At 75.9% G+C, this 55,041-nt stretch carries 52 protein-coding genes (2 of these 52 only partly in view); 30 read left to right on the plus strand and 22 right to left on the minus strand.

Features of this window, described 5'->3' with window-relative positions; translation table 11 throughout:
- A protein-coding gene (locus tag ACN9MS_RS10670) for a threonine ammonia-lyase (RefSeq protein ID WP_426308605.1) crosses the window boundary here: on the minus strand, positions 1 to 37 show its 5' portion. The gene continues 944 nt to the left of window position 1, outside the view; the window shows 37 of its 981 coding nt (coding positions 1–37); its start codon is at positions 35 to 37; its stop codon lies beyond the left edge, outside the window.
- A gap of 94 nt (positions 38 to 131) precedes the next feature.
- Here ACN9MS_RS10670 and ACN9MS_RS10675 point away from each other — a divergent pair, with 94 nt between their 5' ends.
- Genes ACN9MS_RS10675 through ACN9MS_RS10685 form a run of 3 tightly spaced genes read left to right on the plus strand, consistent with a single transcriptional unit; the run spans position 132 to position 3,055 of the window.
- Positions 132 to 1,040 (plus strand): LysR family transcriptional regulator, encoded by a 909-nt coding sequence (locus ACN9MS_RS10675; protein WP_426308606.1) that lies wholly within the window; start codon positions 132 to 134, stop codon positions 1,038 to 1,040.
- Positions 1,041 to 1,088: 48 nt separating this feature from the next.
- Positions 1,089 to 2,198 (plus strand): Dyp-type peroxidase, encoded by a 1,110-nt coding sequence (locus tag ACN9MS_RS10680; protein WP_426308607.1) that lies wholly within the window; start codon positions 1,089 to 1,091, stop codon positions 2,196 to 2,198.
- Positions 2,195 to 3,055 carry a family 1 encapsulin nanocompartment shell protein gene (locus tag ACN9MS_RS10685; RefSeq protein WP_244286154.1) on the plus strand — a complete coding sequence of 287 codons (861 nt, stop codon included), beginning with the start codon at positions 2,195 to 2,197 and terminating at the stop codon, positions 3,053 to 3,055. Before ACN9MS_RS10680 ends, ACN9MS_RS10685 begins: the two co-directional genes overlap by 4 nt.
- Before the next feature lie 43 nt (positions 3,056 to 3,098).
- Here the strand turns inward: ACN9MS_RS10685 and ACN9MS_RS10690 are convergent, their stop codons facing one another.
- Positions 3,099 to 3,953, minus strand: coding sequence for a UbiA family prenyltransferase (locus ACN9MS_RS10690; RefSeq protein ID WP_426308608.1), 855 nt, complete (start codon positions 3,951 to 3,953; stop codon positions 3,099 to 3,101).
- 95 nt (positions 3,954 to 4,048) lie between these two features.
- Between ACN9MS_RS10690 and ACN9MS_RS10695 the strand changes: the two genes are divergently transcribed.
- The 4 genes from ACN9MS_RS10695 to ACN9MS_RS10710 all read left to right on the plus strand — a co-directional run bounded on the left by ACN9MS_RS10695 (position 4,049) and on the right by ACN9MS_RS10710 (position 7,258).
- Positions 4,049 to 5,185 (plus strand): type III polyketide synthase, encoded by a 1,137-nt coding sequence (locus tag ACN9MS_RS10695; RefSeq protein ID WP_426308609.1) that lies wholly within the window; start codon positions 4,049 to 4,051, stop codon positions 5,183 to 5,185.
- A complete protein-coding gene (locus ACN9MS_RS10700) occupies positions 5,182 to 5,727 on the plus strand; it encodes an isoprenylcysteine carboxyl methyltransferase family protein (RefSeq protein WP_426308610.1) in 546 nt (181 codons plus the stop codon). The genes ACN9MS_RS10695 and ACN9MS_RS10700 overlap by 4 nt, the downstream gene beginning before the upstream one ends.
- Positions 5,724 to 6,809, plus strand: coding sequence for an NAD(P)/FAD-dependent oxidoreductase (locus tag ACN9MS_RS10705; RefSeq protein WP_426308611.1), 1,086 nt, complete (start codon positions 5,724 to 5,726; stop codon positions 6,807 to 6,809). The genes ACN9MS_RS10700 and ACN9MS_RS10705 overlap by 4 nt, the downstream gene beginning before the upstream one ends.
- Before the next feature lie 86 nt (positions 6,810 to 6,895).
- Positions 6,896 to 7,258, plus strand: coding sequence for an ACT domain-containing protein (locus ACN9MS_RS10710; protein WP_426308612.1), 363 nt, complete (start codon positions 6,896 to 6,898; stop codon positions 7,256 to 7,258).
- A 66-nt stretch (positions 7,259 to 7,324) separates the two neighbouring features.
- Here ACN9MS_RS10710 and ACN9MS_RS10715 read toward each other — a convergent pair whose 3' ends face one another.
- Genes ACN9MS_RS10715 through ACN9MS_RS10735 form a run of 5 tightly spaced genes read right to left on the minus strand, consistent with a single transcriptional unit; the run spans position 7,325 to position 15,797 of the window.
- Positions 7,325 to 8,035 (minus strand): GNAT family N-acetyltransferase, encoded by a 711-nt coding sequence (locus tag ACN9MS_RS10715; RefSeq protein WP_426308613.1) that lies wholly within the window; start codon positions 8,033 to 8,035, stop codon positions 7,325 to 7,327.
- On the minus strand, positions 8,032 to 10,326 hold the full coding sequence (locus ACN9MS_RS10720) for a penicillin acylase family protein (RefSeq protein ID WP_426308614.1): 2,295 nt from the start codon (positions 10,324 to 10,326) through the stop codon (positions 8,032 to 8,034). The genes ACN9MS_RS10715 and ACN9MS_RS10720 overlap by 4 nt, the downstream gene beginning before the upstream one ends.
- Before the next feature lies 1 nt (position 10,327).
- On the minus strand, positions 10,328 to 12,805 hold the full coding sequence (locus ACN9MS_RS10725; RefSeq protein WP_426308615.1) for a GNAT family N-acetyltransferase: 2,478 nt from the start codon (positions 12,803 to 12,805) through the stop codon (positions 10,328 to 10,330).
- Positions 12,802 to 14,229 (minus strand): lysine N(6)-hydroxylase/L-ornithine N(5)-oxygenase family protein, encoded by a 1,428-nt coding sequence (locus ACN9MS_RS10730; protein WP_426308616.1) that lies wholly within the window; start codon positions 14,227 to 14,229, stop codon positions 12,802 to 12,804. Before ACN9MS_RS10730 ends, ACN9MS_RS10725 begins: the two co-directional genes overlap by 4 nt.
- Positions 14,226 to 15,797: a pyridoxal phosphate-dependent decarboxylase family protein gene (locus ACN9MS_RS10735; protein WP_426308617.1), complete on the minus strand. Its 1,572-nt coding sequence runs from the start codon at positions 15,795 to 15,797 to the stop codon at positions 14,226 to 14,228. Before ACN9MS_RS10735 ends, ACN9MS_RS10730 begins: the two co-directional genes overlap by 4 nt.
- A 184-nt stretch (positions 15,798 to 15,981) precedes the next feature.
- On the opposite strand from ACN9MS_RS10735, the gene ACN9MS_RS10740 reads away from it, so the two are divergent.
- The 5 genes from ACN9MS_RS10740 (at position 15,982) to ACN9MS_RS10760 (ending at position 22,665) form a co-directional block, all read left to right on the plus strand.
- Positions 15,982 to 17,658, plus strand: coding sequence for an FAD-dependent oxidoreductase (locus tag ACN9MS_RS10740; protein ID WP_426308618.1), 1,677 nt, complete (start codon positions 15,982 to 15,984; stop codon positions 17,656 to 17,658).
- 50 nt (positions 17,659 to 17,708) lie between these two features.
- Positions 17,709 to 19,235, plus strand: coding sequence for an ATP-binding protein (locus ACN9MS_RS10745; RefSeq protein ID WP_426308619.1), 1,527 nt, complete (start codon positions 17,709 to 17,711; stop codon positions 19,233 to 19,235).
- Complete coding sequence (locus ACN9MS_RS10750; RefSeq protein WP_426308620.1) at positions 19,232 to 20,566, plus strand: low temperature requirement protein A; 1,335 nt, start codon at positions 19,232 to 19,234, stop codon at positions 20,564 to 20,566. The genes ACN9MS_RS10745 and ACN9MS_RS10750 overlap by 4 nt, the downstream gene beginning before the upstream one ends.
- A gap of 288 nt (positions 20,567 to 20,854) precedes the next feature.
- Positions 20,855 to 21,328 carry an HNH endonuclease gene (locus tag ACN9MS_RS10755; RefSeq protein WP_154798684.1) on the plus strand — a complete coding sequence of 158 codons (474 nt, stop codon included), beginning with the start codon at positions 20,855 to 20,857 and terminating at the stop codon, positions 21,326 to 21,328.
- Between the two features lie 197 nt (positions 21,329 to 21,525).
- Positions 21,526 to 22,665: an endonuclease/exonuclease/phosphatase family protein gene (locus ACN9MS_RS10760; protein ID WP_426308621.1), complete on the plus strand. Its 1,140-nt coding sequence runs from the start codon at positions 21,526 to 21,528 to the stop codon at positions 22,663 to 22,665.
- On the opposite strand, the gene ACN9MS_RS10765 is transcribed toward ACN9MS_RS10760, so the two are convergent.
- Entirely contained in the window at positions 22,641 to 23,366 is a 726-nt protein-coding gene (locus ACN9MS_RS10765) for a nucleoside/nucleotide kinase family protein (protein ID WP_426308622.1), read from the minus strand. The two genes, ACN9MS_RS10760 and ACN9MS_RS10765, sit on opposite strands and share 25 nt — an antisense overlap.
- A 135-nt stretch (positions 23,367 to 23,501) precedes the next feature.
- Here ACN9MS_RS10765 and ACN9MS_RS10770 point away from each other — a divergent pair, with 135 nt between their 5' ends.
- On the plus strand, positions 23,502 to 24,080 hold the full coding sequence (locus ACN9MS_RS10770) for a dihydrofolate reductase family protein (protein WP_426308623.1): 579 nt from the start codon (positions 23,502 to 23,504) through the stop codon (positions 24,078 to 24,080).
- 1 nt (position 24,081) lies between these two features.
- On the opposite strand, the gene ACN9MS_RS10775 is transcribed toward ACN9MS_RS10770, so the two are convergent.
- Positions 24,082 to 24,864, minus strand: coding sequence for a helix-turn-helix domain-containing protein (locus tag ACN9MS_RS10775; RefSeq protein WP_426308624.1), 783 nt, complete (start codon positions 24,862 to 24,864; stop codon positions 24,082 to 24,084).
- Positions 24,865 to 25,035: 171 nt separating this feature from the next.
- On the opposite strand from ACN9MS_RS10775, the gene ACN9MS_RS10780 reads away from it, so the two are divergent.
- From ACN9MS_RS10780 to ACN9MS_RS10795, 4 genes are all read left to right on the plus strand, one after another.
- Complete coding sequence (locus ACN9MS_RS10780; RefSeq protein ID WP_426308625.1) at positions 25,036 to 26,079, plus strand: ABC transporter substrate-binding protein; 1,044 nt, start codon at positions 25,036 to 25,038, stop codon at positions 26,077 to 26,079.
- On the plus strand, positions 26,079 to 27,872 hold the full coding sequence (locus ACN9MS_RS10785; RefSeq protein WP_426308626.1) for a siderophore-interacting protein: 1,794 nt from the start codon (positions 26,079 to 26,081) through the stop codon (positions 27,870 to 27,872). Before ACN9MS_RS10780 ends, ACN9MS_RS10785 begins: the two co-directional genes overlap by 1 nt.
- 208 nt (positions 27,873 to 28,080) lie before the next feature.
- The gene (locus ACN9MS_RS10790; RefSeq protein WP_426308627.1) at positions 28,081 to 28,407 is read left to right on the plus strand and encodes a hypothetical protein; all 327 of its coding nucleotides are present in this window, start codon (positions 28,081 to 28,083) and stop codon (positions 28,405 to 28,407) included.
- Between the two features lie 125 nt (positions 28,408 to 28,532).
- Positions 28,533 to 28,898: a nuclear transport factor 2 family protein gene (locus tag ACN9MS_RS10795; protein WP_426308628.1), complete on the plus strand. Its 366-nt coding sequence runs from the start codon at positions 28,533 to 28,535 to the stop codon at positions 28,896 to 28,898.
- Between the two features lie 13 nt (positions 28,899 to 28,911).
- On the opposite strand, the gene ACN9MS_RS10800 is transcribed toward ACN9MS_RS10795, so the two are convergent.
- The 4 genes from ACN9MS_RS10800 to ACN9MS_RS10815 all read right to left on the minus strand — a co-directional run bounded on the left by ACN9MS_RS10800 (position 28,912) and on the right by ACN9MS_RS10815 (position 33,225).
- Positions 28,912 to 29,394: a hypothetical protein gene (locus tag ACN9MS_RS10800; protein ID WP_426308629.1), complete on the minus strand. Its 483-nt coding sequence runs from the start codon at positions 29,392 to 29,394 to the stop codon at positions 28,912 to 28,914.
- 186 nt (positions 29,395 to 29,580) lie between these two features.
- A complete protein-coding gene (locus tag ACN9MS_RS10805) occupies positions 29,581 to 31,236 on the minus strand; it encodes a carbohydrate-binding protein (protein WP_426308630.1) in 1,656 nt (551 codons plus the stop codon).
- 93 nt (positions 31,237 to 31,329) lie between these two features.
- Positions 31,330 to 31,923, minus strand: a complete 594-nt coding sequence (locus ACN9MS_RS10810; protein ID WP_426308631.1) for a hypothetical protein — start codon at positions 31,921 to 31,923, stop codon at positions 31,330 to 31,332.
- 48 nt (positions 31,924 to 31,971) lie between these two features.
- Positions 31,972 to 33,225, minus strand: coding sequence for an MFS transporter (locus tag ACN9MS_RS10815; protein ID WP_426308632.1), 1,254 nt, complete (start codon positions 33,223 to 33,225; stop codon positions 31,972 to 31,974).
- Positions 33,226 to 33,318: 93 nt separating this feature from the next.
- Between ACN9MS_RS10815 and ACN9MS_RS10820 the strand changes: the two genes are divergently transcribed.
- The 3 genes from ACN9MS_RS10820 to ACN9MS_RS10830 all read left to right on the plus strand — a co-directional run bounded on the left by ACN9MS_RS10820 (position 33,319) and on the right by ACN9MS_RS10830 (position 36,984).
- On the plus strand, positions 33,319 to 34,212 hold the full coding sequence (locus tag ACN9MS_RS10820) for a LysR family transcriptional regulator (RefSeq protein WP_426308633.1): 894 nt from the start codon (positions 33,319 to 33,321) through the stop codon (positions 34,210 to 34,212).
- A gap of 243 nt (positions 34,213 to 34,455) precedes the next feature.
- Positions 34,456 to 36,081: an ATP-binding cassette domain-containing protein gene (locus tag ACN9MS_RS10825; protein WP_426308634.1), complete on the plus strand. Its 1,626-nt coding sequence runs from the start codon at positions 34,456 to 34,458 to the stop codon at positions 36,079 to 36,081.
- A gap of 111 nt (positions 36,082 to 36,192) precedes the next feature.
- A complete protein-coding gene (locus tag ACN9MS_RS10830; protein ID WP_426308635.1) occupies positions 36,193 to 36,984 on the plus strand; it encodes a hypothetical protein in 792 nt (263 codons plus the stop codon).
- A gap of 7 nt (positions 36,985 to 36,991) precedes the next feature.
- On the opposite strand, the gene ACN9MS_RS10835 is transcribed toward ACN9MS_RS10830, so the two are convergent.
- The 3 genes from ACN9MS_RS10835 to ACN9MS_RS10845 form a co-directional block, all read right to left on the minus strand.
- Complete coding sequence (locus tag ACN9MS_RS10835; RefSeq protein ID WP_426308636.1) at positions 36,992 to 37,531, minus strand: hypothetical protein; 540 nt, start codon at positions 37,529 to 37,531, stop codon at positions 36,992 to 36,994.
- Between the two features lie 61 nt (positions 37,532 to 37,592).
- On the minus strand, positions 37,593 to 37,997 hold the full coding sequence (locus ACN9MS_RS10840) for a hypothetical protein (protein WP_426308637.1): 405 nt from the start codon (positions 37,995 to 37,997) through the stop codon (positions 37,593 to 37,595).
- Positions 37,998 to 38,004: 7 nt separating this feature from the next.
- The gene (locus ACN9MS_RS10845; RefSeq protein WP_426308638.1) at positions 38,005 to 38,883 is read right to left on the minus strand and encodes an RNA polymerase sigma-70 factor; all 879 of its coding nucleotides are present in this window, start codon (positions 38,881 to 38,883) and stop codon (positions 38,005 to 38,007) included.
- Positions 38,884 to 39,277: 394 nt separating this feature from the next.
- On the opposite strand from ACN9MS_RS10845, the gene ACN9MS_RS10850 reads away from it, so the two are divergent.
- Together ACN9MS_RS10850 and ACN9MS_RS10855 are read left to right on the plus strand one after the other, a co-directional pair.
- Complete coding sequence (locus ACN9MS_RS10850; RefSeq protein ID WP_053370816.1) at positions 39,278 to 40,228, plus strand: alpha/beta hydrolase; 951 nt, start codon at positions 39,278 to 39,280, stop codon at positions 40,226 to 40,228.
- A 55-nt stretch (positions 40,229 to 40,283) separates the two neighbouring features.
- A complete protein-coding gene (locus ACN9MS_RS10855) occupies positions 40,284 to 41,003 on the plus strand; it encodes an alpha/beta fold hydrolase (protein ID WP_426308639.1) in 720 nt (239 codons plus the stop codon).
- Here ACN9MS_RS10855 and ACN9MS_RS10860 read toward each other — a convergent pair.
- Both ACN9MS_RS10860 and ACN9MS_RS10865 read right to left on the minus strand, forming a co-directional pair.
- A complete protein-coding gene (locus ACN9MS_RS10860; RefSeq protein WP_426308640.1) occupies positions 40,975 to 43,290 on the minus strand; it encodes an NB-ARC domain-containing protein in 2,316 nt (771 codons plus the stop codon). The genes ACN9MS_RS10855 and ACN9MS_RS10860 overlap by 29 nt on opposite strands.
- A gap of 123 nt (positions 43,291 to 43,413) precedes the next feature.
- Positions 43,414 to 44,172 (minus strand): SDR family oxidoreductase, encoded by a 759-nt coding sequence (locus ACN9MS_RS10865; RefSeq protein WP_426308641.1) that lies wholly within the window; start codon positions 44,170 to 44,172, stop codon positions 43,414 to 43,416.
- A 145-nt stretch (positions 44,173 to 44,317) separates the two neighbouring features.
- Here ACN9MS_RS10865 and ACN9MS_RS10870 point away from each other — a divergent pair, with 145 nt between their 5' ends.
- From ACN9MS_RS10870 to ACN9MS_RS10880, 3 genes are read left to right on the plus strand one after another with little or no spacing between them, the layout of a single operon-like run.
- Positions 44,318 to 44,914, plus strand: coding sequence for a GNAT family N-acetyltransferase (locus ACN9MS_RS10870; RefSeq protein WP_426308642.1), 597 nt, complete (start codon positions 44,318 to 44,320; stop codon positions 44,912 to 44,914).
- A gap of 33 nt (positions 44,915 to 44,947) precedes the next feature.
- A complete protein-coding gene (locus tag ACN9MS_RS10875) occupies positions 44,948 to 45,454 on the plus strand; it encodes a VOC family protein (RefSeq protein WP_426308643.1) in 507 nt (168 codons plus the stop codon).
- A gap of 32 nt (positions 45,455 to 45,486) precedes the next feature.
- Positions 45,487 to 46,302: a MerR family transcriptional regulator gene (locus ACN9MS_RS10880; protein WP_426308644.1), complete on the plus strand. Its 816-nt coding sequence runs from the start codon at positions 45,487 to 45,489 to the stop codon at positions 46,300 to 46,302.
- Positions 46,303 to 46,321: 19 nt separating this feature from the next.
- On the opposite strand, the gene ACN9MS_RS10885 is transcribed toward ACN9MS_RS10880, so the two are convergent.
- The gene (locus tag ACN9MS_RS10885; RefSeq protein ID WP_426308645.1) at positions 46,322 to 47,176 is read right to left on the minus strand and encodes an SDR family oxidoreductase; all 855 of its coding nucleotides are present in this window, start codon (positions 47,174 to 47,176) and stop codon (positions 46,322 to 46,324) included.
- Between the two features lie 62 nt (positions 47,177 to 47,238).
- Here ACN9MS_RS10885 and ACN9MS_RS10890 point away from each other — a divergent pair, with 62 nt between their 5' ends.
- From ACN9MS_RS10890 to ACN9MS_RS10900, 3 genes are all read left to right on the plus strand, one after another.
- Entirely contained in the window at positions 47,239 to 47,829 is a 591-nt protein-coding gene (locus tag ACN9MS_RS10890; RefSeq protein WP_426308646.1) for a helix-turn-helix domain-containing protein, read from the plus strand.
- A 224-nt stretch (positions 47,830 to 48,053) separates the two neighbouring features.
- Positions 48,054 to 48,656, plus strand: coding sequence for a hypothetical protein (locus ACN9MS_RS10895; protein WP_426308647.1), 603 nt, complete (start codon positions 48,054 to 48,056; stop codon positions 48,654 to 48,656).
- Positions 48,653 to 49,381 carry a glycosyltransferase family 2 protein gene (locus ACN9MS_RS10900; protein ID WP_426308648.1) on the plus strand — a complete coding sequence of 243 codons (729 nt, stop codon included), beginning with the start codon at positions 48,653 to 48,655 and terminating at the stop codon, positions 49,379 to 49,381. Before ACN9MS_RS10895 ends, ACN9MS_RS10900 begins: the two co-directional genes overlap by 4 nt.
- Before the next feature lie 6 nt (positions 49,382 to 49,387).
- Here ACN9MS_RS10900 and ACN9MS_RS10905 read toward each other — a convergent pair whose 3' ends face one another.
- Both ACN9MS_RS10905 and ACN9MS_RS10910 read right to left on the minus strand, forming a co-directional pair.
- Complete coding sequence (locus ACN9MS_RS10905) at positions 49,388 to 50,389, minus strand: MvdC/MvdD family ATP grasp protein (RefSeq protein ID WP_426308649.1); 1,002 nt, start codon at positions 50,387 to 50,389, stop codon at positions 49,388 to 49,390.
- 4 nt (positions 50,390 to 50,393) lie between these two features.
- Complete coding sequence (locus ACN9MS_RS10910; RefSeq protein WP_426308650.1) at positions 50,394 to 51,875, minus strand: trypsin-like serine peptidase; 1,482 nt, start codon at positions 51,873 to 51,875, stop codon at positions 50,394 to 50,396.
- Between the two features lie 222 nt (positions 51,876 to 52,097).
- Here ACN9MS_RS10910 and ACN9MS_RS10915 point away from each other — a divergent pair, with 222 nt between their 5' ends.
- Positions 52,098 to 53,930 carry a thioester domain-containing protein gene (locus ACN9MS_RS10915; RefSeq protein ID WP_426308651.1) on the plus strand — a complete coding sequence of 611 codons (1,833 nt, stop codon included), beginning with the start codon at positions 52,098 to 52,100 and terminating at the stop codon, positions 53,928 to 53,930.
- Positions 53,931 to 53,984: 54 nt separating this feature from the next.
- Here the strand turns inward: ACN9MS_RS10915 and ACN9MS_RS10920 are convergent, their stop codons facing one another.
- Positions 53,985 to 54,401 (minus strand): VOC family protein, encoded by a 417-nt coding sequence (locus tag ACN9MS_RS10920; RefSeq protein ID WP_426308652.1) that lies wholly within the window; start codon positions 54,399 to 54,401, stop codon positions 53,985 to 53,987.
- A 135-nt stretch (positions 54,402 to 54,536) separates the two neighbouring features.
- On the opposite strand from ACN9MS_RS10920, the gene ACN9MS_RS10925 reads away from it, so the two are divergent.
- A protein-coding gene (locus ACN9MS_RS10925; RefSeq protein ID WP_426308653.1) for a helix-turn-helix transcriptional regulator crosses the window boundary here: on the plus strand, positions 54,537 to 55,041 show its 5' end (the start). 566 nt of this gene lie beyond the right edge of the window; only the first 505 of its 1,071 coding nucleotides appear in the window; its start codon is at positions 54,537 to 54,539; its stop codon lies off the right edge, out of view.

The following is a 55,041-nucleotide window of genomic DNA, read 5'->3' on the forward strand; positions in this document are numbered from 1 at the left end:
CGCGCATCGTGGGCGGGGCGAGCTCTGCGGGGGCCATGCGTCCACGGTGCCGCGCGCCGTCCCATAGGTCCAATGCCTGTTCTGAGTGGATCGATCGATCGGACCTATGCTTTCCAGGTGCGGGAGTCGAGATGGACCTGACGCGGCTGCGCGTGCTGGCGGCGGTGGCGCGCGAGGGGTCGGTGACGGCGGCGGCGCGGTCGCTGCACTACGCCCAGCCGTCGGTGAGCCACCACCTGGCGCGCCTGGAGGCGGAGGTGGGCGTGCCGCTGCTGGAGCGGCACGGGCGCGGGGTGCGTCTGACGGCGGCGGGGCGGCTCCTCGCCGCGCGGGCGGAGGAGATCCTGGGGCGCGTGGGCGCGGCGCGGGACGAGCTGGACGCGCTGGTGTCGCTCTCCGCGGGGCGGGTGCGCCTGGCGGCCTTCCCGTCGGCGCTGGCGACGCTGGTGCCCGACGTCGTGGCACGGCTCGCGCGGGACCATCCGGGCCTGGGCGTGGGGCTGGTGGAGGCCGAACCGCCGGAGGCGCTGGACGCGCTGCGGCGTGGCGCCGTGGACGTGGCGCTGGTGTTCGAGCACGACCGCTCCCCCGTCGACGCGGAGGGACTGCGCGCGGTGCCGGTGCTCGCCGAGGAGCTGTTCCTGGTGCGCGCGGCGGCCGCCGCGGCGGACCCCGGCAGGGACGAGGGCCTGCCGGGGGCGGACCCCGTGCTCGCCGACCTCGCGCAGCTCGCGGACGCGGCGTGGATCGCGGGCTGCGAGCGGTGCCGCGCCGACCTGGTGGGCCGGTGCGAGCGGGCGGGCTTCACGCCGCGGGTGGCGTTCGAGACGGACGACTACGTCGCGGTGCAGTCCCTCGTGGCGGCGGGGGTCGGGGTCTCGCTCCTGCCGGCACTGGCGCTGCGCGCCCACCGCGACCCGCGGGTGGACGTGCGGGCCCTGCCCGGGGCCGCACGCCGGGTGCTCGCGGTCACGTACGGGGACCGGCCCTCCCCCGGTGCGGCGGCCGTCGTCGACGGCCTGGTGCGCGCGGCGGGGTGAGGACGCGGCGCGGGTGCGCTCCCTGGGTACGCGTGGCACGCTCGCCTCGTGCCGCAGAACACGACCCAGGGAACCGGCGCGAGCATCGCCGTGCCGGCCGACGTGCCCGAGCCGCAGCCCGTGCTGGGCGGTCTCACCGAGTCCGCCGTCTTCCTCGTCGTCAGCGCCACGGGGTCGTCCGGGTCGCGCGAGCGCCTGCTGGACGTCGCGTCGTCGGTCAACGACCTCGTGCGCGCGGTGGGGTTCCGCCAGTCGGCCGCGGGGCTGACCTGCGTCGTCGGGCTGGGCGCGGCGTTCTGGGACGCGGTGCGCCCGCCCGGGGCGCCGAGGCCGGAGGGGCTGCACCCGTTCCGCGCCGTGCAGGGCGCCGTGCACGACGCCCCCTCGACCCCGGGCGACGTGCTGTTCCACGTCCGGGCCGACCGGGCCGACCTCACGTTCGAGCTGACCCGGCAGGTCATGGCCGCGCTCGGCGACGCGGTGCGCGTGGACGACCACGTGACGGGCTTCCGCTACTTCGACTCGCGCGACCTGCTGGGTTTCGTCGACGGCACCGAGAACCCGACGGGGCGGTCGGCCGCGGGCGCCGCGATCGTCCCGGACGGTCCGTTCGCGGGCGGCAGCCACGTCGTCGTGCAGAAGTACGTGCACGACCTCGCGGCGTGGGGCGCGCTGCCCGTCGAGGCGCAGGAGCGCATCATCGGGCGGACCAAGCTCGACGACGTCGAGCTCGCGGACGACGCGCAGCCCCCGGACTCGCACGTCTCGCTCAACACGATCGTCGACGACGACGGCACCGAGCGCGACGTCCTGCGCGACAACATGGCGTTCGGCGACCCGTCCACGGGCGAGTTCGGCACCTACTACATCGCGTACGCCGCGGACGTCGGCGTCGTCGAGCGCATGCTGGACAACATGTTCGTCGGGAACCCGCCGGGCCGGTACGACCACATCCTCGACGTGTCGACCGCGCTGACGGGGACGTCGTTCTTCGTCCCCTCGCTCGACCTGCTCGAGTCGCTGGCCGACGACGCCCCGGGGGCCGGCCAGGACGCACCCGTCGACCCGGGTCCCGCGATCGCGGAACCTGTCGAACCCGCCACCACCGCGCCCGTCGGGTCGCTCGCGATCGGGTCGCTGAAGGGAGAGCCGTCGTGAGCACCTCGGAACCGGACCTGGGCTCGGTCGCCCCCACGAGCGGCGCCGGCGCGCCCGGGGACTCGAACCTGCACCGCTGGCTCGCGCCCGTCACCGACGCGGCGTGGGAGGAGATCGCCGACGAGGCGCGGCGCACGTTCGTGCGCAACGTGGCCGGGCGGCGCGTGGTCGACGTGACGGGCCCGCTCGGCTTCGGCACGGCGTCCGCCCGCACGGGCCACGTGACCGACGTCGAGGCCCCGCACGACGGCATCCGGGCGCGACTGCGCGACGTCGTGCCGCTCGTCGAGCTCCAGGTGCCGTTCACGGTGTCCCGGCAGGCGGTCGACGACGTCGCGCGGGGCTCCAAGGACTCGGACTGGCAGCCGGTCAAGGACGCGGCCACCGCGCTCGCGCGCGCCGAGGACCGCGCCGTGTTCGAGGGGTACGCGGCCGCCGGGATCCGCGGCATCGGCCCGGGGTCGGACAACCCGCCGATCGCGGTCCCCGCCGATCCGCGCGACCTGCCCGACGCCGTCGCCGCCGCGCAGACCGAGCTGCGGCTCGCGGGCGTGGAGGGCCCGTACGCGCTCGTGCTCGACGCCGACCTGTACACGGCGGTGTCCGAGACCCGCGACCACGGGTACCCGATCCGCGAGCAGCTCGAGCGCATGGTGCAGCGCGACATCGTCTGGGCGCCCGCGCTGCGCGGCGGGTACCTGCTCACTACGCGCGGCGGGGACCACGAGCTGACGATCGGGCAGGACGTGTCGATCGGCTACCTCGACCACACCGCCGACGAGGTGCGCCTCTACCTGTTCGCGTCGCTCACGTTCCAGACCTACACCGCCGAGGCGTCCGTCCACCTCACGCGCTGACCCGCGTCCCGGGCTCGCGTCAGACGACTCCGCCGCCGCCCGCTCAGCCCGGGACGACGACGGCGGGCGCCGCGAGCACGAGCAGCACGACGCACACGCCCGCCACCGCCATCGACAGCGCGAACGGGGCCCGGCTGCGCGGTCGCACCGCGCCGACGAGCCCGGCGGCCACCGCGAGCACGACGGCGGCCCCGCCCAGCGCCCAGACCGCGGCACCCGGCGAACCGGGCGGTGCGAGCACGACGAGGAGCGCGGCCGCGCCGAGCAGCACGGGCGCGAGCACGGAGCTCGCGCGCCGCCCGACCCGGTGCGGCAGGCCTCGGACCCCGGTCGCGGCGTCGTCCTCGAGGTCGGGCAGGGTGTTCGCGACGTGCGCGCCCACGCCGAGCAGCGCCGCGGCCGCTACCGCCCACGGCGCGGGCCGGCCGTCCCCGGGCGCGGCGAGCACGACGAACACCGCGAGCAGGCCGAACGAGAGCGCGTACGGGGCCCACGACCACCACGTCGCCTTGAGCAGCGCGTTGTACGACCACGCGCTCGCGACCGCGACGACGTGCACGAGCCCCGGCACCACGCCCGTCGCGAGGGACAGCACCACGCACGCGCCGAGGGCCGCGAGCGCCGCCGCACGCAGCGTCGCGGGCGTGACGAGGCCGGTCACGACGGGCTTGTCCGCGCGCCCGACCGCGAGGTCGCGGCGCGCGTCGAGCCAGTCGTTGCACCACCCGACCGAGAGCTGGCCGGCGAGGACCGCGAGCGTCACGAGCGTCGTCGTGCGGGGGCCCGCGCCGATCCCGACCGAGAGCGCGAGGGCGAACGCGGTGACCATCACGGTCGGCGGGAAGTGGCTCGCGAGGACGAGCCCCCGCACGAGCCCCCGCGGGCGACCGGTCACCATGGCGGCAACCTAGCCCGCCGGCGGGCCCCGCGCCCGGCACCGGAGCCGAGCACCTCCCCCGCGCGGGCCGACCGGGCCGGTGGGACGATGCGGGCATGTCGCGCGTCGTCGCCGTCGGGACCTCTCTGCCCGACCTTGCGTACCGCCAGGACGAGATCTCCCGGGTCACGAGCGAGCTGCTCACCGACGACCCGGTGCGACGCGCGCTCACGCGCCGCCTGCACGCCCACGCGGGCGTCGAGACCCGGCACCTCGCGCTGCCGGTCGAGGACTACGGCGGGCTGACGTTCGGGTCGGCCAACGACACGTTCCTCGCGCTCGGCACCGACCTCGCGGAGCAGGCGTGCCGTGCCGCGCTCGACGACGCGGGGCTGCGCTCCGACGAGGTGGACCACGTCGTCCTGACGACGGTCACGGGCGTGGGCGCGCCGACGCTCGACGTCCTCGTGGCGGCCCGGCTCGGCCTGCGCACCGACGTGCGACGCACGCCGTCGTTCGGGTGGGGGTGCGCCGGGGGCGCGGCGGGGCTCGCCCGGGCCGACGACCTGCTGCGCGGGCGGCCGCGCGACGTCGCGCTCCTCGTCGCGGTCGAGCTGTGCTCCCTCACGCTGCAGCGCGGCGACCCGTCGACGGCGAACCTCGTCGCGTCGGGCCTCTTCGGCGACGGCGCGGCGGCGGCGGTCCTCGTGGGCGACGAGCACCCGCTCGCGCGGCGCCCCGGCCCGTACGGGCGGGCCGCGCGCGACGGCGGGCGGGCGCGGGGCGCGCGCGTCGTCGACTCCCGCTCGCACCTGCACCCGGGCACGACGGGCGACCTGGGGTGGCGCGTCGGCGACACGGGGTTCGAGATCGTGCTGTCCGCGCGCCTGCCCGAGCTCATCGGCGCGCACCTGCTCGGGGACGTCAAGGCGCTCCTCGCCGAGCACGACCTCGAGCCGGCCGACGTCGGCGCCTGGGTCGTGCACGCGGGCGGCCCGCGCGTCCTGGACGCCGTGCGCGACGCGCTGGGGCTCGCGGAGGAGGACCTCGCGCTCAGCCGGGCCTCGCTGCGCGACGTCGGGAACCTGTCGTCCGCGTCCGTGCTGCACGTGCTCGCCGCGACGCTCGGGCGCCACCGCGCGCCCCCCGGCACGCCCGCCGTCCTCATGGCCTTCGGCCCCGGGGTCAGCACCGAGCTCGTGCTCCTGCGCCTCGACGGTCGCGGGGCGCCGCGCTCGGGGGCGCGCGGATGAGCCTCGCCTGGTACGTCGTGCTCGTCGGCGCCACGGCCCTCGAGCGGCTCGCGGAGCTGGTCGTGTCCGCGCGCAACGCCCGCTGGTCGTTCGCGCGCGGCGGCGTCGAGTCCGGACGGGGGCACTTCCCCGCCATGGTCGCCCTGCACACCGGGCTCCTGGTCGCGTGCGTCGCCGAGGCGTGGCTCGCGGACCGGCCGTTCCTGCCCTGGCTGGGCTGGCCCATGCTCGTCCTCGTCCTCGGGAGCCAGGGCCTGCGCTGGTGGTGCATCGCGACGCTCGGTCCGCGGTGGAACACGCGCGTCATCGTCGTGCCCGGCCTCCCGCTCGTAGTACGGGGGCCGTACCGGTGGCTGCGGCACCCCAACTACGTCGCGGTCGTCGTCGAGGGCGTCGCCCTCCCCCTCGTGCACTCGTGCTGGGTCACGGCGATCGCGTTCACCGTCCTCAACGCGGTGCTCCTGGCGCGGTTCCGCATCCCGGCCGAGGAGCGCGCGCTCGCGCTCGCCACCGCGGGCGGGCCCCGCCCGGCGTCGTCGTGACCGTCGCGCGCACCGACGTGCTCGTCGTCGGCGGCGGGCCCGTCGGGCTCGCCGCCGCGCTGCACGGCCGCCGGGCCGGGCACGACGTCGTCGTGGTCGACCGCCGCGCGGGCGTCATCGACAAGGCGTGCGGCGAGGGTCTGCTGCCGGGTGCGCTCGCCGCGGTGCTCGACCTCGGTGTCGACCCGCCCGGGCACCGGCTCGCGGGCATCGCCTACCGCGACGCCGCGCGCCACGCCGACCACCCGTTCGCGGCCGGGCCCGGGCGCGGCGTGCGCCGCACCGCCCTGCACGCGGCGCTGCGCGAACGGGCCCTCGCCGAGGGGGTGACGATCGAGCACGCGACCCTGCGCGCGCTGCGCCAGGACGCGCACGGCGTCGACGTCGCGCTCGACGCGGCACGCGACGACGGCGGCGAACGCTCGGTCGTGCGCGCCGACTGGGTGCTGGGGTGCGACGGGCTGCACTCCACCGTCCGGCGCCTCACCGGGCTCGACGCCCCCGCGCGTGGCCGCGCCCGGTTCGGGCTGCGCACCCACTACCGCGTCGCGCCCTGGAGCGACCTCGTCGAGGTGCACTGGGCCCCGCACGCCGAGGCGTACGTGACCCCGGTCGCGCCCGACGTCGTCGGCGTCGCCGTGCTCACCCGCCGCGCCCGCGCGGGCGAGCGGGCAGCCGGGCCGGAGCGCGGCGGCACCGGCCTCGACGGCTTCTCCGAGCTCGCCGACCGGCTGCGCGACGCACCCGTGCTGGGCCGCGTGCGCGGGGCCGGGCCGCTGCGCCAGCGGGCACGACGGCGCACCGCCGGGCGCGTGCGCCTCGTCGGCGACGCGTCCGGGTACGTCGACGCGCTCACGGGCGAGGGCGTGCGCGTCGGGCTCGCCCAGGCCGACGCCGCCGTGCGGCACCTCGACGACGCGGTGGCGTACGAGCGGGCGTGGTCGCGCGCCACCCGTGACTACCGGGTCCTGACGACCGGGCTGCTCGCCTGGGCGGGCAGCCCGGCCCGCGGGGCGATCGTGCCCGCGGCGAGCGCCGCCCCGTGGCTCTACGGCGCGGTCGTCGAGCGCCTCGCGCGCTGACCGCGGCGCGCTCCCAACGCGTCCCCGTGCGCGACACCCGCGGGGCGACGGCGGCCGTGTGGGCGCGAGCGGCTACGGTGCCGCCCATGACCTCGCTCGACCTGCACGTCGTCCCCGACCGCTTCCTCCTCGGGCACGTGCCCGGTGCCACGTTCCCTGAGGACGACGAGTGGGTCGCGCTCGTGCGCGCACCCGAGGGGCTCACGGTCGTGCGCCACGCGTCGCCCTTCGACGACGCCGAGCGGTGGGCCGGGTTCTACGGCTCGGCCCACGGGCTGGAGACGACGGGCGTGCTCGCGTCCGTCGTCGGCCCGCTCGCCGAGGCGGGCATCCCCGTCTTCGTCGCGTCCACGTTCCACGCCGACCTCGTGCTCGTGCCCGAGGCACGCCTCGACCCGGCCACGCGCGCGCTGCGCGACGCGGGGCACACCGTCGCCGGACCTCGCTGAGGCCCGCGCGCGAGCCAGGCCCGTGCGCCGTGGCGGTCCCGTGCGACGGCGCCCCGGTGGCCCTCGTCAGTGGCGCGTCACCTCCGCGGCGGCCGCGAGGAGGGCACCGGCGCGGTCGCGGGTGAGGAACGCCAGCACCGCGTCCTTCTCGCCCACGCGCACGCGGTCGGCGACCTCGAAGCCGAGCGCGCGCATCCGGGCGTGGGCGCGCGCGTTCGCGGCGTCCGGCTCCACGACGACGCGATCCACGCGCGCGTCGGCGAAGCAGAACGCGACGAGCAGCGGGCCGACCGCGCCCCACAGGTCCGTGCCCCGGGGCCCACGTGCGCCGAGCAGGAAGTGCGCGCCGACGTCGCCGGGCCGCGCCGGGTACGCCTCGCCGACCGGGTCGTGCTCCGGCTCGTACGTCTGCAGCAGCGCCACGGGCGTCTCGTCCCACCGCACGAGGAACGCGTGGTGCGAGGGCAGGGAGCCGACGTACGCGTACAGGTCGCGCAGCTCCGTCCGGGACAGCTCCGCGAGCCCCCAGAAGCGCGCCCCCGGCCGGGTCACCCAGTCGTGCAGCACGTCGGCGTCGGCGTCGGGGTCGAGCACGCGCAGCGTCAGCCGCCCGCCGCCCGGGGCGTCGTGCGTCAGCAGGAGCTCGCCCGGCGCCCCCGTCAGGAGCCGTCCGCTCCCCGTGTGAGCGACGTCGGCAGCGGGCGCGGGGAGGTCGGCCTCGCCACCCGGTCCGGTCGCCACGTCGGCGCGGGTCGCGGTCCTCGTGGGGGTCGTCATCGGGTCTCCTCGTGGCGCAGCAGGGTCCAGTCGGTCACGACGGGCACGGTCTCGGCGTCGGCCCACGCGGCGAGCTGGTCGGCGAAGTGCGGCGAGCGCGGGTCTCCGCTCGCGCCGAACGGCACGCCCCACCGGCTCGCGTCGCGGTCGTCCAGGTCCCACACCCAGCGCGCGACCGACCCGCGCACGCACACGTCGCTGATCCCGGGCACGCTCGCGGTGCAGCGCACGGTGTCCGTGTCCCCGGCGAGCGGCAGCGACGGCACGCGCGGTGCCGTGGCGCCCTGCACGTCGAGCAGCACGTGCAGGCCGAGCACCCGGTGGGTGTCGCCCCACACGGGCGCGGCGTCCGTCGGCCTCGGGTCTCCCCCGTCGTGGTCGTCCGTGTCCCCGAGCCCGCGGACGACCTCGCTCAGCGCGCCCCACGCCTCGTCCGCACCGTCGATCCCCAGCCAGTCGGCACCGAGCAGTGCCGGCAGCGCGTCCGCGACGCGCGCCGTGACCGAGAGCCACGGGGCGAAGACCGGGTCGAGCCCGTGCGGCACGTGCAGGGGCGCGAGCGCCGGGTGCGCGGCGACCCGGCGCGCGAGCGCGGCGCGCCACGCGGCGAACAGGGCCGCGTCGGCGTTGTCGGCGTCCATGCGGCGGTCCCACGCGCGCAGGCGGCGGGCCGCCCGCACCGACCGGGGGTCGAGCCCGTCCGCGGAGCCGACGACTGCACCGGGGGTGCCCTCGTCACCGGCCTCCCCGTCGCCCGAGGGCACGCCGCCCGCGGCCTCGTCGAGCCAGCGCAGCAGGTCGCCGGCGCCCCAGAGCAGCGTGTCCCCGTGCACGCGCGACTGGTCCGCGGCCGTCCCGTCGTCTCCGGCCGCGTCGAGCAGCGCGCGGATCCGCCGCGCGCGGTGCGGCGGTGCGTAGGTGTGGCCGAGGTCGATCTCCGGGCGCGCGGGGCGCTCGTTCGCGTCGACCGCGACGTCCTCGACGACCACGGGACCGGGCGGCACGACCCACGGGCGGGCGCGTGCGGCGTCGGACCACGCGGGCAGCGGCAGGGCCCGCCCCGCCACGTCTCGGTGCGGCACGCGGCCCGCGGTGACCGACAGCACCGTGTCCCGGTCCGCCGCAAGGACGCGGTCCACCGGGTCGACCCACGTCGCGAACGCGTCCGTGACGTCGCGCGCCGAGCGGGCCCGCAGCAGCCGCCGCCATGCGCCGACGCCGAGGTCGGCATCGACGCGCGCGGGCAGGCGGACCGCGAACGTGCGGTCGGGCTCGTCCGGGCCGCCGGTCACGACGACGCCGCGCACCGTCTCGACCGTCTCCACCCGGTGCTCCACGGGCCCGCCGGTGGCGCGCACGCGCACGGTCGCGACGACGACGTCCGCGGGCTCCGGCCCGTCCGGCCCGAGCGCCTCGACCCCGCCGTCGGCCGTCCGGTGCAGGCGCTCGGCGACGACGTCGACGTGGTGCGCCATCGCGTTGGTCACGCCCCAGGCCGCAGCACCGGCGTGGCCGAAGTGCGGGAGCCCGGGGACACCGGGGAACGCGAGGCCCACGACGTCGTAGTCGTCGCACGCGAGGCGCACCTGCTGGTAGACCCCCGGCAGCTCGAGCAGCCGGTGCGGGTCGCCCGCGAGCAGCGGCGCCCCGCTGCGGGTGCGCGCACCCGCGAGCGCCCACGCGTTCGACCCCGAGCCGGGTCCGCCGTCCACGGCGAGCAGGTCGAGCACGTCGGCGAGCCGCACGTCGGGCCGAGACCGCGCGACGGCGTCCCCGAGCGTCCGGGCGACGTGGTCGCGCCACAGCACGTGCGGGAAGCCGGAGAACAGGACGTGCGCGACGAGGAACACGCCGAGCGGCGCCCACGCGGGCCACGGCTCGTGCGGCGGCAGGTCGCCGCCGCCGGGCCACGCCGGGTCGGCGAGCGCGTGCAGCTCGGGCACGTCGCGGCCCCGCGCCAGGCCCTCGTTGACGCCCGCCGTGTACGCGTCGACCCAGGCGCGGTCGTCGTCCGCGAGCGCCGCGTAGGCGCGGCGCGCGGTGTCGGCGAGGCGCACGCGGTGGGCGAACCGGTCCCACGCGATACCGGGCGCGCCGAGTCGCTCGGCGAGGCGTCCCTCGGCGCGCCACCGGTCGACCTCGATCTGCCAGCCGCGGTCGAGCGCGGTGACGTACCCCTGGCCGCGCGCGAGCGCGAGCTCGTCGGCCGCGCGCACGTGCGGCACACCCCACGCGTCGCGGTGCACGGCGAACCCGCCGGGCGGGACGCCCGGCAGCCCCGGGGTGCCCACGTCAGGCGTCCCGCGCGGCGGGGTTGGCGAGCGTGCCCGCGTACAGGAGGGACGCGGACTGGTCGGCGAGGTCGACCATCTGGAGCGTGTTGCGCAGCTGGAGCCGGTTGAGGCACGAGTGCGCGAACCGCGGGGCCCGCAGGTCGACGCCGCTGCGCAGGTCGGGGTGGTCCGCGCGGTGCGCGTCGAGGCACTCGGCGACGAGGCGCCAGAACCGGTCCTCGGGCAGCACCCCGTCCCCGGCGAGGATCGCGGCGAGGTGGCGCAGGACGCCGTCGTACACGTCGGTGAAGACCGCGAGCGCCTTCTCCTCGTCGTCGACGACGGCGCGCACGCGCTCGACGCCGGGCGGGAGCGGGGCGTCCCCGAGGACGGCGATCTCCTCGCCGACGTCCTTCATGACCGCGCGGACGACCACGTGGTCGCGCAGGACGAGGATGAGGTTCTCCCCGTGCGGCATGAACGCGAGGTCGTGCGCGAGCAGCGCGTGGGCGAGCGGGCGCAGGTAGGCGTCGAGGTAGGCGCGCACCCAGTCGGCGGGGTCGAGCCCGGAGGCGCGCACGAGCGCCGTGGCGTGCGCGGCGCCGTCGGGGTCGCGGTGCAGGAGCGAGGCCATCGTCGCGAGGCGCTCCCCGGGCGCGGTGCGCGGCACGGGGCTCTCGCGCCACAGCGCGGCGAGCATCTTGCGGTGCGCCGAGGGGGTGGCGGTGCGGTGGTAGACGTCGCCGGTGTACCCGATCGAGGCGAGCTCGCGCAGCACGGTGAACCCGCGGCCGCCGAGCTCCGGGTCGGCGGCGACGAGGTCGGCGACCCAGTCGTTGATCGCGGGGGTGTCGCGCATGTACGCGGGCGACAGCCCGCGCAGGAACCCCATGTTCTGGATCGCGAGCGCGACCTTGACGTAGTGGCGGTCGGGACGGGTGAGGTTGAACAGCGTGCGGATCGACTGCTGCGGCTGGTACTCGTCGGCCCCCTGGCCGACCGGCACGAGGTCGCCGCGCGCGACGTCGGCGGCGAACGTGATGGGCACGCGGTGCTCCCACTGCCACGGGTGCACGGGCAGGTAGAGGTAGTCGGCCGGGTCGAGGCCGCGCGCGGCGAGCCGGTCCGCGAACGCGGCACGCTCGTCGTCGGACAGCTCGCCGGCGTAGTGCGACGCCTCGTCGAGCCCTGCGCCGAGCGCGAGGTGGGTGTGCTCGCGGCGGGCGGCGAGCCACACGAGGCGCACGCGCCCGCCGTTCTCGGGCGCGTACGCACGGTACTCCGCGAGGCCGAAGCCGATGCGCCCGTTGTTCGCGACGAACCCCGGGTGCCCCTCGGTCATGGCCGCCTCGACCTCCTGGAAGGAGGCGCCGAGCAGGTCGACGGCGCTCGGGCCGCCGGTGCGCTCGTACCGCTCGATCTTGGCGGTCGCGCTCGCGAGCGTCGAGGACACCTCCTCGAGGTAGGTGGCGAGCAGGTCGTCGGGGATGTCGAGGTCGGGCTGGAGCTCGACGACGAGGTCGAGCGCGTCGACGGGCAGGTCGCGCGGCGCGGCCGCCTGCGTGGACGGCCCCGTGAGCACGGCGGTGCGGCGGATCGACGCCTCGTCGAGCACCCAGTGCTCCAGCGCGTAGCGCCGCGCGACGAACCGGTACTCGACGGTGCCGCCTGCGACGGGCAGCACGTACTCGCCCGGGCCGTCCGCCTCGACCGGCCAGGCCTCCACGCGCGGCGCGAGCAGGCGCTCGTGCGTGAGCTCGGCGATCGCCTTGGCGACGAGGTGGCGGTGCGCCCGGTCGGCCAGGTCGGGCCGCAGGTGCGGGGCGAGGTCGACGCCGTCGCCCAGCGGGCTCGCGTCCAGGTCGGCGCGGGTCGCGACCGCGAGGTGCGCCGTCTTGCCCGGGAGCTCGAGCGCGCGCAGCACGCGGAACCCCGCCGCGGCGTTCTTCGCCGCGATCGCGGCGTTGAGCACGTCGGGCTCGACGACGACGCGCCGCCCCCCGCGCCCGGCGGGGTCGAGGCAGAACCGCACGACGGCGCCCATCACCGCGGACGTGAACCCGCCGCGCGCGGGGCCCGACGGCGGCGCGACGAGCAGGTGCATCCCGACGTCGCCCGGTTCCAGGAGCGCGACGGCGGCGGGGACGTCGGCGAGCGTGACGCGCGCCGGGTCGTAGGTCTCGGCGAGGAACGCGGGCACGCCGTCGACGCGGCCGAGCCACGCGTCCTGGTGCGGGTCGGCGGTCACCTCGGCGAGGTAGGCGCGCACGCCGTCCACGTCCAGGTGGCCGAGCTGCCAGAACGCCGAGCGCGGGTGGGCGAGCCAGCCCTGCACGAGCGCGGCGTCGCGCGCCGGGTCGACGGCGTCGACCGAGACGTCCGCCTGCCCCGCGCCGAGGCGGACCCGCACCGCGAACGCGGGGGCCGGGGTCGCGGCCGGAACGGCCAGCCCTGTCGAGGCCGTGGACTGCGCCGTGGTGGTAGTCACCGTGCTCATCGGGCCTCGCCTCCCGCGCTCTCGCCGACGGGCACGGGCGCGCCTGCAGGGGTCGTGGTGGGAGACGTGGCCGCATCGTCGGGCAGGCCGAACGTCTGGAACGCGATGCGCTCCTCCACCGGGTACACCTCGCGCCCCGTCACGGTGCGCAGCACCACGGCGTTGCGCCACGCGGCGAACCCGAGGTCCGGCGCCGTGATCCCGTGCGTGTGCTCCTCGCCGTTGAGCACGTGCACGCGGCGCGCGTCGTCGACCGTGTAGTCGCGCGCGACGTCGAACCGCCCGAGCTCGTCGAACCGGAGCAGGTGGCGCACGGGGTCGAGGAACGCGGGCACCGCCGCGGCGTAGCCCGTCGCGGCGACCAGCGCACGCGTGCGGCGCTCGACCTCGCGCCCGAGCTGGGCGTGGCGCAGGCGCAGCACGTACTCCCCCGCCTCGCCGGCCCCCGGCTCGTAGCGCGCGGCCACGACCTCGGTGTCCGTGAGCAGCGTCGTCGGCACGGGGCGGTCGAGGCTCAGCCGGTACAGGGCGTCGTAGATCTCGTCCACGAGGTCGCCGCTGATCCCCTTGTACAGGCCGCGCTGCTCGCGGCCGAGGAGCTGGCGCAGCTCGAGCGGCAGCGCGTGGAAGTGGTCGGTGTACTCCGGCGACGTCATCTCGAGCGTGAGCTTGGTGTACTCCATGGGGAAGAAGCGCGGCGAGCGCGTCACCCAGTCGAGCCGGTACCCGGGTCCGTGCGCGTCGCCGTGCACGCCCTCGAGCAGGTCGCGGTACACCTCGGCGGCCGACTGGCCGCTGCCCACGACCGTGACCGAGCCGGAGTCGACGAGCGCGTCGCGGTGCGGCAGGTACTGCGCGCTGTGCACGAGCGGCCCGGCGCCCGGGTGCTCGCCGCGCGCGACCTGGTCCGCGAGCGCCCGCAGCGCGGGCGGCAGCACCGGCGCGGTGCCGACGCCCAGCACGAGGTGGCGGCCGCGGTGCTCCTCGGTCGCGGTGACGGCGCCGTCGGCGTCGAGGACCTCGGCCCGCACGACGAACGCGTCGGCGGCCGGGTCGTGCTCGACGGCGACGACGCGCCGCGACCAGCGCAGCGAGGTCAGCCGCGCCGCGACCCAGCGGCAGTAGGCGTCGTACTCGGCGCGCAGCGGGTAGAAGGACTCGCGGATGTAGAACGGGTACAGCCGGCCCGTGGCCTTGAGGAACGCCAGGAACGAGTACGGGGACGTGGGGTCCGCCATGGTGACGAGGTCCGCGAGGAAGGGGACCTGGATCGTCGCACCCTCGATCATCATGCCGGGGTGCCAGCGGAACTCCGGCGCGGCGTCGAGGAAGACGGCGTCGACGTCGTCGAGCGGCGCGGACAGCGCGGCCAGGCCGAGGTTGAACGGCCCGATGCCGACGCCGACGACGTCGTGGACGCTCATCGGGCCACCGCCCCGGCGGTCGCGAGCGAGGCGACGAGGTCCGCGGCGTGCGCGTCGTCGCCGTCCTCGTCACCCAGCATCGCGTCGCGCTCGACGAGCGCCTGCGCGGTCGTGCGCACGAGGTCGAGCACGTGGCGCACGTCCGCCGGGGTCACGGTCGGGTTGAGAAGCGTGAGCTTGAGGCACGGGACGCCGTCGAGCACGGTCTTGGCGACGACCGCGCGCCCGGACTCGAACAGGACGCGCCGCACGAGCGGCACGAGCCGGTCGGCGTGCTCCGCGGCAAGGCCCGCCGGCTCGTACCGGAAGAGGACCGTGGAGAGGTCGGTGCGCCCGAGCACGCGCAGCTCGGGGTCGTCCGCGAGGTCGGCGTGCACCGCCGCGGCGAGGTCGCACACCGCGTCGACCATCGCGCCGACGCCGTCCGGGCCGAGCGCGCGCAGCGTCGCCCAGAGCTTGAGCGCGTCGAAGCGCCGGGTCGTCTGGAGCGACACGTCGACCTGGTTGGGCTCGGCGTTCTCGCGCGGGTTGAGGTAGTCCGCGTGATGGGCGACGCGCTCCAGGTCGGCGCGGTCGCGCACGATCAGCGCGCTCGCGGACACGGGCTGGAAGAACGCCTTGTGGTAGTCGACGGTCACCGACCGCGACCGCTCGATCCCGTCGAGCAGGTGCCGCCGCGTCGGGGACACGAGCAGCCCGCACCCGTACGCCGCGTCGACGTGCAGCCACACCTCGGTCGCGTCGCACACGTCCGCGACCGCCGCGAGGGGGTCCACGCAGCCGCGGTCGGTCGTGCCCGCGGTCGCGACGACCGCCATGACGACGTCGCCCGCCGTGCGCACCGCGCCGACCGCCGCCGCGAGCGCCGCGGGGTCGAGGCGGCCGTCGGCGTCGGCCGCGACGTGGACCACGGCGTCGTCGGCCAGGCCGAGCAGCAGGGCCGAGCGGGCCACGCTGAAGTGGCTCGACGCCGCCGCGAGAACGCGCAGGCGCGGCAGCACGGCCGACCGCCCGGGTCCGCCCGCGCGGGCCGCACGCTCGACGGCGCGCTCCCGGGCGAGGAAGAGCGCGTGCAGGTTGGACTGCGTGCCCCCGGAGGTGAGCACGCCGTCGCCGGCGGCGTACCCGATACGCCCCGCGGTCCACGCGACGACGCGGCGCTCCATGAGGGTCGCCACCGTCGACTGGTCGAACGTGTCGACGGAGGTGTTGATCGCGGCGAGCATCGCCTCGGCGCCGACGGCGGGCAGCGCGACCGGGCAGTTGAGGTGGGCGGCGTACGCGGGGTCGTGGAACCACACGGCGTGGGTCGCGTAGAGGTCGGCGGCCTCGCGCAGCGCCGCGTCGGTGCCGAGGCCCGGGGCGTCGAGGTCGACCGCGTCGACGAGCGCCGCGAGCTGGGCGCGGCTCGCGCCCGACCAGGGCTGGGTCACCGCGGCCACGCGCGCCGCCACGTCGTCGACGACGGCGTGCAGGGTGCTCGCGTAGTCGCCCGCGGTCGTGCCCGTGAGCAGGGCCGGGGCGGTCGAGGTACCGTGCGCGGGCGCGACGGATCGTGCTGAGAGCATGCGAGGCTCCAAGTACGGGGAGAGGACCGCCGCGGATCGCGGCGGGGCAACCTGAGGTTTGCCTTGCCTAACCTAGCGCAGCGAGGGCAGCCGTCAAGAGTGACCTGCGCCACGCCGCCGTGGACGCGCGGGCGTCGCGGCGGGAGGATGGCACTCGCCCGTCCGTGGCTCCCGAGGAGGCCGTGTGGAACCGACCGTCGCGACGACCCGCCCCGCCATCGTCACCGTGGACGACGACGCCGGGGTCTCGCGCGCGGTCGCGCGCGACCTGCGCCGCCGCTACGGCGACCGGTACCGCATCGTGCGCGCCGAGTCGGGGGCCGAGACGCTCGACGCGCTGCGCGAGCTCGCGCTACGGGGCGAGGACGTCGCCGTCGTGCTCGCCGACCACCGCATGCCTGGCATGACCGGCGTCGAGCTGCTCGAGCAGGCGATGGACCTCTTCCCCGCCGCGCGGCGCGTCCTGCTGACCGCCTACGCGGACACCGAGGCGGCGATCGAGGCGATCAACGTCGTCGACCTCGACTACTACCTGCTCAAGCCGTGGGACCCGCCCGAGGAGAAGCTCTACCCCGTCGTGGACGCCCAGCTCGAGGCGTGGTCCGACACCGACCGGCGCCGGCCGGCCGAGACGGTCGTCGTCGGGCACCGGTGGTCGGCGCGCTCCTCGCAGGTGCGCGAGTTCCTCGCGCGCAACCGTGTGCCCTACCGCTGGTACCCGTCGGAGTCCGCCGAGGGCGCGCGGCTGCTCACCGCGGCGCAGACCGACGGCGAGGCCCTCCCCCTCGTGGTCACGCCCGAGGGCGAGGCGCTCGTCGCGCCCGACGACGCCACGCTCGCCGAGCGCGTCGGGCTCGCCACCCGCCCCACGGCCGACTTCTACGACCTCGTCGTCGTGGGCGGCGGCCCCGCCGGGCTGAGCGCCGCGCTCTACGGGGCGTCCGAGGGTCTGCGCACGGTGCTCGTCGAGCGCACCGCGACCGGCGGGCAGGCCGGGCAGAGCTCGCGCATCGACAACTACCTGGGCTTCCCCGACGGGATCTCGGGCGCGCAGCTCGCCGAGCGCGCGCGGCGCCAGGCCGTGCGGTTCGGTGCCGAGATCGTCACGACGCGCGACGCGGTCGAGCTCGACGTCGAGGGGCCCGCGCGCAGCGTGCGCTTCCCGGACGGCACGTCGATCGACGCGCACACCGTCATCCTCGCCTCGGGCGTGTCCTACCGGCTGCTCGACGGCCCCGGGCTCGGCGACCTCGTGGGGCGGGGCGTCTTCTACGGGTCGGCGCTCACGGAGGCCTCGGCGTGCCACGACCAGGAGGTGTACGTCGTCGGCGGTGCCAACTCCGCGGGGCAGGCGGCGCTCTACCTGGCTCGCGAGGCCAAGCGGGTCACGCTCGTGATCCGCGGCGACTCGCTCGCCCGCTCGATGTCGTCCTACCTCGTCGAGCAGGTCGAGGCGCACCCGCGCGTGCGCGTCCTGACCCGCACGGAGGTCGCCTCCGCGTCGGGCGACGACCACCTGGAGCACCTCGAGCTGCACGACCTCGACACCGGCGCGACCACGCGCGTCGAGTGCGGCTGGGCGTTCGTGTTCATCGGCGCCGCGCCCCGCACCGACTGGCTCGACGGCGTCGTCGCGCGCGACCCGCGCGGGTACGTCCTCGCCGGGCCCGACCTGCTGCGCGACGGCGCCCTGCCCGCCGGGTGGTCGCTCGACCGCCCGCCCTACCACCTCGAGACGTCCGTGCCCGGCGTGTTCGCCGCGGGGGACGTGCGCTCGGAGTCCGCCAAGCGCGTCGCGTCCGCCGTGGGCGAGGGCGCCATGGCCGTCATGCTCGTGCACCGCTACCTCGAACAGCTCTGACCCTTCCGTCCCGCGCGACACAGCCCCGACCCGAGCCCGGAGGCGACACCGTGACCAGCACCGAGGACCCCACCACGACCCCGCCCACCCCGGGCGCCTCCGCCGCGGCGGCGGCCCGCGGGTGGCTGCCGTGCGACGTCGACGAGCTGCGCGCGACGTTCCTGTTCGAGCACCTCACCGACGACCAGCTCGCCTGGCTGTGCGCGACCGGCCACGTCGAGCGGCACGACGCGGGCTGGCTGTTCCACGAGGGCACGCCCGCCGAGGCGTTCTACGTCATGCTCGACGGCGGCGTCGCGCTCTACCGGCGCGTCGGCGACGACGAGGTCGAGGTCTCGCGCACGCACCAGGTCGGCGTGTACATGGGCGCGTGGAACGCCTACCTCGGCGACCGCCTGCCCCAGACGTACCTGCACTCGGCGCGCGCCCTGGAGCCGTCACGCTTCTTCGTCCTCGAGGCGCACGACTTCGCCAAGCTCATGACGGAGTGGTTCCCCATGGCCGTGCACCTGCTCGAGGGCGTGTTCTGGGGCACGCGCGACGCGCAGCAGCTCGTCGGCCAGCGCGAGCGGCTGCTCGCCCTCGGGTCGCTGTCGGCGGGCCTCACGCACGAGCTCAACAACCCCGCCGCGGCGGCGGTGCGCGCGACCGGGACGCTGCGCGAGCGCGTCGCGGCCATGCGGCACAAGCTCGCGCTCATCGCCGACGGCCCCTACGACCGGGCCACCCTCGCCGAGCTCATCCGGCTCCAGGAGGAGGCGCTCGAGCGCTACGCGGACACCCGCACGGCGGACGCCGTCGGCGCGCTGGAGACGTCCGACCTCGAGGACCGCCTCACCGACTGGCTCGACGACCACGGCCTGCCCGAGGGCTGGCGCGTGTCCCCCGCGCTCGTCCAGGCCGGCATCGACGAGCCGTGGCTCGACCGTGTCGCCGAGCGCGTCGACGCCGGCGCCCTGACCGGCGCGGTGAGCTGGCTCGCGTACACGATCGAGACCGAGCAGCTCATGGCCGAGATCGAGGACGCCACCGTGCGCATCTCCACGCTCGTCGGCGCGGCCCGTCAGTACTCCCAGCTCGACCGGGCGCCCTTCCGCCCCGTCGACCTGCACGAGCTCCTGGACTCGACCCTGACGATGCTCGACCACGCGCTCGCGGGCGTCGAGGTCGTGCGCCGCTACGACACCACCCTGCCGCCCGTGCCCGTCTACGCGGCCGAGCTCAACCAGGTGTGGACCAACCTCGTCGAGAACGCCGCGCAGGCGATGGGCGGGTCCGGCACGCTCACGGTCACGACCCGCCGCGCCGACGACCGCGCCGAGGTCGAGATCGCCGACACCGGCCCCGGCATCCCCGACGACGTGCGCCCCCGGATCTTCGAGCCCTTCTTCACGACCAAGCCGGTCGGGCAGGGCACCGGGCTCGGCCTCGACATCTCGTGGCGGATCGTCGTCAACAAGCACCACGGCGACCTCACGGTGACGTCCGTGCCCGGCGACACGCGGTTCGTCGTGCGGCTCCCGCTGGAGCCGGCACCGGCGGTCACCCCGGGGTCCGGCGCCGACGCCGGTCGATGACGGCCCCCACCCCTGCGGCGGGGACGTCGCCCGTCGGCGAGGAGCGCCACGCGTCGTGGCTCGAGCTCTTCTTCGACCTCGTCGTCGTCGCGGGCATCGGCATGCTCGCCCACCTCCTGCAGGAGGACCACGACCGCGGCGGGATCGCCCTCTACGTCGTCGCGTACACGGCGTTCTGGCTCGTGTGGGCGTGCTTCACCACCTACGGCAACGTCGCGGGCGAGGGTGCCCGCGCGCTGCCCATCCTCGCGGGGATGGCCGCGCTCGCCGTGATGATCGCCGCCGTGCCGGGCATCCACGACGAGCACGCGCAGGCGTTCGCGGTCGCGTACGTCGTGGGCCGGCTCGTCGCCGCGCGACCCTGGCGCCGCACGACCGTCGTCGTCGACCTGCCCGTGGTGCAGGCGCTGACCGGCGTCGTGCCGTGGATCGTGTCGTGGTGGTTCGACGGCCAGACCCGGTACACGCTGTGGGCCGTCGGCCTCGCGATCGACCTCCTCCTGCTCCTCACCCTCTCGGGCGAGCGCCTCGTGCAGCGCGCCCAGGAGCGCCTCGACGAGGTCCGCGAGCGCCGGGGTCGCGGGCGCGGCGGCCGACGCGACCGCCCGGGGGGCGCCGCCCGGGGGCGCGACGAGCGTGTGCCCGCGGGCCAGGCCGAGGCGAGGCGCGGACGCGACGGACGGCGAGGTGCGGGAGGCGCGCGGGGCGCGGAGGGTCTCGAGGTGCCGACGACGGTCGACGCGGCGGTGAGCGACGTCCCGCACCTCGGCGAACGCCTGGGCCTGTTCGTCATCATCGTGCTCGGCGAGGGGCTCATCCAGGCGATCGACGCCGCGAGCGAGGCCGAGTGGGACCGCACGCTCCTCGTCGCCGGTGCGGGGGCGTTCACGCTCCTGGTCGGCCTGTGGGCCCTCACCGTGCGGTCGGGCTACGCGGGCGCCGCGCTGCTGCGCCCGGCCGGGGTGCCGCCGCGGTCGGCGTGGTTCCTGCACCTGGTCACGACGGGCGCCCTGGCCACGCTCGCGGGCGCGCTCGGCGGCGTCCTGGACCGTCCGGCGCGCGCGCTCGACCCCGGCGAGCTCGCGCTGCTCGTCGGAGCGTTCGCCGTGCACGGGCTCGTGTCCGCGGGGGTGCACTCCGCGCTGCGCGACGCGCGCACCGCCGTCCTGCTCGCCGTCCCCGTCGTGGCCGCCGGCGCGGTCGCGTGGCTCGCGGGCGGGACGATCTCGGCCGCGGGCCTGGTCTGGGTGCTGTCGGGTGCGCTGCTCGTGCAGCTCGCCCTCGCCGGCCGGCCCCGTGCGGCGCGCCCGCCAGCAGGGGCGGGCGCCTGACGCCGGCGACCTGCCGTCGCTAAACCGTGGACGTCCCGCGCTCGCGGGCATAGCCTCGTGGCGTCCGGTCGAACCCGCCCGGACGCTCGACCATGACGACCGGTGAAGGGGAGGTGGACCCGCGTGCTGCACCAGTGGTCCACCGACCCGTCCCGAAGGGCGCTCCTCAGGTAGACGACGTACGTCGTCCACCTGCAGAGCCGTCCTGGGGCACCGTCCTGGGGCGGCTCTCGTCGTCCCACCCGCTGCGCGGCCATGACGGCCGCCGACACGACAGGAGGCGCGACGATGAGCGAGGTGGTCATCTACAACCTCGGCGGCAGCCAGGAGCTCGGCCGCGTGTCGTTGCGCCACGCGATCCGCATGCTGCACCGGCGGGTCGCCGAGGTGCTCGAGGCCGTCGAGGGCGAGACGTTCGGCCCGTACCAGCGGCCGCGGTCGGTCGCGCTCGTGCGGTACGTGCACGCGCGGTGGGTGTACGAGCGCCAGGGTCGCGTGCCGTACTCGCGCGCGGCGCTGCTGCGCCGCGACCGGTACCGCTGCGCATACTGCGGCGGGACGGCGACGACCATGGACCACGTGGTCCCGCGCTGCCAGGGCGGGACCACGACGTGGCTCAACGCCGTCGCCGCGTGCGAGCCGTGCAACGCCGCCAAGGGCGGCCGCACCCCCGAGCAGGCGGGCCTGCGGATGCTCAGACGCCCGTTCGAGCCCGCGTTCCGCGACATCTACCCGTCGGCGCCCGCCCCGCGCAGACGCTGACGGGTCCCGACCGGTCCCCCGGTCGGTCCCAGGCCGCCCGGCCGGTGGCGGTGACACCGGCCGGGCTTCCCCACGCCTGCGGCCCGGGGCGGGGGTCCGCCGATCGTCCGGGACGGGGCGGCGCGCCCTCCCTCCCGGTAGAGCCGGTCCGCGTCTCGCACCCATCCCGGGTCCCGGACCGCGCGAGGGAGACCACGATGGCGAGGTTCCGGATCGGGACGTTCAACGTCGAGAACCTGTTCGAGCGCCCGCGCGCGATGGCGGGCCCCCTCACCGGCGGCAACCCGGTCCTGGCGGCGCACGCCCGGGTCAACGCGCTGATCGCCGAGGAGCAGTACGGACCGGACGTGCGGGCGGAGATCCTGCAGCACCTGGAGACTCTGGGCCTGCTGCGGTCCGACTCCGCGGCGCTCGCGGTGCTGCGCCAGGTGCGCGGCCGGCTCGTGCGCCGCACGGGCTCCCAGGCGGCGGGCACGGCGCGCACCGAGGTCGTCGCGACCGGGCGCGGCGACTGGGTCGGCTGGGTCGACCTCGTCAAGGACCGGGTCGACGAGCTCGCCATGACGCACACCGCCCGCGTCGTCTCCGACGTCGACGCCGACGTCCTGGCCGTCGTCGAGGCGGAGAGCCGCGTCGCGCTCAAGCACTTCACGGACGCGGGCGTCGTCACGCGCGCCGGTCGCCCGGTCTACCCCCACGTCATGGTCATCGACGGCAACGACGACCGCGGGATCGACGTCGGGCTGCTCACGACCCGCCCGTACCGGATCGGGACCGTGCGCTCGCACGTCGACGACCGCGACTCGCGCGGGCGCCTCGTGTTCGGTCGCGACTGCCCGGAGTACGTGGTCGAGCTGCCCGGGGGCGGCACGCTCACGGTGCTCGTCAACCACTTCAAGTCCAAGGGCTACGGCACGCAGGCAGAGTCCGACGCGACCCGGCGCCGCCAGGCGACGCGCACCGCCGCGATCTACGCCGCGCTGCGCGCTCGTGGCGAGGAGAACGTCGTGGTCGTGGGCGACCTCAACGACACCCCGTCGTCCACCCCGCTGCGCCCGCTGCTGGAACGGACCGACCTGCGCGACGTGAGCGAGCACCCGGCGTTCCGCGGCGACGGGCGGCCGGGCACCTACGGCAACGGGACCGCGAGCCAGAAGATCGACTACGTGCTGCTGTCCCCCGCGCTGTTCGACCGCACCGTCGGCGGGTCGGTGTTCCGCATGGGCGTCTGGGGCGGCACGAGGGGGACGCTGTTCCCCCACTACGACACGATGACGTCGGCGACGCACGCCGCCTCCGACCACGCCGCGCTCTACGCCGACGTGGACCTCGGCTGAGGCGCGGCGTCGAACCGGATCGCGCCGGACACCACGACGTCGGCGCGCGACCGCGTCGACTCGACCAGGAGCGCGTTGCGCCCGTCGACCTCGTTCGCCCACGCGGTCGCGGCCTCGACCGTGCGCCCGTGGCGCGTGTGCCGCTCGACGAGGCGACGCTCGCGCTCACCGCCGTCCGTGCCGCAGAACCACGCCTCGTCGAGCAGGTCGCGCACCCGATCCCACGGCTCCTCGGGCACCAGGAGGTAGTTCCCCTCGACCACGACGACCGCGTGCGACGGCTCGACGGCGATCTCCCCGGCCACGGGCTCGTCGACCTCGCGGTGGAACGACGGCGCGTACACGGTCCGGTCGTGCTCCTCGCGCACGCGGCGCAGCAGGGCGACGAAGCCGTCGCCGTCGAACGTGTCGAGCGCGCCCTTGCGGTCGTGGCGGCCCAGCCGGTCGAGCGTCGCGTTCGCGAGGTGGAACCCGTCCATGGGCAGGTGCACCGCCTCCGGTCCGATCGCCTCCACGAGCCGGAGCGCGAGCGTCGTCTTGCCCGCCCCGGGGCTGCCCGCGATCCCGACGACGACCCGCCCGTCCGTCGACCGGTCCACGAGCGCGCGCACCCGCGCCAGGAGCGCGACGGCGTCCGTCACCTCGGGCGACGGCTCTGCGGCGACGGGCGGGTGCGGCGCGCGGCCCTTCTCGACGGTCATGGACACAGTGTCCCGTGCCCGTGGACGTGCCCGCGGCCACACCCTTCCTGGTGTCCGCGGTGTCGGGACCGATGAGTCGCCGGCCCGGGGCGGGTCTCACCCCTCGACCCAGGATCACGAACCCAGGAGGACGGCATGGCCACGGTGGTCGCAGGAGCGGCGGTGTCGCTCGACGGGTACGTCCAGGACGCCGACGGGAGCATCGAGGCGCTGTACGCGGACTTCGAGGAGCTGGCGAGCAGCACCTACCTGCGCGAGCTCCAGGAGCGCACCGGCGCCGTCCTCATGGGCCGGCGCACGTACGACATGGCCCCGGACCCCGACGGCTACGCGGACGGCTACGAGTTCCAGGTGCCGATCTTCGTCGTCACCCACACGCCGCCGCCGGTCGCGCCGAAGCGCAACGAGCGGCTGTGGGTCACGTTCGTGACGGACGGCGTCGAGTCGGCGGTCCGGCAGGCCCGCGACGCCGCGGGCGAGCGCGACGTGACCTTCATCGGCGGGGCCGACGTGTTCCGCCAGCTCTGGGCCGCCGGGCTCGTCGACGAGCTCGCGGTGGAGGTCATGCCGGTGCTCCTCGGGGGCGGCGTCCGGCTGTTCGACGGCGAGGCGCCCGCCGTGCTGGAGAAGGTGCGCGTCGACGAGCTCGGCGCGCGGACCGCGCTGCGCTACCGGGTCGTCCGGACCGCGGGTCCGACGGCCGGGCCGGCCTAGCTCAGGCGCTCGCCGGCACGACCTGGCCCGTCCCCTCGGGCGGACGGGCCGCGAGCGCCGCGACCGGGTCGCGCGCGAGGTCCGCGACCGGCAGCCCGGTCTCGCGGCTCAGCGCGCGCAGCAGGCCCGCCCGCGAGGCGTAGCCCGCGGCGTGGGCGGCGGCGTCGAGGTGCGACCCGCCGCGCAGTCGGGCGATCGCGACGTTGAGGTGGGCGCGCGTGCGCCAGCGGCCGAACGCGAGCCCGGTCTCCTCGACGAAGAGGCGCTGGACGTGCCGCGCGCTGGCGCGACGCCGGTCGGCGAGCTCGTCGAGGGTTGCGACGCCCCGGCGCGCCTCCTCCGCCACGGCCCGCGCGACGGGGTGCACGGGCAGCCGCAGGACGAAGTAGTCGCCCGCGAGCCCCTGCAGGACGTCCTCGAGCGCGGCGCGGAACGGTGCGACCTGCTCGGGCGTCGCCGGGGCCGCGCACAGGACGGCCGTGAGCACGGTGGTGAGGGCGGGCACGACGCCGAGGCGGTGGACGCGCGTCGACGGCTCGACCCCGGGCGAGAGCACGGGGCCGAGCGCCATCGAGTCGCCCGGGAGGCGCATCGCGTGCGGGACGCGCGGGGCGAGCCAGAGGTTCTCGTGCGTCCGCAGGGTCAGGGGCTCGCCGTCGACGACGAGCTCCGCGGTGCCGGCGACGACGTGGACGAGGTGCGGCTCGTCGTGGGCGTGGGTGTCGTGCCCGAGGAAACGGACGGAGTGCTCGGGGACGACGGCGCCCAGCGCGGTCGGGGTCATGCGCCCTCCTCTCCCCTGGGCTCGCAGGTCCAGGTCGCCGTGTCGTCTTCGGGACGGGTCGTGTCACGTTCGGACGCGGTTCGTCCGCCAGGTGTGGTTAGCCTAACCTCGCGAGGTGCGCCCCGGTACGCCGTGCGGCCCCCGCGTCCCTGCTGCCGAGTGTGAGGTTCCATGCTGTCGTCACGTCGCCCCGCCCGCCGTCCTCTCGCCGCGCTGAGCGCGCTCGTCGCCGCCGCGACGCTCGCGCTCGCGGGCTGCTCCGCCACCACGACGCCGTCTGACGCGGGCGCCGAGCCGTCCGCGGTGCCCGGCACGACCGCCTCCGAGACCGCGACCGAGCGGGTCGTGACGACCGACCAGGGCGACGTCACCGTCCCGGCCGACCCGCAGCGCGTCGTCGTGCTCAACCACGCCCTCGCCGGGTACCTCTACGCGCTCGACGTGCCGGTGCTCGCCACGGTCCCCGAGGTGACCGACGACCCGGACCCGAAGTTCTCCACGTTCTGGGCCGAGGAGGCCGAGGCCGACGGCACCGAGCTCATCGAGTGGAGCGCCGACGGCTACAACCTCGAGGCGATCCTCGCCCTCGAGCCCGACCTCATCGTGGGCGGCGGCTGGGGCTTCCCGCTCAAGCAGGCCACCGACGTCTACGACGGCCTGAGCCAGATCGCCCCGACCGTGCTCGTCAGCGGCACGTACACGACGTGGCAGGAGCAGTTCGCGTTCCTCGCGCAGGACGTGTTCGACGACGCCGCGACGTACGACGAGCTCGTCGCCGGGTACGACGCCCGGGTCGCCGAGGTGGCCGACGCGATCACCGTCCCCGAGGGCGAGACAGCCTTCCTGGCGCTGACGTCGGAGGGCAAGACGTTCGCGCTCATCGAGGGCGAGGCGCTGCCGAACACGTTCGCGGAGCTCGGCTTCGCGATCCAGCCGATCCAGGAGCAGACCGGCGCCGAGCCGTACACGCCCGGGGGCGACATGTTCGAGGTCTCGGCCGAGCAGGTGACGTCCGTGGTCAGCGCGCCGAACGTGTTCGTCATCGGGTTCAACGGCGCCGAGATCGACTTCGACGCCCTCGCCGCCGACCCGGTGTACGCCGGCCTGCCGTCGTTCGCGGCCGGCACGGCGCACGAGCTGCCCACGTGGACGATCCGCGGGGACTACCACGAGGCCATGGCCCTGCTCGACGTCGTCGAGGAGCAGTTCTCCTGATGGCCCAGCACCGCCTGCGCACGCACCCGCTGGTGCTGCGGCGCGTCGAGGTCGCGCGCGTCGTCGACGTCACGCCCCGCATGCGCCGGGTCACGCTCGTCGGGCCCGAGCTCGGGGCCTTCGAGCGCGACGGCCTGCCGATGCCCGCGTTCGACGCACCGTGGTTCGACGACCACGTGAAGATCGTGCTCGCGTCCGACGGCGACGTCGCCTCCGCCTTGCCCGCGCAGCGTGCGCACGGCATCGACTGGCCGCCCGCGCCGAACCGGCAGGGTCGCGACTACACGCCGCGCCGCTGGGACGCGGCGACGGGCGAGCTCGACCTCGACCTCGTGCTGCACGGCGACGGACCGGCCGCGGCGTGGGCCGAGTCCGCGCGCCCGGGCGACGAGCTGTGGTTCGTCGGCCCGAAGGCCTCGACCGTCTGGCCGGACGACGTCGACTGGGCCCTGCTCGCGGGCGACGAGACGGCGCTGCCGGCGATCGGGCGATTCCTCGACGAGCGACCGGTCGAGGTGCCCGTGCAGGTCGTCGTGACGATCGGTGCCGAGGCGGCCCGGCAGGACCTCACGCTGCGCGAGGGCGACACCGTGCGGTGGGTCGTCGCGCCGGAGGGCGACCGCGCCGCGCTCGACGAGGCCGTGCGCGCCCTGGAGTGGTGGCCCGGCCAGGTCTACGCGTGGGCGGCGAGCGAGAGCCGTGCGCTCCTGCCCGTGCGGCGCTACCTCACGCGCGAGCGCGCCGTGCCCCGCACGCACGTCGACGTCACGGGCTACTGGCACGCCGAGCCGGAGGCCGCCCCGGCACCGACCCAGGGGTCCGCGACCGAGGCGGAGCCGCAGGCCACGGGGGTCCCGTCACCCGTGCCCTGGTTCGCGACCCGCGCCGCGCTGCAGCTCGGCCTGCTCGACGAGCTCGGCGCGGGGCCGCGCGACGTCGCGACCCTCGCCGAGGTCACGCGTGTCGCGCCGGGCGCGGTGCGCGCCCTGGTGGGCGTGCTCGCGGCGGCGGGCGTCGTGATGCTCGACGGCGACAAGGTCGCCCTGGGCGACGCGGGCGAGGACCTCCTCGACGACGAGCACGAGCGCGAGGAGTACGAGGGGCTCGAGGCGGACGCCGTCCTCGCGCTCGCTGCGCTCGCCCCCGCGCTGCGCGACGGCGCACCGGCCTGGTCACGCGCGCGCGGCCGGTCCTTGCGCGCCGAGGTCGAGGCCGACGCCGACCGCGCCGCGGAGGTCGTCGAGGGCGCCGACGTGCTCCCGTACGTGCTCACGGGCCTCGGCACGTGGCCGGTCTGGGCGGACGCACGGTCCGTCGCGCTCGGCGGTCCCGGCGCGCTCGTCGTCGCGAACCTGCTCGCCGAGGTCCAGGGCGAACGCGCGACGACGCTCGTCGAGGACGCGGTCCCGCTCGGGGTCCTGCGCGAGCAGGCCGGGACCGGCTCAGCGCACGCCGCGGCCGAGACGTGGCCCGCGGCCGACGTCGCCGTGTGCGCGCTCGGGGCCGGCCACCGCACCGACGACGAGGTCGTCGACCTCCTCGTCGCGATGCGCGCCTCCGCGCCGCGCGCGGTCCTCGTCGAGGACTTCACGCCCGACGGGCTCAGCCCGCACGCGCACGAGCACGCCCTGCTCGCGCTGGCGACGACCGGTTCCGCGCCACGCTCGCCCGACGACGTCGCCCGGCTCGCGGAGCGCGCGGGCTGGCGCGTCGCACGGCACGAGGCGCTCGGCTGGGGTGTCGAACGGGTCGAGCTCGTGGCCGAGCACGCCTCACGCGCATCTCGTCGGTAGCGCAGCAGCAGCGCCGATGCGAGTCGCGAGGGGGGTCGCCCAGCGCTCATGGCGCGTTGCCGACAAAGACCGCCCCACGGTCGTGCGGCTCTTCGGTCGTCACCAGCATTGGTGAGCTCTCTACTCGCTCTGCCGAGCACTCCGTGGTCCACCGCGGCGCGTGGTCCTGACCGGGGCCATGACCTGGTTCCGCCTCTAGTCTCTCGTCATGGACAGTCAGTGGCCGGTGGAGCCCGAAGAACTCCCTGACGGGTCCTTGCGCGCGCCGGATGACGTCGTCTATCGCCGCACCCCGCGGCGCGTCACCCGAAGGATCGGGAACGAGCTGCTCGCCGCCGGCGCCATCGTGGTCATCGACGTCTACCCCGAAGGCCTCACGTTCTACATCGGCGATGCGGCACGTGCGGCCTGGGAGGACGTCGCGCCGCGCCTGGTCACCGGACGACGGACCGATGCGCACGACATCCAATGGGTCGGTCATGTCTGGGAATCAGAGGAGGGCCGTCAGTTGATGCGCTTCGACGGCGAGCACTAGTACCAGCACACTCCCGAATCGATGACACCGGAGCAGCGGACGCCCTCGCCTCGCCGTCGCTACGACACGCGACGAGCACTCACCCGCGCCGCCCCTGGCCGGTTCCCGGTCCGTAGACTCGGGCGATGAGTCTTCTCGCTGCTGAGCATGCGCTCCAGGCCGCCCAGCGTGCCGGTGACGTCGGTGCGCTGGACGCGTTGCTGCACCCCCGGTGCGTGGGCGTCGGGCCGGACGGGTCCGTCTTCTCCAAGGAGGACGACCTGGAGAGCCACCGCTCGGGCCTGCTGCGGATCACCCGCCTGGAGGAGGAGTCCTTAGACGTCCAGGAGGACGTCGCGAGCGGGGTGACCCGGCTGGTCGCGGCCGTCGAGGCGATCCAGGGTGGCGCCGCTGTCTCCGCACGGCTGACCTACACGCGCCTCTGGGTGCGGACGGACGACGGGTGGCGGGTCCTGGCTGCGACGCTCGCACCCGCCACAGCGCCCGCCTGAACCAGGTCTGGCGTCATCCGCCGGTGAACATGGTGATGGTCAGCGGTGCATCGACGTCGTCGCACGCGCCGCCGAGGTCACCTTCGGCGTCGTCCCACTCCGGGGAGTGCACACCGGTCGACTCCGCCGACGCCCCGGACGTGACCGGCGCGGCCTCTTGCAGCTCGCCGATCGCCGTCTGCACGGCGCTGTCACCGTCGGACGGCAGGCGATCGAGCACGCGGGTCGCCAGCCGGTACCAGCCGTCGTGCTCCTGCGCGCCCATGCGGCCGTCGGCCAGGCTGAGGTCAGCGTTCTCGAGGATGGTCAGCACGTCGCCGTAGGCGGTGCAGGCGGCAGCGTCCTCCGCAGTCTCGTCCCCAGCCGGGTCCTCGGCCTCCGCGACGGCCGGGGCGGCCTGCGGCGCGGCGTCGGCCTCACCGTCGCCGTCGCAGCCGCCCAGGACCACGGCGCCCAGCGCCGCCGTCGTCACCACTGCCCACCGCTTCGCTCGCACCTGCGCACGCTCCCGACGTCGATTCCTGAGGGGTGACGACTGACGGCGAGAGTCTGCCGCGACAACGCCGGGACGTCGAGAGACACGCCGAGCGCACCCGGCACCCGGTCGGCACGGCGCCCCCAGCGCGCCGTGCCGACCGGTCCCCTCGTCACCCCCGTGACCTCGTCGTCACGACCGGGCGTCTCAGCCGACCGCGTGGAACGGACCCCACGGCCCTGCGCCCGGCTCCTGCCCGCGCGACCACCACTGCGCGACCCACACCGCGCCGTCGTGCACGACCGCGTCACCCGCCCGGAACACGCGCGTCGAGGTCCAGACCGGCACACCGCGCCCGTCGGTGGCCAGCTCCTCCCACGGTCCCCACACCGCGCCCGGCGTCGTTCCCCGCGCGTACCACTGGGCGCGGAACACCGCGCCGTCGTGGACGACGACGTCGCCCGCGCCGTACGTCGTGTGCGGGTCGTAGGCCGGGGCGTCGACCGGGCCGAGACGACCCGCGCCCGCCGACGACCGCACGATCGCGGGCACGGCCCACGTCGGGTCGATGCTCCCGTGCCGGGTCGGCGTCCAGCGCGCCTCGTCGGCGAGCCGGTCGGCCTCCGCCACCGAGGCGTTGTAGGCCGCGAGGAGGTCGACGGGCTCGCCGTTCACCGTCGAGCCCGTCTCGAACAGCCGCTCGCCCTTGTACCGGCCGATGACCCGCGCCGGGTCGACGCCCGGGGCGAGCTCGAACGCGTTGTTCTCGGCGTAGATGCTCGAGTCGACGCCGGCGCCCCAGTAGTACTGGAAGATGCCCTCGCGCGTCTGCTCGTAGAGCTCGTTGTAGACGTGCACGTCGCCGAAGCGCACGCGCGGGGCGCGCTGCCCGACGTCGGTCCACCGGTTGTGGTGGTACGTCACCTTGTGCTTGCCCGCGTCCTGGGTCCGGCTGTCCGAGGAGCCGAGGATCGCCGTCTTGTCGTGGTCGGAGAAGTGGTTGTAGGAGACGGTCACGTGGTCCGAGCCGTGCGTGATGTCGAGCAGCCCGTCGTGGATCTCGTACGGGCGGCCGAACACCGTCGAGAGCGACGAGGGCGGGTGCTCGCCGTCGTCGAACGTGCTGTGGTCCACCCACACGTTCTCCGACGTCCACACCGACACGTTGTCGTACGCCGAGTTCCAGTTGCCGGCGTCGCCGTCGCCCGGGTCCCACGCGGGGAAGCAGTCGCGCGCGTCGGAGAACGTGACGTTGCGGACGATGACGTTGCGCGCGTCGCGGATCCGCAGGCTCGCGCCCACGAGCTGCGCGTCCGCGCCCAGGCCGACGATCGTCACGTTCGACCCGACGTGCTGGAGCGTGAGCGTCGCCTGCTCCGCGGCGGCGGCCACCCGCGCGTCCTCGAGCGGACCGGCCGGGTCCACCCACCCGTACGTCGCGGGGTCGTAGGCCGCGACGTAGTCGTCCATCGAGAACGGGTCGTCGCTCCCCGCGACGGGGACGGTCGCCGCGATGGTCTCGCAGGTCGTCCCGGCGAACGCGTCGATGCGTCCGTCGACGTACACGATGCGCGGCGTCGTGTCGGTCCGCGCCCCGGCCCCGCCCAGCGCGGCACGCAGCTCGTCCCAGGTGTCGACGACGTACACGTGCTCGGCGCTCGCCGCACTGCCGCCCGTGGTGCCGCCGTTGGCGGCGCCCCAGCCGTCGCTCGCGCCGAGCACCTGCCGCCCGAGGTCCGCCGCGCCGGGGCCGCCCGGGACCGCGCCGTCCCCTCCGGCGGCGTTCGGCGCTGCGCTGCTCGTCAGCGCGGTCCCCGTCACCGCCATCACGACCGCGGTCACCGCGGCCAGCGGGACTCTCACCCACCGTCCTGCCATCACCCAACTCCTTCGTCGGTGCGAGAAACCGGTTTCCCACCGGCGTCGCCGAGTCTGGCACACGGAGGACGGAAAGCGCTACCCCGTCGAGCTCTCGCCGCGCGCGGCCGCCGAACGGACGTCGCGAGCCCCGCTCCAGGCGCGTTCGGCGACGAAGGCCGCCGTGAGCGGCCCGACCACGAACGGCCACATCCCGAGCACGAGCGCCGCGGCACTCTCACCCGCGCCGAGCGTCGACAGGGCCAGGGTGCCGAGGAGGTTCGGGGCCACCGCGGCCGCGACGGCGACGCCGGCGATCGACCACAGGGGCAGCGGCAGCGTGCGGTCGAGGGGGTCGCGGGCCCGTCGCTGGGCGACGAGGATCCCGACGCTCGCGAGCCCGACGGCCGCCAGCGACACCCCCGCCACCAGCAGCACGGCCCCCGCACCGACGACCTCGACCTCGACCGGCGGGCTCCCCGAGCGCGTGGGCGGCTGGACCGACCAGACCAGGCCGCGCGACGGTGCGGCGAGCACCAGCAGGACGGCCGCCGCGACGCTCACCAGCCACACCACCCCAGCGCCGACCGCGATGCGCCGCGCCCGGGCGACCGCCCACCGCGCCGCGGCGACGCGCGCCGCCCGCGCCGATGCGCGCCGCTCACCCCGACGGGGTCGTCCTCGTGACACCACGGGCACAGTGTGCCGTGCGCCGGCACCGTGACGTCGCACGCGCGGAGGTCACCCGCGCGCGGACCGGCGCGCCAGGCCCGGGGCGGCGAGAGCGACGAGGACGGCGGTCGCGGCGGCGAAGACCACGACCATGAGGCGCAGCGGCTCGACGGTCAGCGAGAGTCCGAGGAGCAGCACCGGGACGGCGAGCCCGACGTAGGCGACGAGGAAGACCCCCGCGAGCACCTCGCCGCGCCGGTGCGGCTCGGCGAGCGACCCCGCCGTCGCGAGCGCGCCGCGGAAGAGGATGCCGACGCCCGCGCCCGCGACGACCGCGCTGGCGACGAAGCCGGGCAGCGACGCGAACCCGACCGACGCGGCGAGGACAACGAGCCCGGTCAGGGTGAGCCCGACCGCGAGCGTCACCTGCCGCGCCGGGGCGAGCCGCCCGGAGGCGAGCTGGGCGAGGGCGGCGGACGCGAACACCGCGGCGGACACGAGACCCGCGACGAGTCGCGAGTCCTCGTGCATGACCGTCGCGAGCACGCTCGGCGTGAGCGACGTGAAGAGCCCGAAGACGGCGAAGCCGGCGAACGCGGCCGCCGCCGCGGCGACGAACGTGCCGCGCCCGGACTGCGGCACCGCGACGCGCTGCGGGCGGTACGCGTACGGGCCGACCGATGGCGCGACCGTCTCGGGGACGAGCGCGGCGGCGAGGACCGCGGCGGCGAGCAGGACGGCGAACGCGACGTACGGCGTCGTGAGCGGAGCGGGTGCGGCCTGGGCCAGGAGTCCGCCGACGAGCGGGCCGAGCGCGAGGCCGCCGATGTTCGCCAGGCCGGCGACCGCGCTCGCGTCGCGCGGCCCGTCCGGGCGCGCGACGGCGCGCAGCTCGGCGAGGTGCGCCGTCGCCGTCGCGGTGACGGCGCCGATCCCCGCTCCGGAGACGAGCCGCGCGACCACGAGCCCACCCAGCCCGTCGAGCGCGAGGAAGAGCAGCGCCGCGACGAGCTCGGCCGCGAGGCCGAGGAGCAGCACGCGCCGGCGCCCGAACCGGTCGCTGAGGTGGCCGACGAGGTAGAGGCTCGCCGCGACGCCGACCGCGTAGGCGGCGAAGACGACGGTCACGGCGACCGTGGGGAGCCCGTCGCGCACCTGGTAGAGGGGGTAGAGCGGGGTCGGGACCGTCGAGAACGCCATCGCCGTGGCGAACGCGAGCGCCACGACGAGGAACCCGGAGCCGTGGGAGACGAGCGGGCGCCGTCGGGCTGCCCGCGGGGCGGTTCCGGCGAGGCCCGGGGTGCGCGTCGAGGTGGTGGTCATGCGCACCACCGTGGGCCCGGTCGGCTGATCGTGTCCAACGACTTGTGTCGATACGTCTGATCGCCTTCACCGATTATTGGGTAGCCTCGCCCCATGGAGACGCGCCAGCTCGAGTACTTCGTCGCCGTCGCGGAGGAGCTGAGCTTCACGCGCGCGGCGGCCCGCGTGTTCGCGGTGCAGTCGAGCGTGTCCGCGGGGGTGCGGGCGCTCGAGGCCGAGCTGGGCGCCCGGCTGTTCGAACGCACCAAGCGCGCCGTCACGCTCACCTCGCAGGGCGAGGCGCTGCTCCCCCGGGCCCGCGCGGTCCTCGACGCCGTCGACGAGGCGCGCGCCGCCGTCGCGCCCGGCCCGCACCTCGTGCGTGGCACCGTCCGCCTCGGGGTCTTCACCAACCTCGGCTACCTCGGCCTGCCGCGCGTGCTGGCGGCGTTCCGCGAGCGCCACCCGGGCGTGGAGCTGCGCCTGACGCCGAGCCCCGCCGGCTCGACCGGTCTCGGGGAGGACGTGCGCCGGGGGGTCGTCGACGTCGCGTTCACGGGGCTGGACCCGCAGGACCATCCGGGCCTGCGGTACACGCGCCTGACGTCGGCGACGTTCGTCGCGGTCCTGCCCGCCGGGCACGCGCTCGCGGGGGCGGCGTCGGTCACGCCGGGCGACCTGGCCGACGAGCGCGTCGTGACGACGCCGCGCGGGTTCGGCAACCGCGTGGTCGCCGAGCGCGCGTTCGCGCACGCGGGCGTCGCGCCGCGCGCCGACACGGAGGTCGCGGACGTCGGGGACCTGCCCGCGTTCGTCGCCGCGGGGTTCGGGGTCGCGGTGGTACCGGCCGACATGTACGAGCCCTCCGACGGCGCGGTCGCGGTCCCGCTCGACGCGCCCGAGACATGGTCCCTCGGGCTCGTGACCCGGCCGCACCCGAGCGCGGCTGCCGCGGCTCTGGTGGCCGGGCTCGTGCACGCGCTCGGGAGTGCGCCGACGCCGCGCTGACAGGGGTCGCTGATAGCATCGGCACGTGCTCATCGAGGTCGACAGACTCTAGCCGCCGAGCCGTCGGCGGCCCGTCCCAGCGCACCCTCCCGCCCCCGGCTCCGTGACGGAGCCCCGTTGGGCGGCCCCTCCCGGCTCGTGCCGTGGACCTGTCGTGCCTGGACCCGCCGCACCGCTCCCGCGCCGCTCTGTCCTTTCCCGGCACGACCCTGCCCGCACCACCGCGGGCACGAGGAGCACCTCATGTCCACCCTGCACCGCTCCGCGGTGACCCTGACCGATCTCTCGTTCGAGTGGCCCGACGGCACCATCGCGCTCTCGCACCTCACTGGCACGTTCGGCACCGGCCGCACGGGCCTCGTCGGCGACAACGGCGCCGGCAAGTCCACCCTCCTGCGCCTCGTCGCGGGCCTGCTCACCCCGACGTCCGGGCGCGTCACCACGACCGGCGACGTCGCCTACCTGCCCCAGACCCTCACCCTCGGCCGGGACGCGAGCGTCGCGCGCCTCCTCGGCATCGACGGCACGCTCGCCGCGCTGCGCGCCATCGAGTCCGGGGACGTCGACGTGCGCCACTTCGACGCCGTCGGCGACGACTGGGACGTCGAGGCACGCGCCGCGCAGGCGCTCGCCGAGATCGGGCTCGACGGCGTGGGCCTCGACCGGCGCGTGGGCGAGCTGTCCGGCGGCGAGGCGATGCTCGTCGCGATCAGCGGGCTGCGCGTGCGGCGCAGCGCCATCACGCTGCTCGACGAGCCGACCAACAACCTCGACCGTGGCACCCGGGCGCGGCTCGCGGCGCTCGTCGACGACTGGCCCGGGACGCTCGTCGTCGTGAGCCACGACCTCGACCTGCTCGAGCACATGGACGAGACGGCGGAGCTGCACGCCGGCCGCCTCACCACCTTCGGCGGTCCGTACAGCGCGTGGCGCGACCAGCTCGACGCGGACCAGGCCGCCGCGGCACAGGCCGCACGGACCGCCGAGCAGACGCTCCGGGCCGAGAAGCGCCAGCGCGTCGAGGCCGAGACCAAGCTCGCACGCCGCGAGCGGACGGCGCGCACCGCGCAGGCGAACCGCACCGGGTCACGCATCTCCATGGGGCTGCGCGCGTCCGCCGCGCAGGTGTCCGCCGGCTCGATGCGCCAAGGCCTGGACGCCAAGGTCCAGGCCGCGCAGGACGCGCTCGACGCCGCGGCGGCCCGCGTGCGCGACGACGAGCGCGTGCACCTCGTGCTCCCCGACCCGGACGTGCCGCGCGGCCGGCGCCTCGCCGAGCTGCGCGGGACGAACCGGACGGTCGTCGTGCAGGGGCCCGAGCGCGTCGCGCTCGTCGGCGCGAACGGGACCGGCAAGACGACGCTCCTGGCGAACCTGCTCGCCGGACGCGCACCGGAGCCGGGGCGGGCCGGCGGCGCGCTCCTCACCGACCGCGTCGGCTACCTGCCCCAGCGGCTGGACGGGCTCGACGACGCCCGGAGCGCGCTCGAGAACGTGCGCGACGGGGCACCGGGCGCGGCCCCGGGCGCGATCCGCAACCAGCTCGCGCGCCTGCTGCTGCGCGGCTCGAGCGTCGACCGCCCGGTGTCGACGCTGTCGGGCGGCGAGCGGTTCCGCGTCTCGCTCGCGCGGCTCCTGCTCGCCGAGCCGCCCGCCCAGCTCCTCGTGCTCGACGAGCCGACGAACAACCTCGACGTGCGCAGCGTGGACCGGCTCGTCGAGGCCCTGTCCGGCTACGCCGGTGCGCTGCTCGTCGTCAGTCACGACGACGGCTTCCTCGCCCGGCTCGGGGTCGACGCGGTGCTCGAGCTCGACCACGACGGCGCGCTCCACGACGCGCCCGTGCCCGCCCCTGCGCCGACGAGCTGAGAGCCGGTCCGGGGGCGCCCGCTCGCCGGGACGCCCCCGGGCGCCGACGATGGACCGAGGGCGCGGCAGGGCCGCCGCCGAGGGACCGGGCACCGACCGGAGGGTGCGCCCATGGGCTGGTACACCGAGCACGTCGTCGACACCGGGCGCGCGCCGGCGCTGTTCGCGCTCGTCGGGTTCGTCGTGACGTTCGTCCTCGTGCGGTCGGTCACGCGCCGGATCCGTGCGCGCGGCGAGACGGACCGCCCGCCCTCCCCCGCCACCGGCCAGGGCGCGCGGCGGCGCACCCTCCTGGGCGACGTCTCCATCGGAGGCGTCCACGTGCACCACCAGGTCTGGGGCATCCTGCTCGTGCTCCTCACCGGCATGCTCGAGTTCCGGTACTCCCCCGGCCACCCGTGGTCGGAGGTGCTGGCGCTCCTGTTCGGGGCGGGGGCCGCGCTCGCGCTGGACGAGTTCGCGCTGTGGCTGTACGTCGACGACGTCTACTGGTCCGAGGAGGGGCAGCGCTCGATCGACGCGATCCTCGTGGGCGGCGCGATCGGGGGCGCGCTGCTCCTGTCCGCCTCGCCGGTCGGCGTCACGTCGGACGGTTCGCAGAGCGGCTGGGTCGCCTACACGGTGACGGTCGTCGTCCACCTGGCGCTCGCGCTCGTGTGCATCCTCAAGGGCAAGCTCGCGACGGGGCTCGTCGGGATCGTGGTCCCGGTGGTCGCGCTCGTCGGAGCGGTCCGCCTCGCCAAGCCGCCGTCGTTCTGGGCGCGACGGCGGTACGCGCACCGGCCGCACCGCCTCGCCCGCGCGCAGGCACGGTTCGGTGCCCGCTACCAGGCGCGGTGGGAGCGGGTGCGCACCCTCGTGGGCGGCCGCGCCGACGACGACCCGCCGCGGCCGGCGGCGTAGCGCGGGCTCAGGCGAGGTCGGGCGCGTCCCGCACGACCGCGGCCATCGCCGCCGTGGCAGCGGCGTCGGCGTCGGCGTACGGCCAGTCCGGGCTCGCGGCGCGCGCGTGGTCGTTGAGCGCGCCCAGCACGGCGAGCGCGCGCGCACCCACCTGACGGGCCTGCGGCGTGAGGCCGCCCCGGATCTTGAGCTGACCGAGCACGATCGCGACCTGTGCCCGGGCCTCCGCCGCGAGAGCCGCCTCGTCGAGCGTGCCGGAACGGAGCCCCTCGGACGCGGCCTCGCGCCCGGCCGACCAGACGTCCTCCGGCACCCCGAGGTCCCACGCCGCGAGGAGCCCGTCGACGAACGCGGGCAGCGCGTCGTCGCGGCCGTCGGCCGCGTACCACTCCTCGAGGTCCCGCAGCGCGTCGTGCCCGGAGTCGTTGCCGAACGGCGAGAAGTCCTCGCCCTCGTCGTAGAACGGCACGGGCGCGAGGGACACGAACGCGGGGTGGCTCGTCGTGGGAGACAGGCCCTCGTCGCGGTCGTCGAGGTAGAGCGTCATGGTGGCGACCCTAGACCGCAGCGGGCTCCGTCGTCGCGCCGCGCCGCCGCCCGTCGAGGCGTCAGTCCCGGTTCCACCGCTCGAGCTTCGACGGGCTGAGCACGACCCACGCCTCGGCGACCCGGCCGGACCGCACCGCGACGCTCACGACGCCCGTCACGACGCCGTCCTGGCGCACCACGAGGCCGGCGACGCCGTTCACGGAGCGCGCCGTCACCTCGACACCCGGACCGGGGCGCAGGACGCGGCACATCGCGCGTGCCGTCTCGTCGACGCCCTCGACCACCCCGGGCGTCGCGGCGGCGCTGCCCGCCGCGTCGACCCACAGGGTCACCGCCGGGTCCAGCAGCCCGCGCACCTCGGCCCGGTCCACCGCCGCGGTCGCGCGCAGGAGCGCCTCGACGACGCGGTCGTGCGCCGCCCGGTCGGCCTCGCGCCGTGCCACCGCCCTGTCTCGCTGGGGCATGCCGCGCCTACGCGGTGAGCGCCGCGAGCTTCTGCGGATTCATCATCCACAGCACGCGGTCGATGCCGTCGGCCGTGGCCCGGACCGTGAGCACGGCGAAGAGCTGCCCGTCGTGCGAGAGCCGCACGGCCGGGTGGCCGTTGATGTCGGCGGGCTCCACGTCGACGCCCACCCAGAAGCGCGCCGCGAACGCGTGGTGGTACTTCGCGACGCGCGGGCGCCCCACGACCGGGAACTTCGACGCGCGGACCGCCCCGCCGCCGTCGGAGTAGGAGATCACGTCCTCGGCGAAGAGCTGTTCCAGGAGCGCGACGTCGCCCGCCTTGGCGGCGGCCACGAACGCGGTGAGCAGTCGGCGCTGGGCCTCAGGGGCGACCGGCGCGCGGCGCTCCTCGCCGAGGTGACGGCGCGCCCGGCTCACGAGCTGGCGCACGCTGGCCTGCGAGTGGCCGATGATCTCCGCGATCTGCTCGTACGGGTAGTCGAACGCCTCGCGCAGCACGTACGCCGCGCGCTCGGTCGGGGTGAGCTTCTCGAGCAGCATGAGCAGCGCGACCTCGAGCGCCTCGCCGCGCTCGGCGCCGAGCGTCGGGTCGGCGCTCGTGTCCACGGGCTCGGGAAGCCACGGGCCGATGTACGTCTCGCGGCGCACGCGCGCGGACTGCGCGACGTTGATCGCGAGCCGCGTCACCGTCGTCGTGAGGAACGCGTCCGGGTTGCGCACGGTCGAGCGGTCGTACGTCTGCCAGCGCACCCACGCGTCCTGGAGCACGTCGTCGGCCTCGGCCGCGCTGCCCAGGATCCGGTACGCGATCCCGAACAGCCTGCGCCGCGCCGCGCCGAACTGCTGCTCCGCCGTCGTCAGGTCCGCCGCTCGCTCGTCCACGTCCGCCATCCTCGCCCCGCCCTCGTGTCGCCGTCACCCCCGACCGCTCGGCCGGACGCCCTTCCCCCACCCGACCGGACAGGGCCGTGATCTGTGACAGGGCAGGACGCACCGTCGCGCACGGGTCCGGCGGCGGGTGGGACCAGCCGCGATCTGCTTGGCGCGTACCCGCAGAGGGCCGCCTGAAACCCGGTGCTCCCGCTCTTACCTCACGACTCGACCGGACCCGTCCGACGCGCGTCGTCCTGCTGCACCCGTTCGACCGCGCGAGCGCCCGGCCTGTGACACGACGTGGGCGGAACCCGAGTCCTGCGTGCGTTCTTCGTGGTGCCCCGGGCCGCGGGTTCCCAGGCTGGAGGGGCAGGGGATCCATCGCACCGAAGGAGAGAAGACCATGAGCGAACCCGTCCTGGAACCGGAGGCGCAGGCGTTCGCCGACGCCGTCGCGGCGCCCCCGTTCGTCGACGAGCTCGGCCCCGAGCGTGCCCGCAAGGTCCTCGACGACCTGCAGGCGCAGCTCATCGAGATGGCCCAGGTCGAGGAGACCTGGGTGACCGTCCCCGCGGGCGACGGCTCGGTCCGCGTCCGCGTGGTCACGCCACGCGGCACGACCGGGACGCTGCCCGTCGTGCTCTACCTGCACGGCGGCGGCTGGGTGCTCGGCGACGCCGGCACGCACGACCGCCTCGTGCGCGAGCTCGCGGTCGGCGCCCGCGCGGCGGTCGCGTTCGTCGAGTACGACCGCTCCCCCGAGGCGCGCTACCCGGTCGCGCTCGAGCAGGGCTACGCGGTGGCCCGGTGGATCACGACGCAGGGCGCGGCGCTCGGTCTCGACGCGTCCCGCCTCGCCGTCGCGGGCGACTCGGTGGGCGGCAACCTCACGGCCGCGCTCACGCTGCTCGCCAAGCAGCGGGGTGACGTGACGTTCGTCCACCAGTCGCTGTACTACCCCGTGACGGACGCCGCGCAGGACACGGCGAGCTACCGCGAGTTCAAGGACGGCCCGCACCTCACGGCGCGGGCCATGGCGTGGTTCTGGGACAGCTACCTGCCCGACGTCGACCGCCGGTCCGAGATCACCGCGTCGCCGCTGCGCGCGTCGCTCGACGACCTCGCCGGGCTCCCGCCCGCCTTCGTGGTCGTCGACGAGAACGACGTCCTGCGCGACGAGGGCGAGGCGTACGCGCGGCGGCTGCTCCAGGCCGGCGTGCCCACGACGAGCCTGCGCTACAACGGCACGATCCACGACTTCATGATGCTCAACCCGCTGCGCCCGACGCGTGCCGCCACGGCCGCCGTCGAGCAGGCCGTCCACGTGCTGCGCACCGCGCTCGGCACCCTCTGACCGGCCACAGAGCCGCGCCCCGTACCGACAGCTCCACCGAGAGAAGGAAGAACCCATGTCCACCACGAAGCCCATCGTCCTCCTGGTCCACGGCGCGTTCGCCGGCTCCGACAGCTGGGACGGCGTCGTCGAGCGCCTCCTCGCGCAGTCGGTCGACGTCGTCGCGATCGCCAACCCGCTGCGCTCCGTCACGGGCGACGCCGAGTACGTCCGCGACGTCGTCGCGGCGATCGGCCGCCCCGTCGTCCTCGTCGGGCACTCGTACGGCGGCATCGTCGTCACCGGTGCCGCCGCGGGCGTCGACGCCGTCAAAGCGCTCGTCTACGTCGGGGCGTTCGCGCCCGACGCCGGCGAGTCCGCGCTCCAGCTCTCGGGCAAGTTCCCGGGCAGCACGCTCGGCGAGACCCTGATCGGCTACCCGCTCACGAGCGGCGGGAACGAGCTGCGGATCCGCGGCGTCGCGTTCCCGTCGCAGTTCGCGCACGACGTCCCGGTCGAGCGCGCCGTCGTCATGGCGGCCGAGCAGCGTCCCGTCACCGAGCTCGCGCTGAGCGAGGGCCTGCCCGGCGCCGAGGCGGCCTGGCGTCAGGTCCCGTCGTGGTTCGTCTACGGCGAGGAGGACAAGAACATCCCCGCCGAGCTCCAGCGCTTCATGGCCGAGCGGGCCGGGGCGCGCGCGAGCACCGCCGTCGCGGGCGCGTCCCACGCGCTGTCGGTCTCGCGTCCCGCGGAGGTCGCGGCGACGATCATCGACGCGGTCGCCGCCGTCTCCTGACGGTCCGACCCGTGCGGCCCCCGTCGCCCCGGCGACGGGGGCCGCTGTCGTCCCCGCCCCGCACCAGCGCGCCCGCGGCCCGCGCCGCGGCGAGGCCCTCCGCGTCGCCCGAGCCCTCGAAGAGCTCGACGGCCCGGGCCAGGTCGGCGCGTGCACCCGCGTGGTCGTCCTGCGCGCGGCGGGCGTGGGCCCGGAACACGTGCATGTGCGCGGCCGACGGGCGGGCGCCCTGCGCCAGGAAGCCCGTGATCGCCTCGTCCGCGACGCGGCGCGTGGTCGCCCAGTCCTGCCGGTCGAGGCTGATGCGCGCGATCGTGCCGAGAGCGTGCAGGGCGGTGAACTCGGCGACCTGCCCGCGCGGTGCCGTGCGGGGGTCGCGCACGAGCGCGACGACGTCGCGCAGGTGGGCGATCGCCTCGTCCGCACGTCCCAGAGCGGCGAGCCCCTGCGCCCGCTGGAACAGCGCCTGCGGCAGCCCCTCGCGGTCGTCCGCGCGCCGGAAGAGCGCGATCGCGTCCTCCGACGCGACCACGCTGCGCGCGTGGTCGCCCGCGGAGCTCGCGCACCAGCCGACGTAGTAGGCGGCCCACGCGCGCAGGTCCGGTTCGCCGACCCGCTCGGCGACCTCACGCCCACGCTCGGCCGCGGCCGTGCCCGCGGCGACGTCGCCCCGGCAGTGGACCTGGGCCCACGCGAGGTAGCCGAGGTGGGTCGCGAGGAGCGCGTCGTCGCCGAGCGCCGCGGCCGCCTCGGCCGACGCCGCGTAGACCTCGTGCCAGTGACCCCAGTAGGGCCACAGGTCCGAGAACCAGTGCAGGGCCTCGGCGACCTCGACCACGACGCGGTGGTCGCCGCCCCGGCCCGCACGGCCCAGGGCGGCGAACCACGCCACCGCCTCGTCGGTGAGCCAGGCGCGGGCCTCCTCGCCCGTCGCCAGCCCGACGACGTCCTCGGTGTCCGCGGACCCGTCGCCCAGGACGTCGGGCTCGAACCACCGGCCCGCCCGGACGGCGGTGCGCAGGAGCCACGCGTCCGCCGCGGCGCGCACGGCGGCGCGGACCTCGGCGGGCTCGGCGCCCACGAGCGCGCGCTGCGCGTAGAGGCGCAGCAGGTCGTGCAGCGCGTACCGGTCGTGCTCGGCCGGGCGCACGAGGCTGAGCGACACGAGCTCGTCGAGCAGCTCCTCGGTCGTCCAGACCGGCTCCTGCGCGAGCGTCGCGGCCAGCCCGGCGCCGACGTCGCGCCCGTCGGCGAGCGCGAGGCGACGGAACAGCCGCTGCGCGGCCGGTCCGAGCTGGTCGAACGAGAGGTCGATCGCGGCGCGCACCGAGAGGTCGCCCGCGGCCAGGACGTCGAGGCGACGGTCCGCGACCGCGAGGCGGGAGGCCAGCGCGTCCACCGTCCAGGTCGCCCGGCTCGCGAGCCGGTTGGCCGCGATGCGCAGCGCGAGCGGGACGTCGTCGCACAGCTCGGCGAGGCGCGCGAGGTCGGCCGTGGACGCCTGCTGCTCGGGGACGATCCGCGCGAGCAGGGCGCGCGAGTCGCCGGAGCTCAGCCGCTCGAGGTCGACCCGCACGACGTCCTCCAGGCCCTCGAGGCGGCGTCGGCTCGTCACGAGCACCGCGGCGGGGCCCGTCGACGGGAGCGCGGCGCGCACCTGCGCCTCGTCGTGCGCGTCGTCGAGCACCACGAGGACGCGCCGACCCGCGAGGAGGGTCCGCAGCCGGGCCGGGTCGTCGGTGCCCCGGGTGCCCGACCCGACGAGCGCCTGGACGAGCCGGGAGACCACGGCGCCCGGGCGCACGGCGTCGGGCGATGTCCCCGCGAGCTCGAGGAAGAGCTGGTCGTCGAACTCGGCCTGCAGCCGCTGCGCCGCGCGCACGGCCAGGCTCGTCTTGCCGTACCCCGGCGGACCCGTGACGACCACGACGGGCGGCTGCTCGCCGGGTGCCGCGCGCAGCGCCCGCGTCACGCGGTCGAGCTCCGCCTCGCGCCCGGTGAAGTCGGCCGTGCCGCGCGGCAGCGGCAGGCGCCACCCGGGCTCGGGACGCGCCCGGCGACGTCCCTCGCGCGCCGCCCGCAGGACGAGCGCCCGATCCTGCTCACCGAGGCCGAGCGCGTCGACGACAGCCAGCATCGTCCGGTGCTGGGGTCCCCGGGCCGCGCCCCGCTCGATGTCGCTGAGGGCCCGGTCGCTGACGCCCGAGAGCTCGGAGAGCCGTTCCAGGGTCAGGTCGGCGGCGAGCCGGAACCGGCGCACCGTCGGGCCGAGTGCTTCCGTGTCCATGCGCGCCTCGCCGTCGTCCCGCAGGGTGTCCCGTCGTCGCGCCGGGCGGGCGACCCCCACGCGTCCTCGCGCGAGGGGGCCCGCCCGGCGATCTGGGCCGAGGTCTCTCGGCCGTCCCCTCCGCTACCGCGTCGCCACGGACTGCTGCGTGCGCCAGTCCGCGAGCCGGGTGCTGCCGAGCACGGCGCCGTCACCCGGGACGAGCGAGCCCTCGGAGAGCGGCGCGCCGAAGTACCGTGCCTCCAGGTCGGCGACGACCTCGCGCGGGTCGTCCAGCGACGCGAGCGTGGTCCGGACGAGCTCGTCGAGCCGGTAGACCTCGGGACCCGCGACCTCGACGATGCCGCGCACCGGCGCGCCCGTGGCGACGTCCGCGACGGCGACGGCGACGTCGGAGGCGGCGATCGGCTGGAACAGGACGGGCGCGAGGTGCACGACGCCGTCCTGCGTGGCGCCGTCCGTGATCGACTTCAGGAACTCGAAGAACTGCGTCGCGTGGACGATCGAGTACGGCACCGGAGAGCCCGTGACGAGCTCCTCCTGCGCGATCTTCGCGCGGAAGTACCCGCTCTCGGTCAGGCCCTGCGTGCCCACGACGGACAGCGCGACATGGTGGCGGACGCCGGCCTTCTCCTCGGCCGCCAGGAGGTTGCCGGTCGAGGTGCGGAAGAAGTCGAGGACCGCCTGGTCCTCGAACGAGGGCGAGTTCGAGACGTCGACGACGACGTCCGCGCCCTCCAGCACCTCCGCGACGCCCTCCCCGGTGAGGGTGTTGACCCCCGAGTTGGGCGAGGCGGGGACGGCCTCGTGGCCGCGGTCCCGCAGCACGGTGACGAGCTTCGAGCCGATGAGCCCCGTACCGCCGATCACGACGATCTTCATGGTGTCCTCCTGTCGCTGCGTGCGGCGCGTGCCGCCCTGTCACCCCTGTCGACCGGACACCTGCGCCGCGTGTGACACGTCCCGGGGCCGTCCCCGGCGGCAATCTGCTCGATCCCCGTCCGGGAGGCGTGCCAGGGTGATGCCCATGGCAGACACCACCGACGTCCGTCCGGACGCCCTCGACCGGGTCGCCTGGCCCGTGACGACCCCGCGCCTCGTGCTGCGCCGCGCCCGGCCCGAGGACGCGGACTCCCTCTTCGCCTACCGCAGCCTGCCCGCCGTGGACCGCTGGCTCACGCAGCGGTTCACCGACGCCGAGGAGTGGCGCGAGCACCACGCCGATCCCGGCCGGCTCGCGACGACGCTCGTCGTCGAGCACGACGGCGAGGTCGTCGGCGACCTCTACCTCGCGGTGCGCGACGGCTGGGGCCAGCGCGACGTCGTCGACCGTCCCCGCCCGGACGAGGCGGAGATCGGCTGGGCGCTCTCACCGTCGCACCAGGGGTGCGGGTACGCGACGGAGGCCGTCCAGGGCCTTCTCCGCGTGTGCTTCGAGGACCTGGGCCTGCGGCGGGTCGTCGCGAACGCGTTCCTGGCGAACGAACCGTCGTGGCGGCTCATGGAGCGCGTCGGCATGCGGCGCGAGGGCGTGGGCGTGCGCGACTCGCTGCACCGCGACCTCGGCTGGGTCGACGGCGTGACGTACGCGCTGCTCGCCGACGAGCGACGCACGGGCGCTTGACCCTGACGCGACGTCAGGCTCCACGCTGGCCGCATGACCGACACCTTCCCCGCCTTCGACCTGTCCCCCGTCCCCGCCCCGGGGCCCGACGCCGTCGCCCCCGAGCCGTTCCGCGGCATCTATGGCATGCCGCAGTTCGTCACGATCCCGACGGCGGACCTCGCCGCGTCCGTCGACCTCTGGACCCGGGGTCTCGGGTTCTTCGACCTGTTCTCCGTCCCGGGCGGCGTGGTGCACCTGCGCCGCTGGGCGTTCCAGGACGTGCTGCTCGTCCCGGGGACGCCCGCTGGGGAGCCGAGCGCGCTCACCGTGAGCTTCTCGTGCGTGCTGTCGCAGCTCGACGGGATCGTCGCCGCGTGCGAGGACGTCTCCCCCGGGTGCACGACCGGCCCTCGCGAGACGCCGTGGGGCTCGGTCGAGGTCGAGGTCCGCACTCCCGAGAACACGCGCGTCGTCATGACGGCGGCGCGGCCGTACGACCCTGAGAGCGACGCCGCGCGCTTCCTCCACGACATCGGGATCGAGGCACCCAGCGCATGACGCCGGGGGCCGCCCGGGCGACACTGGGGCGCGTGACCACGGATCGCGCGCCCCACCGCGTCGCCGACGCGCTCACGGTCGGGGACGCCGCCCGGACCGTCGGGGTCACCGTGCGGACGCTGCACCACTGGGACGCGGTGGGGCTGGCCCGACCGTCGGAGCGCACCGCCGCGGGCTACCGGCTGTACTCGCCGACCGACGTCGCGCGCCTGCGCCGCGTGGTGGCGTACCGCGAGCTCGACGTCTCGCTCGAGGACGTCCCCGAGCTGCTCGACACGCCCGGCGACGACGCGGTCGACGTGCTGCGCCGCCACCGGGTGCTGCTCGGCGAACGGATCGCGCGCCTGGAGCGGACCGCGCACGCGCTCGACCGGCTGCTCGACGCCCGGCAGCGCGGCTTGCTGCTCACCCCCGCGGAACAGGTCGCGCTGTTCGGTCGGACGTGGGACCCCGCGTGGCCCGCCGAGGCGCGCGAGCGCTGGGGCGACACCCCGCAGTGGGCGCAGTACGCGGAGCGGTCCGCCGAGCGGACCTTCGACGACTGGCAGGACCTCGCCGACGGCGTCGCCGCGCTCGAGGCCGATCTCGCCGCCGCGTGCCGCGAGGGTGTCGAACCGTCGTCGGCGCGCGGGCTCGCGTTGGCCGAGCGCCACCGCGCGTCGATCGGCGCGCACTTCGACTGCACGCCAGCCCGGCACGTGTGCCTGGCCCGGCAGCTCGTGGAGGACGACGGCTTCCGCGGGCACTACGACGGGCTCGCCCCCGGCCTTGCCACGTGGCTGCGCGCCGCGGTCGAGGCGAACGCGCGCTCGCGCGGCGTGGACCCGGCCACGGCCACGTGGGACTGAGGCCGGCCGTCGACGCCGGCTACGCCGCGCGCGACCTCGCCGTGCGCCACATGGCGACGAGGTCCCGGACGCCGTAGCGCAGATAGGTCCGCTGCGGTCGGGTGCCGCGCACCAGCGCGTCCGTCCCGCCGTCGCAGTACACGACCTGTCCGGTGGTCGAGCGGTTCTCCGCGGAGGCCAGGTGAGCGAGCAGGTGCGCGACGGGCGCGACCGGTCCGGGGGCGCCGAGCGGCTGCGGGAGCGCCGTCTCCAGGAGCGCCCGGTCGCGCTCCCACGTGGCCAGGACGGCCTCCGTCGCGACGATGCCCGGCGCGACGGCGTTGAGGACGATCCCCGCACCGGCCCACTCCTCGCGCACGGCCGTCGTCCGCACCCAGTGGTTCAGCGCGGTCTTGCTCGACCGGTAGAGCTGGCTCCCCCGCTGCGTCCGGACCAGGTGCCGGGCGATCGCGAGCGCCCGCTCCTCGTCGCCCCGCTCGCAAGCACGGACCAGCGTGCCGCTGCCCCGGTGGAGGGTCGAGGAGGACGACACGACCACACCCGCCGGCGCGGAGGACGCGGCGAGCGCGGGCCGGAGGCCGTCGAGCACCTCGACCGCGCCGAAGTAGTTCAGGGCCACCGTCTCCGGACGCGGGGCGCCGGACCCCGCGACCGCGACGACGGCGTCGAGCCGGTCGTCCGTCTGCCGACGGACCTGCTCGACCAGCGCGGCGCGGCCCGCACGGGTCGTGAGGTCGGCGCGGACGTCGACGTCCGCGCCCACCCCGCACGCGACGACCTCCCCCGTCCTGCTGAGGAGCCGGGCGACCTCTCGCCCGAGGCCGGAGTCCGCTCCGGTGACGACGTAGCGACGGGGGTGGCGGGTGTTCTCCATGGACCTACCCTGCCACAAACTACAGATCTGCATACTTGTCCGGACGCGGTTAGGCTCCTCGCGTGACGAGCGAGAACGGCCACGACGCCCGGCGACGGCGCACCCACGAGGCGATCCTGGCGAGCGCCGCGCGCCTCTTCGAGGCTCAGGGTTTCGGCGGGACGACCGTGGCCGAGGTCGCACGCGCCGCGAACGTCTCCGAGCGGACGTTCTACCTGCACTTCCCCACCAAGGAGGACCTCCTCTTCGACCACGTGCACGGGTTCACGGAGCTCGCGTGGCGCGTCGCGGAGCAGTCGCGGGCGCCGTCGCCCGCCGCCCGGGTCGACGCCGCGGTGCGGGCGCTCGTCGACGCCGCGACGTCCGACGACGCCCTGGTCGCCCAGGCGCGTGCGCGCGCGGCCCTGGGCGGGAGCGGGCGCGTGCCGGCCTCGCTCACCCTCCGGCTCGCGACGCTCGTCGCCGGGCTCGCCGACCGCGTCGCGCGCGGGACGGGGAGCCCGCTGCGCGACGTCGCACCGATGGTCGGCGCCGCGGTGGGCGCGGTCGGAGCCGCCGGGCAGGTCCTCGCCCGGGACACCGACGACCCCGCGGCCCTGCGCGCGGGGATGCTCGCGACGCTCGACGCCGCGCTCGCCGGCTTCCGGGACTGAGCGACCCGGGATTGTCGGTGCGCCCGGCCACGGTCACCCCGAGAGCCCTCGCACCCGGACGTCGCACCCGACCGGGCGGAGCCTCCGCACGCCCGTGACCGCCGTCGACCTCGACGCCGCGACCGAGAGCGTGGCCCGGGCGCGGGGACCCCGTGCGGGCATGCGAACGGCCCGCCCCCGGGTGAGGCTGTGACTCCGCAGCACCACCGTCCGAGGAGTCGTCGATGCCCGGCACCTCCGCCCCCGGGGCGGTCCCCACCAGCACCGTCCACGCACGGGCCGGGCTCGTCCCGGGCGACGTGGTGCGCGCCGCGGCGGCGGCGAGCGTCGTCGCTGCGGTGAGCCTCGACGGCGTCGCGACGGCGCTCTTCCTGCTGGTCCTGGGCGGCACCATGGTGCCGCGAGCGCTCGGCCTCACCGCTCCCCTGGACGTGGCGTACAGCGCCACGCTCCTCGCCTCTGCCTGGGCCGCGCAGCTCGAGTGGTACCGCGCCGTGCCATGGCTCGACCTCCCCGACCACGCCGCGTGCACCGGCCTCGTCGCCGCCGTCGCGTACGTCGCCCTCGTCCGCGCGGGGATGCTCGCCGACCCGGGCACGCTGCGTCCCGGCCGGGCCAGGGCCGGCGTCCTCGTCGTGAGCGCCGGCCTGGGCGCGGTGCTCGCGATCCTGTGGGAGCTCGGCGAGTGGGCCGGGCACACGTACCTCGACGACCGCATCGGCGTGGGCTACGGCGACACCGTGTCCGACCTCGCCGCGGGGCTGCTCGGCGCGGTCGTCACGGGGCTCCTCGTGCCCGTGTCCCTCCGGCGCGGAGCGACGCCGTGACCCGCCCCACGGTGTCCGTCGTCGTCCCCGTCCGGGACGACGCCGACGCGCTCGACCGGTGCCTCGCCCTGCTCGCCCGCCAGACGGTCGCACCGCTCGAGGTCGTGGTCGTCGACAACGCCTCGAGCGACGACTCGGCGCTCGTCGCGCGCCGCTGGGGCGCGGTCGTGGTGCGCGAGGCCCGCGTGGGCATCCCCGCAGCTGCCGCCGCGGGGTACGACGCGGCGCGCGGCGACGTCATCGCCCGCCTCGACGCCGACTCGCGCCCGGACGCCGGCTGGGTGCAGCGGGTCGTGGACCGCATGGCCGACGACCCCGCGCTCGACGCCATGACCGGCACCGGGACGTTCGACGACCTGCCGCGCGGCGCGCGCACGGTCGTCGCGATCGCCTACCTCGGGGCGTACTACGTCCTGTGCCACCTCGCGCTCGGGCACACCGCGCTCTGGGGGTCGTGCATGGCGCTGCGCAGGACCTCCTGGGCGGCGGTGCGCGACGCCGTCGTGCGGGACGACCCGGAGGTGCACGACGACCTGGATCTCTCCTTCCGCCTCGGGCCGCGGCGGCGCACCGTCCTCGTCCGCTCGTGGCGGGTCGGGGTCTCGGCGCGGTCGCTGCGGGGACGGAGCCAGCGGGCGCGGCGACTCGATCGCGCGTGGCGCACGCTGCGCGTCAACTGGTCGGTCGCGCCACCGTGGGAACGGTGGCGCGACCGCTGGCGCTGACTGCGCTCACGCGACGTTGTTCCGCCACGCGCGCCGACGCACCGCCCCCACGCCGTCCTCGCGGTCGAGCCGTGCGAGGAGGCCTGCGAGCGCCGCGGCGATCGGCTGCCCGGTCGCGTACTCGACGAACAGCCACTGCCCGGCCGGGTTGATCTCGAGGAAGACGTAGTCGCCCTCAGGAGTACGACGCACGTCGACCGCCCCGTACCAGAGCCCGAGCACGTCCATGAGGCGCAGGAGCGCGGCGGTGATGTGCTCGGGGAGGTCGTGGGCCGTCGTCGGGCAGTGGTGGGTGTCGACCCGGAAGTCGTAGGCGTACCCGGACTCCTCGGTGCGCAGCTCCGCCGCGAAGAGCTGCGTGCCGACGATCGTCACGCGCACGTCCGACCCCGCGACGGCTTCCTGGAAGATGACCGGCGCGTACCGCACGCTCTCCAGGAGGTCGAGGTCCGCCTCGCGCACCGGGCGGGTCTCGCGCCACGTCGCGGGCGTGCCGCTGAAGGGCTTGAAGATGACCGAGCCCGGCTCGCGGCGCAGGAACTCCCGGGCGCGCGCCGGGTCGTTCGTCATGCACGTGCGCGGGACGCGCAGCCCGAGCCGCGCGGCGACCTGGAGCTGCCACATCTTGCGGGAGCCGGCCTCGTCGCGGTCCGGGTCGTTCACCCACGTGGCGCCGAGGCACGACCACAGCCCGGACACCGCAGCGGCGATCTCGCCATGGGCGAAGCCGCGGTCCTGGGGCGAGCGGACGTCGTCGTGCAGGGCGAAGGGCTGCGGGCGCCGCCACCACACGGCGCGCAGCTGGGTGGCGTCCACGGCGCTCACGCCCTCGGCGCTCGTGTCGACCCAGTCGGCCCGCCACCCGGCCGCGTCCTGCGTCGAGGTGAGCGACACCGACCGTGGGGCGTGGCCGGTGTCGAGGAGGACGTGGGGCGCGCCGAGCGCGTCCAGGTGGCGGACGACCTCCGTGGTGTGGAGGTCGTCCGCGTGGGACACGATGCCGATCATCGCGTCACTGTCCGACCTGGAGCTGGGTCAGGGCCACCTCGACGGCCTCGAGCGTCGCCCGCGCCTCGGCGACGGCCTCGATCAGCGCGCCGACGACGTCGACGGGCTCGCCCGTGTCCTCGTCGTCCACGAGGGACTCCGCGCCCTGGACGAACGGCCGTGCCCCGGCGAGCGCGCCCGCCTGGACGAGCCGCCCGATCGCGGGGTTCACCACCGGGTCGAACAGGTCGCCGGGGTCGAGGATCCCTTCCTGGAGCGTGTCGCCGGGTCCGGTGCCGACGTCTCCCGCGAACCCGGTGGCGACCGGGTTGTCGGCGGCGAACCGGGTGTCGGCCTGGAAGATCGAGTCCAGCGCCCGCGGGGTGCCGCCCTGGTCCCGGAGGAACGACGTCCCGATCTGGTCGGCGACCGTGTGGGAGTCGGCCTGCCGGATCGTGAGCACGTCGACGGCCCGTGCGGTGTCGGCCGCGCGGAGCGTGCCGACCTGGTCGGCGGCCCGGACGGTCGCGATGACGTCCTGCGCCAGCGACGTGAACCCGTCGTCGGCGGTCGCGGTGCGCGCCCCGTGCGGCAGAGACTGGAGCGTCGGCGACACGGCGCGGATGCCCGCGATCGCGGTGCCGAAGTTGGAGCCGGTGCCCGCAGCGTTGCACCCGCCGTTGGTGTGCACGCCGACGAGCTCGCCCGCGGGCCCGAGGATGCCGGACCCAGAGTTGCCGCCGAGCGTGTCGATGTCGTCGTAGCGGATCTGGTTGGTCGTCACGGTGGTCGCGGGGCCGGCCTCGACCCGCTTCGGCATCCCCGCGGGGTGGCCGATGATCGCGAGCATGTCCCCGACGCCCGGGTTGGCGGTCGCGACGGCCGTGAACCCGTAGGTGTTCCCCGGGTTCCCGCCCACGCGCACGACCGCCATGTCGAGCCCGCCCAGGCGGTACTCGACGAGCGCGACGATCGGGAAGCTCACCTCGGTGCGCAGCACTCCGCTCGCGTCCACCTGGAACAGCACGTTGACGTGCATGCTCGTCGCGATCTGCTGCGGCGTGACGACCTGCATCGAGCCGTTCTGGCGTGGCAGGACCCATCCGTCGGCGGTCTGGTCGAACAGGTGACCGCACGTGAGCACGAGGTCCGGGGCGATGAGCGTGCCGCTGCCCCACCGGACGCCGTCGACGTTGCCGGGGTTGGTGAAGACGCCGCCGAGCCCGGTGTTCCACTGGACCTGGACAGCCTGCTTCTGGTGGGCGCTCACGTACGCCTGGGTGACGCCCAGCGTGCCGTCGTACTGCTCGACGGGCTGGGAGTCGTCGGTGGCGCCGCAGATGGACTCGAGCATCTCGGCGTAGGTGGGCTCGTCGCCCGCGATGGACTCGAGCGTGAGCGGTATCCGCTCGGGCAGCGGCGGGTAGAGCGCGTCGACGGTGTCCGGCGTCTCCGGCACCTCGCGTCGGCTCGGCTTCTTGGGCGCCGACTTCCTGGTTCCAGCCATGGGGTCCCCCCTCGGTTCGGTCCCCCTGCACCTGGAGGGAGCGAGCCTGCGGGCGTTTGGTGCGAGCGCCAGGCGGGTGAACCAGGCGTCGGCCGGAGCGCCGGTCGCTACCGTGCGCCCGTGGCTCCCGTGCCTCGTCGGTCCCCCGCGAGCGCTGGCGCCCCTGCGACCGCGGTGGGACTCTGGGAGGCGCTGAGTCCTGTGACGCGAGGGGGAACCGCCGTGCACGACGAGACGATCTCGACCACCCGGGGCGGCCCGGCGCGGCTCCTCACCTGGCTCACGGCGTTCGCCCTGCTCGCCGCCCTGGTCATGGCCGCCGCCCCGACGGCCCGCGCGATGCCGAACCCTGACGGCGGAGCGGCCGGGCCGCGCGGCCCCTTCACGGAGCTGTCCATCACCGCGCTCGGCGCGGGGCAGGCCGTGGCCGGCTCCACGGCACCGGACGGGTTCGACCCGCTCGCCGGCTATCCGGCCGACGTGCCTGCCGGCTCGACGCAGGACAACGCCTCCTTCGCCGGAACGATCCAGGTGACCGACGCCGTGTCGGGCCAGACGGCGTTCACCTACTGCATCGACCTGCTCACCGACACGGAGGTCGGGGTCAACTACGAGCTCGGGACGTGGGACGAGGCGAACGTCCCGAACCTCGGCTATATCGGCTACATCCTCGACGGCTACTACCCGATCACCGCCGAGCCCGCCGGGGCCGCGACCGACGCAGCGCGCGCGGCGGCCGTCCAGTCCGCGATCTGGTTCTTCTCCGACTCCTACGTCCTCGCGACGACCGACCCGCTGCGCCCGCTCGTCGCCCAGATCGTCGCCGATGCGCTCGCGAACGGACCCGCACCCGAGCCCACGCCCCCGGCGCTCGACGTGACGCCGGAGACGCTGGCCGCGCCAGCGACGGGCGAGATCGTGGGCCCCTTCACCGTCGAGGCCGACGGCCCGGCGACCATCCGGTCGTTCGGGGTCGAGGTGTTCACCGACCCGGACGGGACGAGCCCGCTCGCCGACGGGGCCACCGTCGAGCCCGGCGCGACGCTCTGGGCACGGATCGCCTCGGAGACCGGGCCGCACGGCTTCGTCCTCGAGAGACAGGTGACGGTCCTCGAGAGCACGGTCTACCTGTACGACGGGACGAACGTCGGACGGGACGCCGCGCAGAAGCTCATCCTCGCCCAGCCGAGCCAGCTGACCCGCCGGGCCGGGGCGCTGCTCGAACCGTTCGCCGCGGGCTCGCTCGAGGTGACCAAGGTCGTGACCGGCGACGGCGCCGGTCTCCAGTCCGAGGTCACCCTCGACGTCGTGTGCACCTCCCCCGACGGCGAGGACAGCGTCGAGCACACGCTCACGGTCCCCGCGGGGGCCGCGGCAGGCGACCACGCCCAGGTCGTCGGGGGCCTGCCGGTGGAGTGGTCGTGCGTGGTGACGGAGACCGACGACGGCGACAACGGCCTCGTCGTCGTCACGAGCACCAGCACCGTGCCCGAGTCGGTGCTGATCAGCAACGGCGACACGGTCGAGGTCACGGTCACCAACACGTACGACGTCGCGACCGGCGGGCTGCGCGTGAGCAAGGCCGTGGCCGGGCCCGCCGCGGGCGCTCAGGGGCCGATCACCCTCGTCCTGACCTGCGACGACCCCGAGGGGGCGTACGACCAGCAGGTCGAGCTCCCGGGCGGGCTCGCGGGAGGCGACCACGTCGCTCTCGAGCTCGAGGGCATCCCCGCCGGCACGACCTGCACCGTCGAGGAGACCGCGGGGGGCGCGACCGAGAGCACGCTCCTCACCCAGACCACGGTGACTCCCGAGAGCGTGACGATCACCGAGGACGAGACCGCCGAGGTGCTCGTGTCCAACACGTACGACACCGCGCCCACCCCCACGCCCACGCCGACCACGCCGACAACGCCGGGCGGCGCGGGCCCGGGCGGCGCAGGCCCGGGCGGGCTCGCCTCCACCGGCGCGGACACGGCGTCGCTCCTGGTGCTCGCCCTCCTGCTCGTGGTGGGCGGCGCTGCGACGGTCGTGCTCCTGCGACGCCGCGCCTGACCGGGACGGCGCGGTCCGACGGCAGCCTCGGCCGCCACCGGACCGCGCCGCACCTCACCCGGCGGTCGCGACGTCGAGGACCCAGGTCACCCCGAACCGGTCGGTGAGCATCCCGTAGACAGGCGCCCACGGCGAGGACGCCAGCGGTGCCATGACGGTCGCGCCGTCGACCAGCGCGTCCCAGTAGCCGCGGACCTCCTCGACGTCGTCGCCGCGCACCGAGACGAAGAACGGTGCCTCGCCGGGGCTCCAGGGTCGTCCCGCCGGGACGTCGTACGCCATGACGCGGAAGCCGCTCGGCGCGGTGACCTGGCCCCAGACGACGAGGTCGGCCTCGGCCGGGTCCGGCGCCTGGCCCAGGTCGCCGTACGTGGTGAGGACGAGGTCGCCGCCGAACACCGCGCGGTAGTGCTCGAGCGCGGCGCGGGCGTCGCCGCGGAAGTTGAGGTGCGGGGTGGTCTGGACGGACATGGCGTCTCCTTCGGGTCGGTCGTCGGGCCCGCGGTCGCGGCGCTCGTCGCTCCCGGGCGTCGCCCCGGGCTCGTGCCACCACCTTCTCGGCCCATCAGGACGATGAGTGTCCGCATGGTGCGCGAGCATGGGCGCATGACCGAGACCTCGCGCCGGACCCTCCTGCTGCTCTCGCTCCTCCAGGCGCGGCCCGACCGCACCGGCCCCGAGCTCGCCCGCCGGCTCGGCGTCGACCCGCGCACGGTGCGCCGTGACGTCGAGCGCCTGCGCGACCTCGGCTACCGGGTCGTCGCGACGCGCGGGCGCGACGGCGGGTACCGCCTCGACGCCGGCACCGAGCTCCCACCCCTGCTGTTCGACGACGAGCAGGTCGTCGCGCTGGCCGTCGCCCTGCGCACCGTCGCGACGAACGGGCCGGGCGACGCGATCGAGGAGGCCGCCGTGCGGGCGCTCGCGACCGTGCGCCAGGTTCTGCCCGCGCGGCTGCGCCACCGGGTCGATGCGGTTGACGTCGTCCCGGTCCCCGGCGGCCCCGGTCGCCCGGCGCCGTCGGTCGACCTCGACGTCCTGCTCGCCGTGAGCACCGCGGTGCGCCGGCGCGAGGTGCTGCGCCTCGACTACGCGCCACCCGTCGCCACCA

The sequence above is a fragment of the Cellulosimicrobium sp. E-16 genome (genome assembly GCF_049913115.1).
GTDB lineage: Bacteria > Actinomycetota > Actinomycetes > Actinomycetales > Cellulomonadaceae > Cellulosimicrobium.

Excerpts from the sequence above, each read along its gene's own strand:
- ACN9MS_RS10910 (WP_426308650.1), bottom strand. The coding sequence starts at position 51,875 with ATGGCTGGAACCAGGAAGTCGGCGCCCAAGAAGCCGAGCCGACGCGAG.
- ACN9MS_RS10695 (WP_426308609.1), top strand. The coding sequence starts at position 4,049 with ATGTCGCGCGTCGTCGCCGTCGGGACCTCTCTGCCCGACCTTGCGTAC.
- ACN9MS_RS10760 (WP_426308621.1), top strand. The coding sequence starts at position 21,526 with ATGGCGAGGTTCCGGATCGGGACGTTCAACGTCGAGAACCTGTTCGAG.
- ACN9MS_RS10765 (WP_426308622.1), bottom strand. The coding sequence starts at position 23,366 with ATGACCGTCGAGAAGGGCCGCGCGCCGCACCCGCCCGTCGCCGCAGAG.
- ACN9MS_RS10730 (WP_426308616.1), bottom strand. The coding sequence starts at position 14,229 with ATGAGCGTCCACGACGTCGTCGGCGTCGGCATCGGGCCGTTCAACCTC.
- ACN9MS_RS10785 (WP_426308626.1), top strand. The coding sequence starts at position 26,079 with ATGGCCCAGCACCGCCTGCGCACGCACCCGCTGGTGCTGCGGCGCGTC.
- ACN9MS_RS10700 (WP_426308610.1), top strand. The coding sequence starts at position 5,182 with ATGAGCCTCGCCTGGTACGTCGTGCTCGTCGGCGCCACGGCCCTCGAG.
- ACN9MS_RS10710 (WP_426308612.1), top strand. The coding sequence starts at position 6,896 with ATGACCTCGCTCGACCTGCACGTCGTCCCCGACCGCTTCCTCCTCGGG.
- ACN9MS_RS10815 (WP_426308632.1), bottom strand. The coding sequence starts at position 33,225 with ATGACCACCACCTCGACGCGCACCCCGGGCCTCGCCGGAACCGCCCCG.
- ACN9MS_RS10830 (WP_426308635.1), top strand. The coding sequence starts at position 36,193 with ATGGGCTGGTACACCGAGCACGTCGTCGACACCGGGCGCGCGCCGGCG.
- ACN9MS_RS10715 (WP_426308613.1), bottom strand. The coding sequence starts at position 8,035 with ATGACGACCCCCACGAGGACCGCGACCCGCGCCGACGTGGCGACCGGA.
- ACN9MS_RS10840 (WP_426308637.1), bottom strand. The coding sequence starts at position 37,997 with ATGCCCCAGCGAGACAGGGCGGTGGCACGGCGCGAGGCCGACCGGGCG.
- ACN9MS_RS10770 (WP_426308623.1), top strand. The coding sequence starts at position 23,502 with ATGGCCACGGTGGTCGCAGGAGCGGCGGTGTCGCTCGACGGGTACGTC.
- ACN9MS_RS10875 (WP_426308643.1), top strand. The coding sequence starts at position 44,948 with ATGACCGACACCTTCCCCGCCTTCGACCTGTCCCCCGTCCCCGCCCCG.
- ACN9MS_RS10825 (WP_426308634.1), top strand. The coding sequence starts at position 34,456 with ATGTCCACCCTGCACCGCTCCGCGGTGACCCTGACCGATCTCTCGTTC.
- ACN9MS_RS10920 (WP_426308652.1), bottom strand. The coding sequence starts at position 54,401 with ATGTCCGTCCAGACCACCCCGCACCTCAACTTCCGCGGCGACGCCCGC.
- ACN9MS_RS10885 (WP_426308645.1), bottom strand. The coding sequence starts at position 47,176 with ATGGAGAACACCCGCCACCCCCGTCGCTACGTCGTCACCGGAGCGGAC.
- ACN9MS_RS10735 (WP_426308617.1), bottom strand. The coding sequence starts at position 15,797 with ATGCTCTCAGCACGATCCGTCGCGCCCGCGCACGGTACCTCGACCGCC.
- ACN9MS_RS10835 (WP_426308636.1), bottom strand. The coding sequence starts at position 37,531 with ATGACGCTCTACCTCGACGACCGCGACGAGGGCCTGTCTCCCACGACG.
- ACN9MS_RS10690 (WP_426308608.1), bottom strand. The coding sequence starts at position 3,953 with ATGGTGACCGGTCGCCCGCGGGGGCTCGTGCGGGGGCTCGTCCTCGCG.
- ACN9MS_RS10795 (WP_426308628.1), top strand. The coding sequence starts at position 28,533 with ATGAGTCTTCTCGCTGCTGAGCATGCGCTCCAGGCCGCCCAGCGTGCC.
- ACN9MS_RS10725 (WP_426308615.1), bottom strand. The coding sequence starts at position 12,805 with ATGAGCACGGTGACTACCACCACGGCGCAGTCCACGGCCTCGACAGGG.
- ACN9MS_RS10865 (WP_426308641.1), bottom strand. The coding sequence starts at position 44,172 with ATGAAGATCGTCGTGATCGGCGGTACGGGGCTCATCGGCTCGAAGCTC.
- ACN9MS_RS10820 (WP_426308633.1), top strand. The coding sequence starts at position 33,319 with ATGGAGACGCGCCAGCTCGAGTACTTCGTCGCCGTCGCGGAGGAGCTG.
- ACN9MS_RS10780 (WP_426308625.1), top strand. The coding sequence starts at position 25,036 with ATGCTGTCGTCACGTCGCCCCGCCCGCCGTCCTCTCGCCGCGCTGAGC.
- ACN9MS_RS10675 (WP_426308606.1), top strand. The coding sequence starts at position 132 with ATGGACCTGACGCGGCTGCGCGTGCTGGCGGCGGTGGCGCGCGAGGGG.
- ACN9MS_RS10855 (WP_426308639.1), top strand. The coding sequence starts at position 40,284 with ATGTCCACCACGAAGCCCATCGTCCTCCTGGTCCACGGCGCGTTCGCC.
- ACN9MS_RS10775 (WP_426308624.1), bottom strand. The coding sequence starts at position 24,864 with ATGACCCCGACCGCGCTGGGCGCCGTCGTCCCCGAGCACTCCGTCCGT.
- ACN9MS_RS10870 (WP_426308642.1), top strand. The coding sequence starts at position 44,318 with ATGGCAGACACCACCGACGTCCGTCCGGACGCCCTCGACCGGGTCGCC.
- ACN9MS_RS10850 (WP_053370816.1), top strand. The coding sequence starts at position 39,278 with ATGAGCGAACCCGTCCTGGAACCGGAGGCGCAGGCGTTCGCCGACGCC.
- ACN9MS_RS10905 (WP_426308649.1), bottom strand. The coding sequence starts at position 50,389 with ATGATCGGCATCGTGTCCCACGCGGACGACCTCCACACCACGGAGGTC.
- ACN9MS_RS10750 (WP_426308620.1), top strand. The coding sequence starts at position 19,232 with ATGACGGCCCCCACCCCTGCGGCGGGGACGTCGCCCGTCGGCGAGGAG.
- ACN9MS_RS10860 (WP_426308640.1), bottom strand. The coding sequence starts at position 43,290 with ATGGACACGGAAGCACTCGGCCCGACGGTGCGCCGGTTCCGGCTCGCC.
- ACN9MS_RS10895 (WP_426308647.1), top strand. The coding sequence starts at position 48,054 with ATGCCCGGCACCTCCGCCCCCGGGGCGGTCCCCACCAGCACCGTCCAC.
- ACN9MS_RS10755 (WP_154798684.1), top strand. The coding sequence starts at position 20,855 with ATGAGCGAGGTGGTCATCTACAACCTCGGCGGCAGCCAGGAGCTCGGC.
- ACN9MS_RS10790 (WP_426308627.1), top strand. The coding sequence starts at position 28,081 with ATGGACAGTCAGTGGCCGGTGGAGCCCGAAGAACTCCCTGACGGGTCC.